Genomic DNA, 55979 nt, shown 5'->3' on the forward strand with positions numbered 1-55979 from the left:
GGGCCAAGTCCCCGTCACCGTACGTACGTTCGCGCAGCGATTCTCCGCCACCCGGCGCGGTGCCCGGCTCGCCCGGCTGCTGGCCGTGCACCAGCTCACCGCATGGGGGTTCACCCCGGGGGTCGGCGGTTACGACGCCGCGATCGTGATCGTCGCCGAGCTGGCCGCCAACGCGGCCCTCCACGGGCGCGTACCGGGGCGGGACTTCGCGGTGCGGCTGACGTACGACGAGCGGGGCGGCGTCCTGGAGATCGAGGTGAGCGACACCCACGAGAAGTGCCCCGTGCCGAAGGCGCCCACGTCGGATGACGAGGAGGGGAGGGGGCTGATGCTGGTCGAGGCGGTGGCGGATCGCTGGGGGATCAGGGAGCGAAGGGGGCCGGGCAAGACCGTATGGGCGCGGATCACCGAGGCGAGGTGACTTTGAGCATGGGTCCGGGGGATGGGGGCCGGGGCCTCGCCGCCGGCCGCCGGGCCGGTGGGGGCCGGTGCCGTGGCGGCTCCCGTGTCCGAGGGCCGGGGCCGATCCGGGGTGCGGGTCGACGGGCCCGGGGCGGCCCCTCCGGGTACCCCTTCAAAAAACGCTTGATCTGAAGCAACTAATTTGTCAAACGATTTCGAGAGGGGTACCCCACCCCCCGGCAGTCCGGCAACGGCCTTCGCCCCGGGCGGCCGTGGCCGCCACCGGCGCCCACACCCGGCCGCCCGGCACCCGGCGACGCGGCCGCGCCCCCCGACCCCCTGCCCCGCTGCTCAAATGCGCCGAAGGCGCGAGACGGCGCCGCGCCCGACCGAACCGCGCAACCCAACACCCCCTCCCCGAGGGGCGGCCGGTGCGATCGACCGGCGCACCAGCCGCGCCCGACCCGGTCCGCACCACGGTGCGCCGGGGGCGGACCCTGGCGTGGCCGGTCATCGACGACGTCACGGTCAGCGCCTGCACGCCCTGCCCATCCTGCGACTGATCGCGAAAGGGAGCCCTCGGCGCCCACGCGCCGGGGACTCCCCGGTCTTCCGCGGAACTTCGTCAGGCCGCCGCGCGCTGGCCGCGGGCCAAGGACGTCGCGGCCTTGCGGCGCCCCGGCGCGAGCACGTCGACCGGCGCGCCCGCGCCGCTGCCCGGCGTCTCGTGCCAGCGGTCCAGCCGGGCCACGACCTCGGCCAGCCGCCGATCGCCGGGCTGGACGGCCACGTAGAAGAGCGACTCGTCCGGCTTCCGGTCGTCCCCGCCCCAGCGGACCACGCCGTCGAGCTCGGCGAGGATGTCGCGGATCACGACCTCCTGCTGGGGGAAGAAGCCGCCCTTGGCGCCCGGCGGGTAGTGGCCGGGCCGGATCCGGATCGCCGTCCCCGATGCCTGGTTGCCCTCCGGCAGCCCCTTGCGGACCGTGCCGGGGCTGCGCCAGCCGATCACATCGCCCTTGCGGAGCTCGTCGATCTCGTAGTGGAAGCGGCGGATCACATGGACCAGTACGGTCTCCGGTGCGCCGATGCGGACGGTGACGCCCTCCAGCGGGGTGCCGGGCACCGGACGGGACCAGATGGCTCCGCCGCCGTCGGCGACCTTCTCCATCTCCCAGCCGTTGGGGCTCGGTCTGCCCGTCAGCACCCGGGCCCGGTTCGCCTGATAGCGGCGGTATGCCTTCCGGATCTCCTCGCCGGTGGGCGTCTTGGAGTGCGAGGACGCGGCGTACGCGGGCGCCGCCAGCAGCGCGGAACCGGGGAGGGAGGCCAGCGCGGCCGCGCCGAACAGCGCACCGGAGCGGGCGAGCAGCTGCCTACGGGATGGGTCGAACACGCTCATTCATCGTCCCCTCGTGACGGTAGGGCTGGTGGACCGGTTCTGGTCGCGGGCCACGACGGATACGGCGCCCGCAGCGATGGCCAGGACGAAGGCGATGCCCATGGCCGGGTTGACGTATCCGGGGACCGCGGCGTCGTAACTTCCGCCCTCGTCGATCCGGCAGGTGAAGCGAAGGGGAAGGTAGCGCGCTGAATAGCGGTCGACCTGAGCCGCCTTCTCCGGGCTGCGAGCCTTGGCGCACTCCTCGCGCATGGTGTCGCTTTCCATGAACATCACGTGGAGCGCACCCCAGATGTACAAGGCGATGGTCGCGCAGACGGACAGCAGGGCGATTCCGCCGAACCATTCGGCCCGCGTCTTCCGGCGGCCCCTGCGCTTGGCCATGCCGGAGCCGAGGAGGGCGATCAGGGTGCAGAAGGTGATGACCCCGATCAGGCAGATGAAGAGCAGCAGGATCGAGCTGAGTCCATCCGGCGAATCGGACGCCAGCGATGAAGGTGCTTCGTTCACCGCATCATCCTGTTGTACTTCTCGAAGATGTAGTAGAGCGGCATGCGCTTCTTGGCGTCGGTGAAGGCGGGCTCACTCGGGCCCTGATAGCGCCGCAGCACCTCGTAGATCTCCGACTCCTTGTAGTCCAGCGAGGGCCGGCGGATCCCCGTCTCCTTGTCGACGCTGCCGGGCTTGCCGTCGGCTCCCCAGATATGGGCGTGGCCGACGGAGGTGAGGGCGAAGTCGTTGTCCGTGCGGAGCTTGTCCCACACCGAGAAGATGTCGGAGTCCTTGTCCGGGTCCTTCGGGGTGCCGGTCACCAGGCCGGTCCTGATGGAGTTGTTCCAGCAGAGAACGCCCACCAGTCCGAACATCTGGGCCACTCCGGTGCTGCTGTCGCGCAGCGACACCACCCCGGGCAGGTCCTTGGCCCAGTCCGGCACATAGTCGTTGTGGTAGAGCCACACCCCGGCGTCCTTGACCAGGTCCTCATTGCCGTAGTGCCGGAACTCCCAGAACGCCGTGGTCTGGATGAGCGCCTTCCGCATGCCGTAGGCCCGTGCCGTATTGGTCACGGCGACATCCCCGGCGATGATCGTTTCCAGGCACTGGGTGGTGGTGTAGATCCGGCCGTCGTCCTCGGGGAAGCCGATGGATTGCATGTACGTCTGGACGTCGGCGAGAAGCCCCGGGAAATAGGCCTGGTTGAAGAGGCTGTCCGGCATCGACGCCACCGGGGGATTGAACGACCCCTGTCCGGTGTCCAGGCCGGAGGCGATGTTGTTGTCGATGTTGATCGAACCGTCGCCGGAACCGATCGTCTTGGTGACGACCTGGTCGAAGGCCCAGTTGGGCGGCAGCGGATAGCCGTAGTTCCCGGAGAAGCCGCTGGACATGTCGGAGACGAAACTCGCCGTGGCATGGCCCGCCTCGGAGACCCGGATGCACACATTGCGCGGGCCGTAGACCCCGATCTTGTACCGGTTCCCGGCGATGGCCATGCCGTCCACGATGCCCTTGAAGTGCGGCAGCACATTGTCGGTGACCTCGTAGTCGTACGCGTCGAAGTCCACGGCGAAGAAGATCCGGGTGCCGTCCTTGAAGCCGTGGTCATCGGCCGCGTTCGCCGCCGCGATGGCCGCCGCGTTGCCCGCGGCGTAGTTGAACCCCGAGGCGTCGCGGCCGAAGGTCTGATAGATCGGGAAGCACCGGAGCCCGTTGTCGGCGATGGTCTCCAACTCGCCGATCTGGATGGCCTTCTCGGGGAGGTCATTGCTGAGGGGGTTGGTGAGATAGCGGCCGATGTACTTGTACCCGGCGGCCTTCAGGGTGGTGGCGCGGGCTTGGGTGATCTTGGTGACGCCGTCGCACGCCTGGCCCTTGCGGTCCTGGTCGCCGTAGGAGACCAGGAGCGACGCCCAGGTGGAGTAGTCGCCCTTTCCGGTGACCGGGAGCTTGGCGAAGTCCTGGAAGCCGTTCACCGCGGATTGCAGCGCCGATCCGAACGAGGTGCTGAACGGCACATTGGGCCGCTGGTTCAGGATCATCGCCGCGGAGAACAGCCGTACCCAGGTGCTGGTCTCGCCCGAGGCGACGGTGTGCTGCTTCAGCCCGGACTGGGTGCCGGGGCCGAAGTTCCCGTTGGCCACACCGTCGGCCATGCCGAGCTCGTACTGCACCGCCAGCAGCATGGACTTGGCGACGGTCCGCGAGTGGTGACCGTCGCACGGGATGATGAAGTAGTCCTGGCGCTTGACGTAGTTGGCGTTCAGATGCTGCTGCACCGTGCGGATGCCGGCGCCGCCGTCCCCGGTGACGATGTAGGCGTCCATGGTGAGCAGCCCCTTGAAGACCTTGGGGGAGAGGCTGCCCGCCTCGAAGACGCCCGCCACCCCCATGTCGGTCATCAGCTCGGTGAGCGAGTTCGCCACCGTGGAGCTGAACACCCCGTCGATCCCGCCGCCGTTGTACCCCTTGCAGTACAGCCCCGACTGAATGATCTTCGTGAATTTGGCCGAGGGCGTCGTACTGGCGTTGAGCTTCGGATACTTCGACTGGAGCGTGCTCAGCGTGGTGGGGCCGAAGCTGTCGGAGAGGCTGGTGATGCCCAGCTCGTACTGGAGCGCCCGGGTGAGCGCGTACATCACGGTCCAGCTCGTCTTCCCGTCGACCTCGAGCGCCGGAATGCCCAGCTTCCCGCCGTATGTGTCGTTGATGAACTTCTGCGCCCGCATGACCAAGGCGTCGGCCATGACGTCTCCTTCAGTGCCGAGTGACGGGGGTCAGTTGCACGCGAAGACGTAGTCGGACTTGTAGTTGATGTAGAGGCTGCTGGAGGTCTTGCCCATCTTGGCGGTCACCGGGGCGCAGGCGAGGCTGGAGACGTAGACCGGGCCCGCGTACTGGCTGAAGTTGCCGGAGTCGGTGTCGCAGCCGGTGCCGTCCACCTTGCAGACCTTGAGGTACATGTACTGCGAGGCGCCGTAGTTGTTGTCCAGGATCGCGCAGCCCTTGCCGCCGTTGGTGTAGCTGAACAGCGTGGCCAGGCGCATGCCCGGGTCGGTGCCCTCGGGCAGCGGAATGACCTTGTTCAGCGCGTAGCCGGTGCCGCACACGGTCGCGGCGGCCGCGGTCGGCCCGGGGTTGGCCTTGGCGAACGCCTTGGTCTCGGCCGACGCCCGCGGGGACACCTTGACGTCGGTCGCCGCGGGGCGCTCGGCGGCGGAGGCCTGGGGCGCGGTCAGGGTCAGGACGGCGGCCGCGGCGGAGGCGAGGGCGGCACCGACGGCGGATCTGAGGATCGTGGACATGGACGTACCCCTCCCGTAAAGGCTGATGAGAGCGAAGAACGCGGGGGCCTCTCCCCAAGGCCCGGACGCGGCAACAAGCGCTTTCCGCGCTGTGGTCGCACGGAAGATATGCACTGGTCGTGGCCTTGGACAAGGGGTCTAGACAAGTCCGGGAGCGGAGTCGAGCCCTCCGGTGGCGAGCCGTCACGGAGGAAGTGTCGGGCGCGTCCCCAATGAGGGGATAAAGCAACGGATGTGTACCGAGCTCGGTATACAGAGGGTTGATATGTGTCCCTGGTCACTATCTCCGGACTCGGCGGGCGGGTGTCGCTGCGGCCGTGAGTGATCGCGAAGGGCGGTGGAGCTCCGCCGAAAAGCGACTGGGGCCTCTCGGAGAACCGAGAAGCCCCAGGCCGGTCGCCATTGGTATGGACATGACTATTACCCCCGGATACTCTCAAACTTGGTCTAGACCGCCGTGCACGGCTCGTCGAAGCACTCCCCACGTCTTCAGGAGCGAAGCATGCGCAAGAAGATCAGCGCCGCCGTCATCGGCATCGGTCTCGCGGCGATTTCCGTCCTCGCGACCGGCGGCAGCGCCTCCAGCCACGGCTACACCGACTCGCCCATCAGCCGCCAGAAGCTGTGCGCCAACGGCACGGTGACGGGCTGCGGCGACATCCAGTACGAGCCCCAGAGCGTCGAGGGCCCTAAGGGCTTCCCCGCGGGCGGTCCCGCGGACGGTTCGATCTGCGCGGGCGGCAACAGCCGGTTCTCGCAGCTCGACGACCCGCGGGGCGGCAGCTGGCCCGCGACCAAGCTGACCGCCGGCCGGAGCTACACCTTCAACTGGCGGTTCACGGTCTCCCACGCGACCACGGACTTCAAGTACTACATCACCAAGAACGGCTGGAACCCCAGCCAGAAGCTGACCCGTGCGAGCCTGGAGTCCCAGCCCTTCCTGACCGTTCCGTACAACGGTCAGCGTCCGCCGTCCACGCTCTCCCACTCGGGGACGATCCCGAGCGGTAAGACCGGCAGACATATGATCCTCGCCGTGTGGACCATCGCGGACACCTCGAACGCCTTCTATGCCTGCTCGGACGTACAGTTCTGACGTCGCTGGTGTGGTGCCGTCCCGGGGCGGCACCACACCGTCGTCACACGCGTCACACGCGTCACACGGTCACACGCGTCACACGATCAGGCGTCGAACGCGCCCGCTTTCGCGCTCCGGACGAAGCCGGCGAGGACCGCCGGCACGGTGGTCAGTACGGTGCCGGGGTCGTCGCTCTCCCGCAGCCGGACGTGGCCGGCGGCGGCGGTGACCTCGACGCACTGTCCCTCGCCCACGGAGTACGAGGACTTGCGCCAGTGGGGGTGGCGATGCGCGGTCATTGCAGAGGTGTTCATATGTGGGGCCCTCTTTCTCATACCAGACCAGCGATGAGGGCCTTCGTCGCATCCGTGGACAGCGCGCACTCCACGATATGGCCGAAGGCGTCGGCGAAGACGTTGACGTCGTCGACTCCTTCGACGTATGTGGGGCCGCGCAGGTTCTCCTGGGTGACGACATCCGGCATGGGCCCCGGGAAGGCCACGAGTGTGAACGCTCCCGCGTCCCCGGGGTTGGGGGCCGCGTCGATCGGAATCACCTGGAGGGTGACCGTGGGCCAGTCCGCCACGTCCAGCAGCCGCTTCAGCTGAGCTGCCATGATGCCGGGTCGGCCGGTGAACCTGCGGCGCAGCGCCGCCTCGTGGATGACGGCCCACAGCCGCAGCGGGTGGCGGGAGCGGGTGAGAACGGCCTGCCGGGCCAGGCGCACCTCGGCGAGGGCGTCGACCTCGGAGGCGGTGCGGGCCACGGCGTTCGCCGCGATGGTCTCGCGGGCGTAGTCGGCCGTCTGGAGCAGACCGGGGACGACCAGTGAGGCGTAGTCGCGGACGCTCTCCGCGTCGCTCTCCAGTGAGATGTAGTCGGCGTAGGCGGGGCCCACGACGCCGCGATAGGTCTGCCACCAGCCGCGTTTGCCCGCGTCCTTGGCCAGTCCCTCCAGGGCTATGCGGGTGCCCGGGTCGGTGACGGCGTAGGCCCTCAACAGGGTTTCGACCTCGGTGGTGCGGATCGTCGCGTTGGCGTTCTCGATCCGGGAGAGCTTCGGCGCCGTCCAGCGGCGGGCGTCGGACGATCCGTTCGCGGCCGCGTTGAGTGCGTCGGCCGCCGCGTCCAGTGTCATCCCCGCTTCGGTGCGCAGTTTCCGTAGCGTGGAGCCCAGGCGCCTGCGCCGAACGGTGGGCACTGGCTGGTAGGACATGTCGCCAGTCTGTCGTATTGCCAACTACGCCTACCAGCCAGGCATATGCCAGTCTTGTGCGAGTGGGTCGAAACATTGCGAGTGGGACGTTCCATAGGCCAGGATCGCTAGGGGACACGGCAGCGCGTCGTGCTTTGGAGGGGCCCCGGAGCATATGGCTGAGAACATCTCACAGCGATACGAACTGCGCCTCCGTGCCCATCCGCGGATACTCGCGGACGTACGCCGCGCCGTTGGGGCGCGACTGCGGCTGTGGGGGCGTGAGGAGCTGATCAGCGCGGCGGGGATGTGCGTCACCGAGCTGCTGTCCAACGTCCACAAGCACGCGGTCTCTCCCGAATGCGTCCTCACCCTGGAGAACCTTCCGTACGGGATCTACGCGGCCGTCAGCGACACCGAGTCCGGGCTGCCGGTGGTCAAGGAGCCGGACTTCCTCTCCGAGAGCGGCCGGGGGATGTTCCTGCTGAGCAAGACCGCCCATGACTGGGGCACGGATCTCACCCCGACCGGCAAGACGGTCTGGTTCACCCTCAGCGCGGAAGCGGTGGAACCGTGACCAGCGGCGCCGGTAGCGTAGGGCCCCGGATGAGGGCAGGGGGTGGGCCATGGACCCGGTGACGGCGGGCGCGCTGGTCGCGGCGGTCAACGCGGCGGCGTCGGGCGCCGGCGGCGAGGCCGGGCGGCGGGCCCTGGAGTCCTTCGGCACGCTGGTCCGCAGGGTGCTGCGGCGCGGCGAGGGCGAACCGGCCGGTGAGCCGGAGCCGGGCGGTCCGGATCCGGTGGCGATTCCGTACGACGACGGCGCCCGGCTGCGCCAGTTGGCCGATCTGCTGGTCGAACGGGCCCGGCGGGACCCGGAGTTCGGCCGTGACCTGGCGGCCTGGATGCGTGAGCACGGCGAGTCGGCCGGGCAGGCGGGGGCCGTGCACAACCGCATCGGGGGCAACGCCCGTATCACCGGCCCGGTCATCCAGGCCAAGGACATCAACGGGCCGATCAGCTTCGGCTGATACCGGCTGACAGCGGTGGCCACCCCCGCATGAGGGGAGGGGGCGTCCGGTGCCGAGTTGGCAATTACCGGACACCGGCCCCCACTCCGCGTCGCCGAACGGCGTCGAATCGCTGCGGTCCGTAGTTCCCCCGGGTCCGGAAGGTGCACTCGTCGGTAACTTGTGGACACGCGCCCCCGGCGCATCGACTGCGCGGCAGCATGACGCGCGCCGCCGCACCCCGTTTTGACAACTCTTTACCTCACGCCCCGCGTTGACGCGGTCGCTGTGCGCGAATTAGTGTCGTCGTGGATTTCGCACAATGCTGCCCGCGCATTTCGGGGCAGGGAAATTGACGAGAATCAGGCCGGTATTCGCATAACCAGGTCACTGTCACCCGGCAGGGGAAGTCATGGTTGGTCTTGTGAGGGTGTCCGAGCCTTCTCCCATGAGCACGGAGAGCACGGAGACTCCCTCGTCAGGCGCCATCGACTATGTCGAGCACGCGCTCCTGACCGCCCGTGATCTGATCGAGTCCACGGTCACCAGGCACCGAAGGGAGCTGGCCCAGGACTCCTGGGCGGGGACGGCTCTGGGGAAGGTGCCGCTCGCCGAGGTCGTCGACACGCTGGTCGACTGCGCCGAGCGGACCGTCGGCGTGGTGCTCTCGGGAAACGAGGAGCAGACGCGGGCCGTCTGCGCCGCGCTCGCCCGCCCGGCCAGGGGGGCCCGGCGCGCCGTCGTCGTACGGCTGTTGTGCGAGGAGCCGGTGCTGGCCTCGGGGGCGGTACGGGCGCTGGCGCGCACCGATCCGCGGTGCGAGATCCGGATCTGCGACGGCGGGCTGCCTGCGTTACCCGAGGCGCTGCTCATCGACGCCGAGGTGGTCTACCTCAGGAGGGGGCCGTCGGAGCCGGGGCGGGGCCCGGGGCAGGCGTCGCTCGTCGAGGACCCCGCCACGGTGCGGGCCTTGGAGATGATGTTCGCCGGGACCTGGGGGAACGGCGTGGCGCTCACGGACTATCCGCGGCTCGGCGGGCGGTTGTGCCCGGACTCCGTACGGCGGATCCTGGAGTGTCTGCGCACCGGCCACACCGATGAGGTGGCGGCGCGCCAGATGCAGGTCTCCCTGCGTACCTACCGCCGGTACGTGGCGGAGATCATGCGCGAACTGGGGGCCAACTCCCGCTTCCAGGCGGGGGTGCGGGCGGTGGAAATGGGGCTGCTGCCCAGCCGTCACTGAACGGGGCTCGAGACCTTGACCACGTCACGAGGCGGAAAGTGCGGGAATATCGACATGATGGAGCGCGGACGCGATCCTGTACCGGAGGCCGCGCTCGCGGGGGACACCCTGGAGGGAACGCTACGGGAGGTACGGGACCTCATTGAGTCCACGGTGATCCAGCACCGCGCCCGGCGGACCCGGGACGCGCGGTTCACCGAGGTGGGGGTGGAGGACGCCGCGTTCCTCGCCGCCGCCGAAGAGGTGATCGGCCAGGCGGGGCGGAGCGTGGACGCCGTCTTCCCCGAGTGCTCGTCCCGGATGGCGCCGGCGCAGGCCGCGCTCGGCGCGCTGCTCACGGACCTCGGCGAGCCGGTCGGGGTGCGGGTGCTGCGCGGCAGATCCGCACCTGGCACCGGATCGGCCGGGCACGCCTGCGGGTCCACGGGGGCCGCCGGACCCGCCTCTGGTCCCGGACCCGCCTCTGGTCCCGGACCCGCCGCCGGAACGGCGCCGTCGGGGCCCGTACCGCGGCCCATCCCCGGGCCCGCGCCACCCGCCGAGACATCCGGCCCCGCCCCGGCCGCGCATCCCGCGCAGGTGCGGATCGCGTCGGTGCCGCTGCCCACGGCGGTGATCGCCGACGGCCGGACCGCCCTGGTGTGCACCGAGGCCGAGGAGGGGCGGCAGACCTCGGTCATCGAGGACCCGGTGGTGGTGGCCACCCTGTACGGCATGTTCCGCTCCATCTGGGGCGGCGCCGTGCCCGCCGCCCGCCCGCTCGACTTCGGCAACCGCGCCCGCACCGAGATGGTCCGCCGGGTGCTGGCCCGGCTGCGCGACGGGGTCACCGACGAGGCCGCCGCCCGCGACCTGGCGATCTCGGTGCGTACGTACCGCCGCTATGTCACCGGGATCCTGGAGCTGCTGGAGGCCAACTCCCGTTTCCAGGCCGGGGTGCGCGCCACTGAGCTCGGCATCCTTGGAAATACGTCCACATGATAATTTCGTTTTCCCCATCGACATTGTGATCCGGAGCGTGCTGGCGATAGGTTGCCTGCGGGCGTGCCGAGATCTGGTAACAGCCGGTAATGCAAGGGGATTTGGGGATGACCGAAGGGCACGGAAGGGGCGCGACCGCCACGGCGGGCGCGGACGGCGAGTCGACTGCGGACGAGCCGCATTCACCCCGACCGGGACATGCGCGAAAGACCGGCGACGGCGGCGGAAATGGTGAGAAGTCGCGGTCCGGGGCCGGCCGGAAAATGACCGGAGCGGCATCCGGAACGGCTCTCGCCGGCCGACGCGGAACGCTGTTCCGGAGTGTGCTGCCGCCGCTGGTATTCGGGCTGTCGCTGCTTGTCGTCTGGGACATCGTGACCCGGACCGGCGCCGTTGCGGAGTTCTATCTTCCGGCTCCGCTGGACCTCGCGCGGCAATTCCTCGATGACGTCTTCCACGGCGATCTCGTCGACTACACCAAGGAGACGGTGTGGGAGGCGCTGGCGGGCAGCGGTATCGGCATCGGGGTGGCGCTGCCGCTCGGCTATCTGATCGCCCGCAGCGAGATCGCCGCGGCGGCCCTCCAGCCGTATGTGGCCGCCTCGCAGGCCATGCCCGCGGTGGCGCTGGCCCCCCTGCTGGCCCTGTGGATCGGGTACGGACTGCTGCCCATCGCGGTCCTCTGCGCGCTGCTGGTCTTCTTCCCCATCCTCGTCAACACCGTACTGGGGCTGCGTTCGCTGGACCCCGATGTGATGGGGGCCGCGCGGGTGGACGGGGTGGGGTGGTGGGGGATGCTCTGGTACATCGAGCTTCCGCTCGCCCTGCCCAGCGTCCTCGCGGGGGTGCGCAACGGCCTCACGCTCTCCATCACCGGCGCGGTCGTCGGTGAATTCGTGATGGGCGGCGACGGCCTCGGGCAGCTGCTGTCGGTGCAGCGCCAGGAGGCCGACACCATCGGACTGTTCTCGACGCTCGTCATGCTCGGCCTTCTCGCCGCCGTCTCGTACGGAGTGGTCCGCCTGGTCGAGCGGCTCGTTCAGCGCGACTGACAACTTTCACCCAAGAGGAGAAGTACGTGCGTTTCGTGCAGACGTCCATGAGGCGTGCCCAAAGACATCGGGTCACGGGCGCGGCCGCCCTCGCCTCGGTGGTGGCGCTGGCCACTTTGACCTCATGCGCCGAGGAGCCGAAGAACGCGGGGGCCAAGGGCGGCGCAAGCATCACCGTGGGGCTGACCTACACCCCCAACGTCCAGTTCTCGCCGTTCTATGTGGCCGCCGAAAAGGGCTACTACAAGGACGCCGGACTCAAGGTGACACTGCGCCACCACGGCGCGGCCGAAGATCTTTTCGGGGCCCTCACATCGGGCAAGGAAGATGTGATCTACGCGGGCGGTGACGAGATGCTTCAGGCGCGCGCCAAGAATGTGCCCGTCGTGGACATCGCCACCTTTTACCAGAAATACCCGGTGGGGCTGATCGTGCCCAAGGAATCCGACATCCGGACCCCCGCCGACCTCAAGGGCCGGAAGATCGGCACTCCCGGTGCCTTCGGCGAGACCTATTTCGGTTTGCTGGCGCTCCTGAAGGAGGGCGGCCTTTCCACCAAGGACGCCAAGGTACAGAACATCGGCTTCACCCAGCAGGCGGCTCTCACCGGAAACAAGGTGGAGGGGGTGATGGGCTATCTGAACAATGACGCCGTCTCGTTCAAGGAGGCGGGCAAGGCCGTCCGGTCGATAACCCTCAACTCGGGCTCGGCGGGGGATCAGCTGGTCGGCGTGGGTCTCGGCGCCAAGAAGAAGACGCTCGACAAGCGCGGCGACGACATCAAGAAGTTCGTCGACGCGTCTTTGCGTGGATTGCGCTATGCGATCGACCACCAGGACGAGGCCATCAAGCTCAGCGAGAAGTACGTACCGGGGCTGCGCGGCGAGAAGCAGCGGAACAACGCCCGCGCGGTGCTCAGGGCCACGGCGCCGCTGATGAAGAACGACCAGGGCGAGCTGGGCGCGATCGATCCGCAGACCTGGACCCGGATGGCCGACTTCATGTACGACCAGGGGCTCCTGGAGAAGAGCGTCACTCCTGAGGATGCCTACGACACGTCGTATCTGCCCAAGTCGTAGCCGGGTTCGGCGGGTGGTCAGGTGCTGCCCGTCGTCCGGCTGTGCAGCGCGGCGGCCACCGTGAACGCGGCCGCCGCGCCCAGCGCGAGGGCCAGCCAGCCGCCCGTGGCCGAGGCGTTGGCCACGACGAACAGCCCGATCGGTGGGCCGGAGGCGGTGCCCAGGTTCCAGGCCAGCGACGCCAGGGCGCTCGCCCGGCCCACCGCCTCCTCGCCGGACCAGCGCAGCAGCAGCGGATAGAAGGCGGAGGAGTACATCAGCTCGCCCGCCGCGAAGATCACCGCGAAGGCGAGCAGGAGTCCGTACCGCACGCCGGCCGGGGCCGCCTCCCCGGCCAGCGCCGCGCCCAGACCGCAGCCGAACGCCCCGGTCCACAGCACCGGTCCGGCGGCCAGGCTCACGGTCTCCGGCAGCCGTTCCAGCCGGCGGCGGAGCAGCGGCTGAAGGGCGATCAGGGCGAAGGAGTTGGCCGCCACCACCGCGCTGACCCAGCCCAGCGTGACCGCCATACGGTCGTGCATCAGCAGCGGTACGGTCGCCTCGATCTGGGTGAAGCCGACGATCGCGAAGAGCGCCTGGGCCAGGATCAGCAGCGCCATCGGACGGGCCCGCAGCAGGGTCCGATAGGTCGGCCCGGCCCCGGACGGCCCTGATCCCTCGGACGGCTCCGCGGGCTCGTGCCGTTCCCGCCGCCGGGGCCGTACGCCGAGGATCACCGCGATCAGTGGCAGCGCCGCCAGCCCGTTGGCCAGGTACAGCCAGCGCAGCGCCCCCACCGGCGTGGCCGCGCCGTGCAGCGCGAGCCCGGCCGCGACCGAACCCAGCCCGATCCCGGCGTTGTTGACGATGTGCCGGATGGCGAAGGCCGAGCGGCGGCCGCTCTCGGGGACGGCGGTGTCCACGATGCCCACGATCGAGGCGTAGAAGAGCCCGAAGCCCGCCCCGACGCACACCCCCGAGGCCAGCACCAGCGCCACCGAACCGGCGGGTGCCAGCAGGGCGTACCCGGCCGCGAGCGCCGCGCCGCCCAGGGCGCCCACCCGGTGCGGGCTGCCCCGGTCGGCCAGCGGCCCGCCGGCCAGGGCGGCGGCGAAGCTGGCCGCGGCCATCGCGATGAAGTAGCCGCCCGCCGCCCGGCCGCCGAGCCCCAGCAACTGGCTGATGTAGATCGAGGTGAACGGGAAGCACAGCCCGTTGCCCAGGCTGGAGAGCAGCAGCGCGCCCATGAGCAGGCCGAAGCGGCGCCCCAGGGGCGTACGGGGCGCCGTGGCGCGTATGGCCGTCACGAGGTGAGCGCGGCGCGCACCTTGAGCAGCTCCTCGACCCTGCGCAGGTCGTACGGGGCCGGGAGGGAGAGCACCACATGGACCGCCCCGGCCTCGGCGAACCCCTCGACCAGCGGCAGCTGGTCCGGGTTGACCATGACCGTACGGGCCACCTCGCCCGGGTCCCGGCCGACCCGTTCGCACCACTCGTCCAGCACGCCGCTCAGCTCGCGGAACTCGGCGACCGGGTCCTCGGAGGCCCAGCCGTACCAGTTCCACCAGTCGGCCTCGCGGGCCACCAGCTCCAGGGTGCGCCGCCGCCCGGCGCCGCCGATCAGCAGCGGAAGCGGGCCCGCCGGGCCGGGGTTGAGCTTGGCCAGCCGCTCCTTGACGGCGGTGACGGACGCGGCGAAGGCGTCCATGCGCCCGGCCGGTCCGGGGAAGGGCAGCCCGTACTCGGCGTGCTCGGCCTCGAACCAGCCCGCGCCCAGACCCAGCACCAGCCGCCCCCCGCTGAGCTGGTCGACGGTGCGGGCCATGTCCGCCAGCAGATCCGGATTGCGGAACGCGGTGCAGCTCACCAGCGGCCCGATGGTGGCCCGCCGGGTCTCGACCGCCATCGCGGACAGCAGCGACCAGCACTCGTAGTGGCGCCCGGCGGGGTCGCCGGTGTGCGGCAGGAAGTGGTCCCAGGTCCACAGCGAGTCGACCCCGATGGCGTCGGCCTCCCGCCACGCGGTGCGCAGCTCGGCGATTCCGGTGTGCTGGGGATGGAGTTGGACGCCTACGCGCACGGACACGGAGGGGAATCCTTTCTCTTGGCGGTTCGGGTCTTTTGCCGGTTCGCCCGCGGCGGTCGGGCGCCGCGGACGGCTACGGCGTGACGACGACGCGGTAGACGGGCGTCTCCGCGGCCTGCTTGAGCGCCTTCTCGACCTCGTCCAGCGAGTAGCGCGCCGTGACCAGCGTCTCCAGCCGCCCGGACAGCCGCCCGCCGCGCAGCAGTTCGGCGGCGGCCCGCCAGTCGTCCGGCTCATGGCTGAAGGAGCCGGTGACGGTCAGTTGGCGGCGGTGCACCTCATAGCCGGGGAGTTCGGCGGGCGGGCCGCCGGGGCCGCCGCCGTAGAGGACGATGGTGCCGCCGTCGGCGACCGCGGCGAGCGCCGAGGCGATGGCCTCCTTGGACGCGATGGTCACGAAGACCACGTCCGCCGGGGGCAGCTGTCCGATGTCCTCGGGCGTGACGGCCGCGTCGGCGCCCGCCGCCGCGATGGCGGCCAGCCGCTGCTCGTCCCGTTCGACCACCGCGACGCCGCGGGCCTGGAGACGCTCGGCGACGGCGAGGTGGAGATGGCCCATGTAGCCGGCGCCGATGACGGTGACCCGGTCCCCGGCGCGGAAGCCGCCGCGGCGCAGCGAGTGGACCACACAGGCCAGCGGTTCGCCCATGGCGGCCACGGCGGGGTCGACGTCGCCGACCGACCACACCCGAGAGGCGGGCAGGGCGATGTACTCGGCGAGCCCCGCGCCCATGGTGATCGCGCCGTCCTCCCGCTTGTGCCCCTGGAGCGCGACACAGATGGCGGTTTGGCCGCGCCGGCAGCTGCGGCAGGCGCCGCAGCGCGGCAGCCCGTCGAGGGCGACGAGGGAGCCGACGGCGGGCATGTCCTCCAGCGCGGCGGCCTTGGCGCCGATCCGCTCGACCCAGCCGGATATCTCATGTCCGGCGGCGGCGGGGTAGACCGTCATCCGCCCCGCGTAGAGATTGGCCTCCATGGTGCAGATGCCGCAGGCCGCGATGCGTACCAGCACCTCGGAGTCACCGATGTCGGGGACAGGTATCTCTCTGGTCTCCACCTGGCCTGCCGCCGTGATGACAGCTGTACGCATATGAACTGCCTTCCCCGTTACGGATGTTGTGCCGGGAGGCTATTCCGGGGCGACGGGGGTGGCAAGGAAGAACGATCACATGCTGGATCGCGCTCCGGAAGATGTCCTGCGGAAGCCCCACCAGATGATCAGGGCTCCGGCCGCGGCGGCGGCCGCGCCGACGACGGAGGCCACGTGCATGGCGTGGACGAACCCCTCGTCGGCGATGTCCGACAGCCTGGGCAGCCGCATCTTCGCGCCGAGCAGCCGGGTGGCCTCGGGCGACTCCGCGGCGCCGTCGGCGGCACGGGACGGCAGTCCGCTCAGGCGCGGGGTGACCCGGTCGCGGTAGACGCTGACCAGGACGGAGCCGAGGACCGCCACCCCGAGGACGCCGCCGATCTGCCGCAGCGAGTTGTTGACGGCGGAGCCCGCGCCGGTCCGGTCGGCGGGGAGGATCGCCATGATGGCCTCGGTGGTGGGGGCGACGGCGGCGCCCATACCCAGGCCCTGGAGGATGAGGAAGACCCAGAACAGCGGCAGTCCGCTGTGCTCGTCGAGGAACACGTAGGCGACGAAGCCGGTGGTGGCGATCAGCATGGCCGCGGTCACGACCGGGCGCACCCCGTAGGCCCGTACCAGCTTGGCCGAGAGCGGGGCGCCCAGCAGCACGCCGAGGGCGACGGGGGCGATGGAAAGACCGCACTCCAGCGGGGTCTGGCCGTGGACGCCCTGGAGATAGAAGCTGGTGTAGTACATCGAGCCGTTGAGCCCGAAGAACGTGAGCATGACGGCGACGCTGGCGCCGGTGAAGCGGATGTCGCGGAAGAGCCGTACGTCGAAGCTGGGGTTGGCGACGCGCAGTTCGACGAGGACGAAGACCGCGACCAGCACCACACCCCCGGCCAGCGAGCCCACGATGGCCGGGTCGGTCCAGTCGTTGCGGTGGCCGCCCTCGATGACGCCCCAGACGATGGCGAAGAGCCCGGCGGTGGAGAGCACCACGCCCAGCGGGTCGAACTTCTGCCGCACCCGGCTGACCACACCGGGCAGGAACACGAATGATCCGGCCACGCACAGCAGCACGATCGGCACGTTCACCAGGAAGACCGAACCCCACCAGAAGTGGTCGAGCAGCGCTCCGCTGAGCATCGGGCCGGTGGCGATCGCGATTCCACTGGAACCCGACCAGATGGCGATGGCGGTGGCCCGGTGCCGCTCGTCGAAGACCTGGGCGATCAGGGCGAGGGTCGCGGGCATGATCAGGGCGCTGCCGATGCCCATCGCGCCGCGCGCCACGATCAGTTCGGTGGCCGAGCCGGAGTAGGCGGCCCATGCGGAGGCAGCGCCGAAGACCACCATGCCGGTCAGCAGTAAGCGGCGGTGGCCGTAGCGGTCGGCGAGCACCCCGCCGGTGAACAGCAGCACCGCGAAGACCAGGGTGTAGGAGCTGATGCTCCACTGGAGCTGATTGGGGCTGGCGCCGAGCCCCTCGGTGGGGTCGGCCAGGGTCTTGAGGGCGACGTTCAGCACGGTGTTGTCCAGCCACACCGCGAGTTGGGACAGGACGAGCACCGAAAGCGCGAGCCATTGGCGACCGGTGGGGGAGTGTGAAGGACCGGCCTGGGTGGCATCGGTGGTCGCGGTGTTCTGTGCAGCCATGGGGGCGGCGCCTTTCGGGACCCAAGGCATGGTGGGGGGTCCGCGTCGTATGGCAAGGGATGGCGTGCTGGCTCCAGAGGAAGTTACCAATCCGCCGAGCGGAGGCGCAGCCCCTTGCCGACACGGGGAGGTGTGGTGGCCGGAACGCGAGGGTATTTCCCGGCGGGAAGTGTCCCATAAGGAGCGATCTTCCTTGCCGTGCGCCAGGGGGCTCGTTACTGTTCCCGGAAAGGGAACGGGGGTGTCCTTTGAGCCATTTCGGAATTCAACCAAATGGGCGAGTGCCTATTGATGGATTTGACGGGGAGGTGGGCACGGGGGGCGCGGTTCGAACGGAGCCGGACATGGGGTCGGACAACCTGGAGGAGACTCTGGGCCAGGCGTTACGCCTCCTGGAGTCCGCCGTGCACCACCACCGTCGCTCCGCGCTGGCCTCGGCGTCCGCCGAACTGCCGGTGGACGGGGAGGCCGTGGCCGGGTGGGTGGCGCGGCTGGTGCTGCGCGCCGAGCGGGACGTGATCTGGAGTCTGCCGGAGGTCATGGGCGAGGACCACGCCCGGCTCGTCGGGCAGACGCTCGCCCAGCTGGCGGGCAAGGGGGTCAGGACCCGGATGCTGTGCCCGCCCGTGGTCATCCGGGGCGCGGCGTGGCAGCGCTCGGTGGGCACCGTGGCGCGCCTGGAGGTGCGCGTCTTCGAAGGGGTGCGGCAGGAGTTGGTGGTCGTGGACGGCGCGGCGGTCATCGCGCCCGACGCCTCGCCGGGCGAGCCCGGCGGCTCCCGCGCCTCGATGATCCAGAACTCGACCGTGGCCGATATGCTGCACCAACTGCTGTGCGGCATGTGGGACACGGCCCAGCGCCCGATGCGGCCGCTGTCGTTCGAGGGCGGCGCGCGCGGCCGGGTGCTGCGCGAGGTGCTGACGCTGATGGCGGAGGGCTACAAGGACGACGCCGCGGCGCGCAAACTGGGCCTTTCGGTGCGTACCTACCGTCGCTATGTGGCCGACATCATGCGGGACCTCCAGGTCGAATCGCGGTTCCAGGCCGGAGTGCGCGCCGTGCGCGCCGGGCTGATGGAGTCCGACCCCGAGTAGGGGTGGGTCGTAACACCGGGACGGCAGCCGGGTTGTTGGCGATTTGAACGATATTGGCACGCTTCTGTCCGCCGGCGACCTGGCAGCTTCCTGCAGATTCCATCTTCTGACTATGGGGTAACCGGCTGCCGTCTGCAGCTTTATGACACGCCGACTAGTCGAACGCTGGTGTTCATCGGGTGCGTGACAGCTAGTGGACTCTGGGGTTGTCCCCTCCCGAACCGGCGCCTAGCGTCAGCGGAAGCTTCGTCGCTTTGCCCATGCCCGAAAATGGAGGTGCGCGGTAATGACCGCCATCGTCGAAGAGCGTCGTGAAACCATCAAGGAAATCGTCACCGATATTCTTGAGATCGACCCCGACGAGGTCACCGAGACCAGTCTCTTCAAAGAAGAGCATGACGCGGATTCACTGCGTGCCATTGAAATACTCGCGGCATTGGAGAAGACCTTCAATATTGTCATAGACCAGTCCGAACTCAGCCGGATGGTAAACCTCCGGGGTGTCTATGAGGTTGTCTCCGACGCGGCGGGCTGGTGACCGCCGGATCCTGGCGGACTCCTCGGAAGGCAGGGCGAAATGCGTGGTGAGCCGGGTCGTAGGGTCGTTGTCACCGGCCTCGGGGCGGTGTCCGGCATCGGCGTCGGCGCGGCGGAATTCCTCGCCGGACTGCGCGCCGGAAAGAGCGCGGCGGGGCCCATCACCGCGTTCGACACGGAGGGCTTCGACCGATCTACGGCGTGTGAGGTCAAGGATTTCGAGCCGGACCGGTGGATTCGAAATCTCGATGTGCGGACGCTGGGCCGGGCGAGCCGGTTCTCGGTCGCGGCGGCCCGTATGGCGGTGGCCGACGCCGGATTCCCCGAGCCGGAGAGCGCGCTGCGCGACGTTCCCTGTCTGATCTCCGTCGGCACGACCGACGGCGAGTCCAGGGACCTGGACCATCTGGTCGAGGAGGAAGTGGACCTGGGGCCCGAGCGGATGGACCCCACGGTCGCCCGGCGGGTGCCCGCGGGGCGGCTGTCGAGCGCGATCGCCCAGGAGTTCGGCCTCACCCGCGCCGAGGCGGTCACCCTCCCCACCGCGTGCGCCGCCGGGAACTACGCGGTCGGCTACGGCTACGACGCCATCCGCGGCGGGGACGTGGACGTGGCGCTGTGCGGCGGCGCCGACGCGCTGTGCCGCAAGACCTTCACCGGCTTCTACCGCCTCGGCACCATCGCCCCCGAGCGCTGTCAGCCCTTCGACAAGGACCGCAAGGGCATCCTGACCGGCGAGGGCGCGGGCATCCTGGTGCTGGAGAGCCTGGAGTCGGCGCTGGCCCGCGGCGCCCGTGTCTACGCCGAGGTGCTCGGCTACGGCCTCAACTGCGACGCGGACCACCCCGTGGCCCCCAACCAGGACAGCGTGGTCCGCTGTATGCGGCTCGCCCTGGAGAACGCCCGCGTCAAGCCGGACGAGGTCGACTTCATCTCCGCGCACGGCACCGGCACCAAGGCCAACGACATCACCGAGGCCCGCGCCATCCGCCAGGTCTTCGGGGACACCGCCCCGCCGCGCACGGTCTCCATCAAGTCGATGATCGGCCATTCCATGGGCGCCGCCGGGGCCTTGGCCTCGATCGCCTGCTCGCTCGCGCTCACCGAGGGCTTCATCCCGCCGACCATCAACCATGAGCACACCGACCCCGAGTGCGGTCTGGACTGTGTGCCCAACCAGGCCGTGGCAGCGGACCTGAAGGTGGTCCAGAACAACGGGCTGGCCTTCGGCGGCAACAACGCCGTCGTCATCTTCGGCAAGGCCCGAGCGGACTGGTCATGAGTCAGCTGGTGACGGGCGCGGGCGCGGTGGCGAGCGTGGGCGAGGGCGTCGACGAGGTCTTCCGGGCCCTGTGCGCGGGCACCAGCGGACTCGGCGAACTGCGCGGCTTCGACCGGGAGCGGTACCGGACCCGCCACGCCTACGAGATCGACGACCGTCCCGCGCCCGGCACCGACCTCCCGGGCCGCGCCACCGACTGGCTGCTGCGCGCGGTCGGCGAGGCCGCGGCCCAGGCGGGGCTCGGCGAGGACCTGAGCGAGGTGCCGGTCCTCGTCGGCACCGGGCTGCGGGAGCTGCGTTCGGCCGAGCTCGCCTGGCGCGACGGCACCGCCTTCGACATCGACCGGCTGCACTTCGGCACCGCGCTGCGGACACGTTTCGGCGCGGTCCGCACCCACACCTTCTCCGGGGCCTGCTCGGCCTCCCTCTACGCGCTCGCACTCGCCGCCGACCTGCTGACCACGGGGGCCGAGGACACCGTCGTGGTGGCCGGAGTCGACACTCTCACCGAGTCGATGTACGGGCTGCTGGACCGCGTCAACGGCGAACCCCCCGACCGCGTCCGGCCGTTCGACCGGGACCGCCGCGGCGTGCTGATGGGCGACGGCGCGGCCGCCGTGGTGCTGCGCCGGGAGGAGCCCGGCGCGGAGACCCGCGCGCTCGGCCGGGTGCGCGCCGTCAGCATGAACTGCGACGCGAACCATGTGACCGCCCCCGACCCCCAGGGCATCGCGCGGGCGGTGCACGAGGCGCAGTGGCGGGCGGGCGTCAAACCCGGCGAGATCGATCTGGTGCTGCTGCACGGGACCGGCACCCAGCTGAACGACGCCGCCGAGGCGACCGCCATCGCCGAGGTCTTCGGCCGCGAGGTCAGCGGGCCCCTGATGACCGCCATAAAGTGCATGACCGGCCACACCTCGGGCGGCTCCGGGCTGCTCAGCCTCATCGTCGCGCTGGAGTCCCTGGCCTCCGGCCGGGTGCCGCCCACCCTGGGCCTGGCCGAACCGCTGCCCGAGGCCGAGGCGTTCCGCTTCGTCCGGGAGGAGGCGCGGGAGGGCGGGGATCTGCGGGTCGCGCAGATCGACGCGTTCGGCTTCGGCGGGGTCAACGCGGTCGCCATCGTCGAGAGGGCCGGCCGATGACGCGTGGCCGCGGCGAAGTCGTCGTCACCGGCGTCGGCCTGGCCGTCCCCGGCGTCGCCACCCCCGAGGCGCTGCTGCGCCGCACCGCCTGCCCCGTCACCGGGCCCGCCGCCGAACCGTTCGACACCGCCGCCCGGATCGGCCGCCGGGGCCACCGCTACAAGGACCGGGCCACCCGGCTGGCGCTGTGCGCCGCGCTGGAGGCGCTGCGGAACGCGGACCTGATCCCCTCCGACGGCGAGGAGGTGACCGTGCCCGGCGACACCGTCGGCGTGGTCGCCAGCTCCAACCTGGGCAACCTCGACACCGCCTGTCTCACCGCCGCCGCCATCGCCGAGCGGTCGGCCGTGGACCTCAGCCCCATGAGCCTGCCGAACGCCTCCAGCAATGTGATCGCCTCCTGGGTGGCCATCCGCCACGGGCTGCGCGGCCCCAACCTGATGCTGTGCAACGGGGCGACCTCCGGCCTGGACGCCGTGCACTGGGGCGCCACGCTGGTCGCGGCGGGCCGGGTCCGGCGCGCGGTGGTGATCGGCGTGGAGACGCACAACGCCGTCGTGGAGGATCTGCTCGGCCGGTCCGCCAGTGAGCTGCTGGACGGCGCCGCCGCCGTCGTCGTCGAGGGCGCGCGCTGGGCCGAGGCCCGGGGGGCGCGAGCCGTCGCCGCCCTCGGGCCGTACGAACGGCGGGCCGGGCTCGGCGGCTGCGTCGAGGCCCTGCTGCCCGACGGCGCGGCCCCCGGCGTCTGGTTCACCCCCGAGTGTTACGCCGAGGGGCCCGCCGGGGCCGTACCGGTGCCGGGGGCCGTGCCGCGCTACGACGTCACCGGTGCGGTGGGCCGGGCCTCCGGGGCCCTCGGGGTGTTCCAGTGCGCGGCGGCCGTCGGCTGGCTGGCCCGCGCCGGGGCCGGGGCCGGAACTGGAGCCGGAACCGGGCCGGAGGCGGGAGCCGGGAGCGTCTTCGAGGCCGCCGGTCCCGGGGCCGCGCCGGACCCGGTGCCCGCGTCCCGTCAGGCGCTGATCACCAGCGGGGACGACACCGCGGACGCCGTGGCCGGACTGCTGCTGCGCCCCGCGCCCGACCGGTGCCCCCCGCACCCCGCACGTGCCCCCCTTATCTCCATGGAGTGTTCCCGATGACCGCCGTCGCCCCGCCGATGTCGACCAAATCCCTGCTGACGGACGTCACCACCGTCCGGCTGCGCCCGCGCTACGAGGGGTCGAACATCTGCACCTGGATCGGCTTCAAACACGTCAACTACCTCGTCGAGGAAGCCGTGCTGGTGCACTTCGCGGACTCCGGGGCGCCCGCCCGGCGGCTGTACGAGGCGCACGGCCTCGGGCTGGACATCGTCGCCCTGGAGACCCGCATCCTGCACGCCCTCCACCTGGACGACGTGGCCGAGGCCGAGGTGGTGCCGGACACCGAGGACGACGACCGCACCCTCGGCTTCCGGGTGACCCTCCGCGTGGAGCGCGACGGCTCGGTCCTCAAGGCGGTGGCCGCCAAGGTGCGGGTTTCGCTGCGCGCCGACACCTATCTGCCGGAGCTGGATGAGCCCCCCGCCGAGTTCGCGCCGTTCGTGGTGGACCGGCTGGGGGCCGAGGCGCGCACGGGCGAACTCGCGCCGATCCGGGTGCGGATGCCGGACGGGGACGAAGCCGCCGTCCTGGCGTCGCTGACCGCGGGCCGCAACGCCTACGCCTGGAAGTGGAACATCCCCTACCCCTACTGTCACTTCACCGAGCGGCTCCAGATGTCCGGCTATCTGCGGCTGTTGGAGGAGGCCAAGGACCGCTTCGTCCTCGACCGTGGCATCTCCATCAAGACCCTGCTGGACGACCGCAAATGGATACCGGTCGTCCCCCAGTCGTCGGTGCGTGTCCTCGACGAGGCGGTGATGGAGGAGGACCTCTACACCGTCTACACGGTCGAGGAGATCTTCAAGGACCTCACCTACACCGCCCGGATGGACTGCTTCGTGGTCCGCGACGGCGCGCTCACCCTCACCGCCACCGGCCGGATCACCCACGGCTACGCGGTGATCGACAACCGCAGCGACTGGCGGCTGGTCCCCTTCGACCGGCGGGTGCTGGACGCACTCGGCGGAGAACAGAGCGGCACCTGATGGACGACGTACTGGTCACCGGCCTCGGCGCGCTGTCCCCCCTGGGCGCGGGCGTCGATGCCTTCTGGCGCGGGATGCACAAGGCGGACACCGCGCCGACGCGCGTCCCCGATCCGCTCGCCCACATGGACCATCCGCTGATGTACCTGGTGCCGGAGGCCGACATCCCGGACGGGCCCGAGGAGCAGGACGGGCTGCCGCTGGGGCGCGGCTCGCGGTTCGCGCTCGCGGCGGCGCGCGAGGCGGTCGCCGACGCGGGGCTGGCCGCGCTGCCGGGGCCCTCCGGGGCGCCGGAGCCGGAAGCCGGGCCGGGCACGGGGCCGTACGCCACGGGCGGCGGGCTCGATCCGCGCCGGGTGGCCGTCGCGCTCAGCACCGGTATGGGCGACACGGATCTGCACGAGGGCTGGTGGACCGGCGAGGCCCCCGCGTCCGGCCGCTGGGCGCCCCCCTTCCCGCTGGCCTCGGTGGTCGGCGGGTGGTTCGGCGCCCAGGGCGTCAACACCTGCGTCAGCAACGCGTGCGCCGCCAGCGGCTACGCGCTCTCGGTGGGCGCCGACCTGATCCGCTCCGGCGAGGCCGACGTGGTCATCGCGGGCGGCGCCGAGGCGTACTCCCGAGTCGCCCTGGCCTGCTTCAACCGGCTGGGCGCCATCGACCCCGAGCGCTGCCGCCCGTTCGCCGCCGAACGGCGGGGGACCGTCTTCGGCGAGGGTGCCGCCGTGCTCGTCCTGGAGTCCGCCACGCACGCCCGCGCGCGCGGCGCGCGCACCGTCTACGGCCGTCTGGCGGGCGCCGGCTGGAGCTGCGACGCCTACCACGTGACCGCCCCCGAGCCCTCCGGCGAGCAGATCGAGCGCGCGATGCGCGACGCGCTCCGGGAGGCGGGGGCCGGGACCGGATCCGGGGCCGGATCCGGTCCCGGCGGGCTGGGGTTCGTGATCCCCCACGGCACCGGCACCGAGCTCAACGACGTCGTGGAGAGCCGGGTACTGGACGCGCTGACTCCCCGTACGCCCCTCTACAGCGTCAAGGCGCTCATCGGGCACACCGGCGGCGCGGCGGGCGCGTTCGCCGCGCTGGCCGCCAGCTTGGTGCTGCACCACAGAACGCTGCCGCCGAACGTGCCGGTCGGCGAGCAGGACCCGGAGTGCGCGGTGCCGCTGCCGTCCGGCTCCGCGCCCATGACCGGGGCGTACGGGCTGGTCAACGCCTACGCCTTCGGGGGCAACAACATCTCGCTCGTCTTCGGGGAGGCCGCCGCGTGAGCGACGAACCGGCCGTCGGCCTCGTGGTGACGGGCATCGGCACCGTGGGCGCGGACGGCTTCGACTTCCGTACGGCGCTCGGCCGGCACGGCTACAAGTACCTGCCCGCCGCCTCCCAGTACTTCCTCGCCGCGGCCAAGCGCGCGCTGGCCCAGGCGGGGCCGGACGCCCTGGCGGCGGTCGGGCCCGAGGAGCGGGGCGCCGCGGTGGGCACCAACAGCGCGGCCGTCGCCCTGCACCACACGATGGACCGTACGGTCACCGCCACCGGGGCGGGCGATCTGTCCCCGGTCACCGCGCCCTACTTCTCCATCAACCTCTTCGGCAGCCGACTGGCCACCGAACACGACCTCAAGGGCTTCAACCTCACCTTCACCAGCCCCCGGGTCGCGGGCCTGGAGGCGCTCCAGACCGGCCAGCGCGCCCTCGCCACCGGCCGGGCCCGGCGGCTGCTGGCCGGGGCCACCGAGGAGGCGCTGCCCGCGGTCGAACCGGGGGCGGACACCTCGGAGGCCGGGGCCGTCGCGCTGGTACTGGAGCCCGAACCGGCCGCCCGCGGCCGGGGGGCGGCGGCGCTGGGCCGGGTGGGCGTCCGCTCGTTCTTCCTGCCGCCGAAGGCGGCCGCCTCCGCCGAGGGGGCCGAGCGGGCCGCGGCGCTGCTGCGGGACGCGCTGGACGCCCTCGGCCACCGGCCGGACCAACCTTTGACCGTCACCGCCGTCCTCGACGGCTCCCCGGTCGGCGAGGCCATGGCGGCGGCGCTGGACGAGAAGGCGCTGGGCGGGCGGGCCCTGGCGGGGAAGCCCGAGCGGGTCCCGGCGGGCGCGGGCACCCTGGAGCCGGTGGCACGCGTGGCCGCCGCCCTCGGCGCACCGGAGGGCCACCCCCACGCCGTGGTCACGGCGGCGGCCGAGGGGAACGCCGCCGTCTGCCTGGTGACCCCGGGCGCCCAGCTGGACGCACTCTCCGGGACCGAAGCGAGCGCCCAGCTGAACGCACCCACCGGGGTCGAAGCAAGCGCTGTGCCGGACGCGCCCGCCGGAGCCGACGCGGGCGCCGGAGACGAGCAGCCCATGAGCGGACGACGGAGGGCGAGCGATCGATGATCACCCGACTCGAAGGTTCCTGGTGCCTGGTCCTGGGCGCCTCCAGCGGTATGGGCCTGGCCATCGCCCATGAACTGGCCCGCGAGGGCGTCCACGTCCTCGGCGTCCACTTCGACACCACCGACGGCCAGGAGAAGGCCGCCGTCGCCCGGGAGGAGATGCGCGGCCACGGCGTCGAGGCCCACTTCTTCAACGCCAACGCCGCCTCCGCCCGCACCCGCGAGGAGCTGCTGCCCCGGTTCGAGGAGCTGACCGGCGGCACCGGCATCCGGATCGTGGTGCACTCCCTCGCCTTCGGCACCCTGCTGCCGTACGTCGGCGCCGAGGGCGAGGACAGCCTGACCGCCCGCCAGATGAACATGACGCTCGATGTGATGGCGCATTCGCTCGTCTACTGGACCCAGGACCTGTTCACCGCGGGTCTGCTGCGCCAGGGCGCCAAGGTGTACGCGATGACCAGCGCCGGGGGAACCCGGGTGATGCCCCACTACGGCGCCGTCTCCGCCGCCAAGGCCGCCCTGGAGTCGCATGTGCGCCAGCTCGCCCTGGAGCTCGCCCCCTCCGGCATCGCCGTCAACGCGCTGCGCGCCGGGGTCACCCCGACCCCGTCCATGGAGCGCATCCCCGGCAGCGACCGGCTCGCCGCGTACGCCCGGGACCTCAATCCGCACCGGCGGCTGACCCGGCCCGAGGACGTCGCCGAGGCGGTCTCGCTGCTCTCGCGCACCGACTCCTCCTGGATCACCGGCAATGTGATCGGCGTGGACGGTGGTGAGCTGCTGACATGACGGCTCATCTGCTGATCGAGAGCGGCGGGCCGCAGACCGGACCCGCGTGTGAGCGGTTCCTCGGCGATGCCGCGCGGCTGGCCAGGGACGGCCACCAGGTGGTGCTGTTCCTCGTGGAGAACGGCGTGACCGCCGCCGTCCCCGGCACCGCCCCGGGCATCGAGACGTTCCTGAGCGACGGCGGCGAGCTGTGGGTGGACACCTTCTCCGCCGCCCAGCGCGCCCTGCCCGCCGCCGATCTGACGCCCCGGGCGCGGCTGGTGGAGATGGACGACGTGGCCGCCAAGCTGCTGGAGCCGCGGCTCAGGGCGGTGTGGCACTGATGCCCAGGCCCGTCCCCCGTACCGATGTGCTGCTCAACCTCTTCGGCGCGCCCCACCAGACCGACCTGGTCACCTCGGCGCTGCGGCTGGCGGCCGCGCTGCTGCACCGGGGCGCCCGGGTACAGATCTGGACCTGCGGCGACGCCACCCGGCTGACCGGCGCGGCCCTCGGCGACGCCAAACCGCGCGACTACACCGACCTGGGGCGCGAGCACCCCTCCACCGCCCGCGTCGTCCGCGAGCTGATCGAGGACCATCCCGACCGGCTGTACTGGTACGTGTGCCGCTTCTGCGCCGAGGAGCGCGGCGCCGCCGCGCAGATCCCGCAGGTCCGCAAGCGGGCGCCGTTCGTCTTCGCCGAGCATGTGAACGCGGCGGACAAGAGCCTGCTCATGGGGGTGTGCTGAGCCATGGGCGACCAGGCGCGCTGGCTGCTGATCGTGGAGAAGGCGTACCGGGGCTCGATCGAGACCCAGTACGCCGACGTGCTGTACTGCGTGCCCGATCTGCACCGGCAGAGCGGCGGCTGCGATCTGGCGCTGCGCGGCCCCGCCGCCGGCTACGCCCTCGACACCGGCCCACGGCCCTCGCTGCGCCTCGGCGGCCGCACCCTGGACACCCTGCCCCATCCGCCCACCTCCGTGGCGAAGCTGCTGGCCGCCGGGGTGACCGTGCTGGTCGAGGAGGACGGTCTGGCCGCGCTCGGCCGCACCGCCGCCGAGCGGCTGCTGCCCGGCGTACGCGTCATCGGGGGCGACGGCCTCGCGGCCCGCTGGCCCTCCTACGAACAGGTGTGGTTCCTGTGACCCGCCCCTCCCACGGCCCCTTGGCCTCAACCGAAGGAGTACCCGTACCCATGGTCAACGCCCCCTCCGGGGCAGCCCCGGTCATCTCGGCCTGGACGGCCGTATCGCCCCTGGGACTGCGCGGGGCCGACTTCACCGCGGCCCTGCGGTCCGGTCGCCCGGCCGCCCGGCCGCTGGACCCCGAGGAGTGGTCGGCGCCGTTCCGCGAGGCGAGCCTCGTGCCCGACTTCCACATCCGGCAGATCCTCGGCCGCAAGGGCACCCGCTCCATGGACCGGGCCACCGGCCTCGCCGTCACCGCGATACGCCATCTGCTGACCGGGGAACGGGAGCACGGCGAGGGCGAGCGGCTGCCGGGAGTGGGCGAGGAGACCGGTCTCGCGCTCGGCACCAGCACCGGCTCCGCCCAGAGCATCATGGACTTCACCCGGGACTCGCTGGTGGGCGAGAAGCCCTTCTACGTGGACCCGGCCCGGTTCCCCAACACCGTGATGAACTGCGCGGCCGGCCAGTCCGCCATCTGGCACGGGCTCAGGGGCCCCAACACGACCATCGCGGGCGGCCGCGCCACCGGGCTGCTCGCCCTGCGGTACGCGGTGCGGCTCCAGCGGGCCGGACGGGCCAGGGCCGTGCTGTGCGGGGCGGTCGAGGAGTTCTCCTCGGCCCGTGCCTGGCTGGAGTGGCACGCCCGCGCGGACGAGAACAGCGCCGCCGTGCTCGGCGAGGGCGCGGCCGTATGGCTGCTGGAGCCCGACGCCTCGGCGCGCGAGCACGGCCGCGAGGGGCTCGCCGAGGTGGTGGGCCTGGAGTTCGGCTGCGCCGCGGACGCGAAGGCCGCCCGTACGGTGCTCGCCGAGACGATCGGCCGGCTGCTGGACCGTACCGGGGTGGCCCCCGGTGAGCTGAGCGCCGTCGCCGACTCCGGCGCCCCCGGCGCCGAGGGGGAGGCCGAGCTGGCCGCCCTCGCCGACGCCCTCGGCGGCAAGGAGCCGCCGAGGATCACGGCCGCGGACACCATCGGGGACACCTGTGCCGCCGCGGCGGCCTTCCAGATCGCCGCCGTGCTCGCGATGGCCGAGCACGGTCGACCGTCGACAGGGGGCACCTCCCAGCGGCAGCTGGGGGAGGCCGAGGCGCCCCGGCGGGGGGCACCTCCCGGCGGTAGCCGGGGGAGCACCGAGCCCCTGAAAAGAGGCGCAACCGCCCTGGTCACCACCGTGGACCGGGACGGCGTGGTCGGCGCGGCCCTGCTGCGGATCCGGTGACGGGCCGCCGCCCCCTGAACAGAAGGAGCTGGTTTGAGGTGACGGACCGAGAGACGATGGACAGGCCGCCCGCGGCCCCCGGCGACGAGGCGCCCCGTACGGCGCTGGTCTTCCCCGGGCAGGGCGCCCAGAAGGCGGGCATGGGCGAGGCGTGGCGGGACACCGCGTCCTGGGCGCTGGTGGCGGAGATCTCCGAGTACACCGGTATCGACGTCGAGGAACTCCTGCTGAAGGCCGACGACGAGACGCTGCGCCGCACCGACCTCGCCCAGATCGCCGTCTTCACCACCGAGGTGCTCGCACACCGCGAGGCGGAGGCCGCCGGGCTGCTGGGCGGCGCGGTGGCCTGCGCCGGGCACAGCCTGGGCGAGTACACCGCGCTGCACGCCGCCGGGGCCGTGCCGCTCGCCGACACCGCCCGCCTCGTGGCCGCCCGCGGCCGGGCCATGCGCGCGTGCGCCGAACGGTCGCCCGGCACCATGGCCGCCGTGGTGCGGCTCGGCCCGGAGACCGTGGAGGCGCTGGTCGCCCGGGTCCGGGAGGACGGCGGCCAGGTCTGGATCGCCAATGTGAACGCGCCCGGCGCCATCGTGCTCTCGGGCACCGCCGAGGCCGTGGACCGGCTCGCCGAACTGGCCGTGGAGAGCGAGGGCAAGGTGATCCGGCTCGCCGTCGGCGGCGCCTTCCACAGCCCGCTGATGGCCGCCGCCGCCGACGAGCTGCGCGAGGCCCTGGCCGCCGTGGACTTCGCCCCCGAGCACACCCCGGTCGTCGCCAACGTGGACGCCCGCCCGTACGCGAGCGGCGAGCACTGGCGGGAGCTCGAACTGGCCCAGCTCACCAGCCCGGTGCGCTGGGAGGAGAGCGTCCGCACGCTCGCCGGCGAGCTGGGCTGTGTCCGGTTCGTGGAGCTGGGCCCCGGGCGCCAGCTGACCGGCATGATCCGCCGGATCGCGGACGGCGCGCTCACCGTCCCGGTCGAGTCGGCCGCCGCCCTCGCCAAGCTCACCACCCCCGAACCCTGAGCCCACGCTCTGAGAGCGGAAGGAGACCCCCGCATGGCCGACGCCACCGCCGCCCTGGACATGGACGAGCTGCGCACCTTCGTCGCGGATGTGCTCGACGTGGACGAGGAGGACGTCACCGACGACGCCGACTTCGTCAAGACCCTCGGCGTGGACTCCCTGATGGCCCTTGAGGTCATGGTCGTCCTGGAGAAGAAGTACTCGGTGAAGCTGGAGGAGCGGGAGATGAAGGACATCACCACGCTCCGGAAGGTGCACGACCTGCTCGACTCGAAGATGGGGAAGTGAGATGACGGCGGCGGCGTGCGGGCCGGTGGACGGCGCCGTGGAGGTCGTGGACCCTGGCCTCCCCGGTGAGCGGCCCGCCCGGTGCGTGGCCGTGGTCGGCGCGTCGGAGAAGGTGTTCGCCGGGCACTTCCCGGGGTTCGCCATCTTCCCCGGGGTGTGTGTCGTGGAGTACGTCCAGCGCGGCGCCCTCGCCACCATGCCGGAGCGTGAACCGGGCGGGCGCTGGGTCCTGGCGGCCGTCGAGTCCTCCCGCTTCCTCAGCCCGGTCTACCCCGGTGACGAGCTGACCAGCGAATACGTCTGGTCGCGCAAGGACGGTGGCTGGCGCTGCCGGGCCTCGGCGGCCACCGGGCGCGGGCCCGCCGCGCACATAAGGCTGCGCTTCGAGAACCGGGACGCTCCGGGCGCGGCGGCCGGGGCGGGGGAGCGGAGCGACCAGGACCGAGGAGCGGACGCCGGGTGATCACCGTCGATGAGATCAAGCGGATGCTGCCGCACCGCTACCCCATGTTGCTGGTCGACCGGGTCACCGAGCTGGTGCCGGGCGAGCGGGCGAGCGGGCTGAAGGCGGTCACCTGCAACGAACCCTGGTACGAGGGGATGCCGGACACCGCGACCGAGGAGGACTACCACTATCCGTGGACGGTGCTCATCGAGTCCTGGTGCCATGTGGCCGGGGTGCTGGTCACCTGGGACCGGCCCAACCCCGATGTGCGCTCGGGCAAGGCGATGCTGCTGGGCGGCATCGCGGACGCCGAGTTCCACCGACCGGTGGTGCCCGGCGATGTGGTGGAACATCATGTGCGGCTGGCCCGCCAGGTCGGCGAGACCTACGTCTTCGAGGGCGAGAGCCTGGTCGGCAAGGAGACCGCCCTCACCATAGGGCGGCTGACGATGACCATGCGCCCGGCCTCCGACCTGGCGGTCCCGCCCGCGGCCGACCAGTCCGCGACCGACCAGTCCGTGGCCGATCAGCCCGTGACCGCCCCGCCCGCGGCCGAGCCTCATGTGCCCGGCCCGTCCCTGCCCGATCCGCCCGTGCCCGACCCGTTCTGACCGCACACCACCCCCGGGAGAAGGACCTCACCGTATGTCCGACCGAATATCCGACGACACGGGCCGCGCATCCGGTGACGAGGAGCCGACGCCGCGCGTCGCGCTGGTCTCCGGCGGCTCCCGCGGCATAGGCCGGGCCACCGTGCTCCGGCTGGCCCGGGACGGTTTCGATGTGGCGTTCTGCCATCGCTCCAGTCCCGACGCCGCCCGTGAGCTGGAGGAGGAGGCGGCGCGGCTCGGCGGCGGACGGGTGCTCGGCAGACAGACGGACGTCCGCGACGCGGGCGCGGTGCGCGAGCTGGTCGCCTTCACCGAGGAGTCGCTCGGCCCGGTCGAGGTCGCGGTCACCTCCGCCGGGATCACCCGGGACAACCCGCTGCTGCTGATGACGGACGAGGAGTGGCGCGGCGTCCTGGAGGTCAACCTGGACGGCACCTATCACCTGTGCCGTTCCGTGGTGTTCGGAATGATGAAACGCAAGTCCGGATGCGTCATCAACATCTCGTCCGTGGCCGGTGTCCACGGCAATGCGACCCAGAGCAATTACGCGGCCTCCAAAGCGGGGATCATCGGCTTCACCAAGTCGCTCGCCAAGGAGGCCGGCCGGTACGGCATTCGAGCCAATGTGGTGGCACCCGGCTTCGTCGAGACCGATATGACGGCCGAGCTCTCCGACCGGGTGCGCAAGGAGGCGGAGCAGAGCATCCCGCTGCGCCGCTTCGGCCGTCCCGAGGAGGTCGCCGACATGGTCGCGTACCTGGTCGGAGCGGAGTACGTGACCGGTGCGGTGTTCCAGGTGGACGGCGGCATCGTCCTCTGACGGGCACCGCCGCACCGCTGTGCGGGCGGTGTGCACGATGTGATCGCTCGCTGAACGAGCGTTACGCAGGAGACGGACGAGCGAGGGAGTACGGACGTGGCAGCCAAGCGCAGCAAAGTACCGCGGTTCTATTTCAATTTTCGCAGCCCGTACAGCTGGATCGCCTACCGTGATCTGATGGACCGCTATCCGGATGTCGCACAGGCGGTGGAATGGCACCTGTGGTGGGAGCCGGACGCGGAAGGAGAGCGCCGTATGGCCGAACACGGCCATCACTTCCCCTATTCGGCGATGTCCCGGGAGAAGCATCTCTATATCCTCCAGGATGTGCGTCGGCTGACGACCGACCGCGGACTCGCGGTCAGCTGGCCGGTGGATCACGACCCGGTCTGGGAGGTGCCGCATCTGCCGTACTTCCTCGCGCTCGACGCGGGGCTCGGCCCCGCCTGGATCGAGCGCGTCTACCGAGCGCGCTGGCAGGAGGGCCGCGACATCTGCGACCGTACGACCATCGCGGACATCGCCGGAGAGCTGGGGCTGCCCGCCGAACGGGCGGCGGCGGCCGCCGATGACGAGGAGCTGCGCTCCGGCCGGGGGCTCCGGGCCCTGCTCGCGCTCAGCGACGCCGGGGCGTTCGGCGTGCCGTTCTTCACCCACGGCTACGACAAGTTCTGGGGCGTGGACCGGCTGGCGCCCTTCGTCGCCTCGGTCCGCTCGGGGTCCGGCTCGGGGTCCGGACCCGGGTCCGGACCCCGGTCCCGGGACACGCCCCTCGCCGGGGCGCCGGGCGTGGACGTCGCCGAGCTGTCGGACGCGGACTTCGCCGCCGCCCGGTCGGCCGATCCGGGCCATGCCGGAGGCTGTGGCTGACTCTTCGCCCGCCCGCTCGTTCACACGTTGGCGCCCGTACCCCCGCCCGTTCCGACCGCCCGTCCAGCCACCCGCCCGTCCCCCCGCCCGTCCAGCCGCCCGCTCAGACCGAGACGAGAACGCCCTGACCGCCGACGGACACTCCCCCTCCTGGAGGACGCAGATGCCCGAGCCACGCCAGACGTCGGCGCGGCCTCCTTCCCTGGGAGCCCGCGCCCTCTCGGCCGCGGCCCTGCCGGTCGCCCCGCTGTTCGGGGTCTCGCTGGCGTATCTGGCCTTCCATCCGCGGCGCCGGGAACAGCGGGAGCACCCCCGGGACCACGGGCTGCCCTGCACCGAGCTGAAGGTCCCCTTCGCGGCGCGGAAGCACCTCGACACCTGGCTGTGCCCGGGGTCCCCCGAGAAGGTGGTGGTGCTCGGGCACAGCATGGCGACGGCGAAGGACCACAGCCTGCGCCACGCCAAGTTCCTGCACGACGCCGGGTACACCGTCTGTCTGTTCGACCACCGCAACCACGGGGCCAGCAGCGACGACCGGGCGCTGTTCGGGCTCGGCGACCGGTTCGCGAGCGATGTCACCGCCGTGGTGTCCCATCTGCGCGGCCGGGGCGGGTACGGCACGGCGCGGATAGCCTTCTACGGCTTCTCGTTCTCGTGCTTCTCGTCCATGTGGGCGCTGACCCACGACGGGTTCGAACTTGACGCGCTGGTGTGCGACAGCGGGCCGGGACACGACGTCCCGCCGCTGCTGCGCAAGTTCCTGGAGGCGGAGGCGCTGCCGCTGCCCGCCGTGCTGAAGGGCGAACCGGCCCGTTCAGTGGTGGCGCGGACGCTGTGCGCGGTGGGACCGGCCATGCTCCGGGCCCAATGGCCGCCGCCCGCGACGGGCAAGTTCGCCAAGATCCCCCTGTTGTTCATGTCGGGCGAGCACGATGCGATCGTGCCGCCCTCCTCGGTGGACGCGCTGGCCGAGCGCTATGCCCAAGCCGAGACGCACGTCCTGCCGGGAGCCGAGCATCTGCTCGGGCTGGAGACCGATCCCGAAGGCTACGCGAGCGTGGTGCTGGATTTCCTCGAGCGGGCCCTGGGGTAGCCACCTTGACCGTCCCCGACGGGACGGAACTTTTCGGAAGAGGGAAGAGAGAGCATGCAAAAGGTGCTCATCGCCAATCGTGGCGAGATCGCTGTCCGTGTTGCCCGTGCCTGCCGGGATGCCGGGATCGCGAGCGTAGCCGTCTACGCCGATCCGGACCGGGACGCATGTCATGTGCGCGCGGCCGACGAAGCCTATGCGCTGGGCGGTGACACCCCGGCGGCCAGCTATCTCGACCAGGCCAAGGTCCTGGCCGCGGCCGCCGAATCCGGCGCGGACGCCGTCCACCCCGGCTACGGATTCCTCTCCGAGAACGCCGAGTTCGCCCAGGCCGTCCTCGACGCCGGCCTGACCTGGATCGGCCCCCCGCCGCACGCCATCCGCGACCTGGGCGACAAGGTCGCCGCCCGGCACATCGCCCAGCGCGCCGGCGCCCCCCTGGTCGCCGGCACCCCCGACCCCGTCGCCGGGGCCGAGGAGGTCGTGGCCTTCGCCGAGCAGCACGGCCTGCCCATCGCCATCAAGGCCGCCTTCGGCGGCGGCGGCCGCGGCCTGAAGGTCGCCCGCACCATGGAGGAAGTGCCCGAGCTCTACGACTCCGCCGTCCGCGAGGCCGTGGCCGCCTTCGGCCGCGGCGAATGCTTCGTCGAGCGCTACCTGGACAAGCCCCGCCACGTCGAGACCCAGTGCCTGGCCGACACCCATGGCAACGTCGTCGTGGTCTCCACCCGCGACTGCTCCCTCCAGCGCCGCCACCAGAAACTCGTCGAAGAGGCCCCGGCCCCCTTCCTCACCGAAGACCAGAACGCCCAGCTCTACGCCGCCTCCAAGGCCATCCTCAAAGAGGCCGGCTACGTCGGCGCGGGCACGGTGGAGTTCCTGGTCGGCAACGACGGCACCATCTCCTTCCTGGAGGTCAACACCCGGCTCCAGGTGGAGCATCCGGTCACCGAAGAGGTCACCGGCATCGACCTGGTCCGCGAGATGTTCCGTATCGCGGACGGCGAGGCCATCGGCTACGACGATCCGCCGATGCGGGGGCATTCGTTCGAGTTCCGGATCAACGGCGAGGACCCGGGCCGCAACTTCCTGCCCGCCCCGGGCACCGTGACCTCCTTCGTGCCGCCCGCCGGGCCGGGTGTGCGGCTGGACGCGGGCGTGGAGTCGGGCAGTGTGATCGGCCCGGCGTGGGACTCGCTGCTGGCCAAGCTGATCGTCACCGGCGCCACCCGCACACAAGCCCTCCAGCGCGCGGCCCGCGCCCTGGCCGAGTTCCAGGTCGAGGGCATGGCGACCGCGATCCCGTTCCACCAGGCGGTGGTCAAGGACCCGGCGTTCACCAGCGAGCCCTTCACCATCCACACCCGCTGGATCGAGACCGAGTTCAACAACACCATCGCCCCGTTCACCCCGACCGGGGCGGACGAGACCGAGGAACCGACCGCCCGCGAGACCGTCGTCGTCGAGGTCGGCGGCAAGCGGCTTGAGATCTCCCTCCCGGCGGTCCTCGGCCTGGCGGTGTCGCCCGGGGAGGCCGCGGGCGGCTCGAAGAAGCCGAAGCGCAAGGCCGTCAAGAAGTCCGGCTCCGCCGCCTCCGGCGACGCCCTGGCCTCGCCCATGCAGGGCACCATCGTCAAGGTCGCCGTGGGCGAGGGCGACACCGTCGCCGAGGGCGACCTCATCGTGGTCCTGGAGGCCATGAAGATGGAGCAGCCCCTCAACGCCCACCGCAGCGGCATCGTCAAGAACCTGAACGCGGACGTCGGCGCCTCGGTCAGCGCGGGCGCGGTCATCTGCGAACTGAAGGACTGACCCGCCGCCATGGCGTCCTTACGGTGGGCCGGGTCCGGCCGGGCCCACCGTAAGGGTCAGTCCTTGAGCGTCCGCTCCAGGAAGCCCAGGACGGTCTCCGCGTACGTCTCCGGCTGGGTCTTGATGCCCTGAAGATGCTCGGTGTCGGGCAGGGTGTGCACCTCGGCCAGCGGATAGCGCTCGGCCAGCGCCCGTACCCCCGAGGCGGGGATCATGGTGTCGCGCTCACCGGCCAGGAAGAGCATCGGGGTGCGCTCGTACGCGCCCCCGAGCGGCGGCGGCCACTGCACCCGCAGCATCGCCACGGCGGCCGACGAGGCGACCGACTCCACGACCGGGCGGGAGGGACCGGCGCCCAGCGGGCCGGGGATGGGCACCCCGCCGGCCGCGACGAAGTTCCGGAACAGCGGGGCCAGCTCCAGCGCCGGGCCGCTGTCGAAGACCACCGCGTCGACCGGGCAGTCCTCCCTCTTGAGCATGTAGAAGGAGGGGAAGGTCGAGATCGAGAAGCCGTAGATCGCGATGCGCGCCGCGGCGTACTCGTCCATCGACCGCATGTGCCGCACCACGGCGACCACATCGTCGGTGTGACGGTCGCTCATGCCCCAGCCCGCCCGGTCCGCGACGCTCTTACCGTGGTTGCGGTGGTCGAACATGGCGACCGTGTAGCCCGCCTCGCTGAGCAGCCGGGCGTGCGCCAGGCTCGCGGACTTGCTGAGCCCCAGGCCGTGTCCGAGCACCACGACCCGCTCGGCGTCGCCGGGGATGAGCCAGACATGCAGCCCGCGGCCCCGCTGCCCGTTCAGCGGAACGTTGACGTCCGTGCTGGTCAGCCCGAGGTCGGCGGGGGTCTTGTGATGCGGTCTGCGGGGCGGGTGGAAGATCATGTACGAGAGGAAGGCGCCGTACAGCGGTGCCACCGGGAGGGTCACCGCTGAGGCCGCCTTGGCCAGGAATCCCGTCGCCATGGTCGTCAAACCCCCATCACCGATCGTGCCCGGACGTGCGCGATCGTAGTGCGGACGGACAGGCGACCGCGTCGGCCGGTGCGTGAACGTGGCCTAAGTCACCGGGTGTCCGCGATCGGCAACGCGGCCTTGTGGCAAGGGCGTTGGGGGCGTGTGAAGCGGTCGTGGTGGCGCGCTCCGACGGCGGGGCACCCACGGCGCGCCGCGCGCGCCGCTGTACCGTCAGTACGTCCACAGTGAGCGCATCATCGGCCGATAGCACGGGGGAACTGAACAGTGTCCTTCACCAGCCCGGTCCAGCCCGCACACGAGCCCCGGCGATGGGCCCCGGTCCGCGCCCTGCCCGGCCCCGGGGACCGCCCAGGCCCCGGTGAGGTGGCCGTATGGCTGCTGCGGATCCCGCCGTACGCCGCCGCTGCCGCCGCCGTCGCGGAGGGCATGCTGGACGAGCGGGAGCGCGAGCGCGCGGCACGGCTGCGGTCGGACGTGGCGCGCGAGCGCTATGTGACCTCGCACGTGGGGCTGCGGACGCTGCTCGGCGGCTATCTCGGCATCGACCCGGCCGAGGTCGCGTTCACCCGGGAGACGTGCGGCATGCCGGACTGCGAGAAGCCGCACGGCCGCCCGGCCCTGGCGGGTGAGGACGCGCTGCACTTCTCCCTCTCCCACTCCGGCGACGCGGCCCTGTGCGCCGTCGCCGGAGTGCCCGTCGGCGCCGATGTCGAGGAGCGGGACCCCGGGCGCGCCGGGGCCCGGCTGACGGGGCTGGTCGGGCAGTTGCACCCCGAGGAGCGGGCGGCGATCGACGCGCTTCCGGAGGGGCTGCGGGAGGAGGCGTTCCTGAGCTGCTGGGTCCGTAAGGAGGCGTACCTCAAGGGCATCGGCACCGGGCTGCCGGGCGGGATCGGCGCCCACCACGTCGGGCTCGCCGAGGGCCTGGCCCCCGCCGGTGCCCCGCCCGGCCCGCGCGGCTGGGCCTTCGCCGACCTCGATGCACCGCCCGGCTACCACGCGGCGGTCGCCGTAAGGGACGAGGCCGTGCGGGACATGGCCGTAAGGGGCGAGGGTGTACGGGCCGAGGGCGTACGGGGCGAGGGTGTACGGGAGGAGGCCGCGTCCGGCGGCGCGACGCGTCCCGTGGTCACGCTGGCCGGTCTGCCTCTGGGGTGATCACCCGGGTACAGTCGGCGCCATGCCGCATCTCGAGGTGGAACTCTCGGCAGGCACCATCGAGTACGAGGACACGGGAGGCGAGGGCCCGGTCGCGGTCCTGCTGCACGGAGTCGCCATGGACGGCTCCCTGTGGCGCGAGGTGGTCGCCGCGCTGACCCCCGACGTCCGCTGTGTCGTCCCCACCCTCCCCCTGGGTGGGCACCGCCGCCCGATGCGGCCCGACGCGGATCTGTCGGTGCTCGGAGTGGCCCGGCTGGTCGCCGAGTTCCTGGACCGGCTCGACCTTACGGATGTCACGCTGGCCATGAACGACTGGGGCGGCGCGCAGGCGCTGATCGCCGACGGCCGCGACCAGCGGATCGGCCGACTGGTGATCACCTCCTGCGAGGCGTTCGAGAACTACCCGCCCGGGCTGCCCGGCAAGAATCTGCGGCTGGCCGCGAAGCTGCCGGGCGGGCTCAACGCCGCCTTCAAGCTGCTGAAGCTCGCCCCCCTGCGCCGGCTGCCGATGACCTGGGGCCGGATGACCAAACGCCCGGTGGACCGCGAGCTGATGGACGCCTGGTTCCAGCCGCTGTGGACCTCCCCGGAGGTACGCCGCGACCTGCGGAAGTACGCCCTCGGCGTGCCACCGGTGAACGAACTGCTCCACTGGGCCGACGCCCTGCGCACCTTCGACCGCCCCGCCCTGGTGGCCTGGGCGTCCGAGGACCGCGTCATGCCACCCGAGCACGGCCTGCGCCTGGCCGGTCTGCTGCCCCGGGGCAGCCTGGTGGAGATCCCCGACAGCTACACCCTGATCCCCCAGGACCAGCCGGGCCCGCTGTCCGACCTGATCCGCGCCTTCGTCCTGGACGGCCCCGAAACGACCTAGGCAAGGCCCCGCCGCAGGCGTCCAGATCCGTCGGACAGCTCCCAGAGGCTGTCGTACCCCCGGCGTACCGTCGTCAGTATGTGCAGATCCATCAAGACGCTCCGCCCGCCCTACGCCGAATCCGTCACCGAGGCCGATATGCGCGCCGCGGCCCTCCAGTACGTCCGCAAGATCTCCGGCTTCCGCCAGCCGGCCGCCCACAACGCGGAGGCGTTCGACAAGGCCGTCGAGGCCATCGCCGCCGCCACGGGGGAGCTGCTCGAATCGCTCGAGGTGCGTGGCGGAGCGGCACGCTGAATGGCCCGGGGCTGTCGAGAGCACCCGGGCCATTCGCTTGATCAGTCGTGCGCCGCCAGGGACTCGAACCCCGGACCCGCTGATTAAGAGTCAGCTGCTCTAACCAACTGAGCTAGCGGCGCCTGCTGACGACATAAATAGTACCTGGTCCGGAGGGGTGGTTCTGACCATGCGCGGATGAGCTCAGATGGACAGGGAGAGCAGCATCGGGGCCGCCTCTCGGTTGAGGGTGTCGGCGGCCTGGCGGAGGCGGTGGGCATGGGCCAGGGGGAGGGAGAGGGCCAGACAGCCCACCGAGCGCCCGGCGCTGATCGGCACCGCCGCGCAGACCGTGCCGACCGCGTATTCTTGCAGGTCAAGGACGGGCACGGTGGCGGGCTGGCTGTCCAGCTTGCGGAACAGCACCTTCTCGTTGGTGGTGGTCCGGGAGGTGAGCCGCACCGTCTTGTGGCGGGCGAGGTGATCGCGGCGGCTGTCGTGGTCGAGCTGGGTGAGCAGGCATTTGCCGAGCGCCATGGCGTGGGCGGCGGAGCGGAAGTCCACCCACTCGTTGACCTTGGGGGCGCGCGGCCCGTCCGCGTATTGCGTGATCTTGATTTCGCCGTCCACGTAGCGGCTGAGGTAGACCGCCGCGCCCACCGAGTCGCGCAGGGCGATGAGCGACCGCTGGAGCTTGTCCCGGACGGCGTGGCCGCGGTCGGGGGCGGCGGAGCCCAGCAGGGTCAGGGCGGTGCCACCGACGTAGGCGCCGTCGGCGCTCTGCTCCACATAGCCCTCGCGGCGCAGCATCCGCAGCAGATCGGCGAGCTGGTGGGCCGGTAGCCGGGTCTCCCTGGCGAGCATGATGTCGCTGACGCCGGACGAGTGTTTGGCGACGACCTCCAGGATGCGGAGGGCGTGCTGCACCGAGTGGAACGGCGCGGTCGGCTCGGGCCTGAGCGCCACGATTTCCCCCCTCGCAGGTTGGCGTGGCTTTGTATCACGATAACCGCCAAGGGGCTTATACGGATCGGCTGTTGAGGATATTGCCGAGGCGTATCGGCCCCGGTCAGCTGGGGCGTATGTCATCGGCATATGACAATGGCGTGCCCCCGCGGGAGGGTCGCGGGGGCAGCGCCGGACCGGGTCCGGCCCGGGGCCGGATGATCTATCCGTCAGGGGGCGGATGATCAGCCCGGCAGCGGTCGGACGATCCGGCCGAGGGGTTAGAGAACCGCGCTCAGGAACTCCCTCGTCCGCTCGTGCTCCGGCTCGGTGAAGATCTTCTCCGGCGGTCCGGACTCGATCACCCGGCCGGAGTCGAACATCAGTACGTCGTCGGAGATGTCCCGCGCGAAGTTCATCTCATGGGTGACACAGAGCATGGTGATGTCCGTTGTGTGGGCGATGTCACGCAGCACATCCAGCACCCCGGCCACCAGCTCCGGGTCCAGCGCCGATGTCACCTCGTCCAGCAGCATCACCTGCGGCCGCATCGCCAGCGCCCGGGCGATCGCCACCCGCTGCTGCTGCCCGCCGGACAGCTGCGTCGGGTACGCGTCGCACTTGTCGCCGAGCCCGACCAGGTCGAGCAGTTCCCGGGCGCGGGTCTCGGCCTCGTCCTTGTTGAGGCCCAGTACGTTCACCGGGGCCTCGGTGATGTTCCGCAGCACCCGCATATTGGGGAAGAGGTTGAACTGCTGGAAGACCATTCCGATCTTCTTGCGCACCTCTCTGGTGTGCTTCTCGCCCGCCGGGACCAGCTTGCCGCCCTTGTCCTCATGGGTCAGGTAGTCGCCGTCGACCTTGATCGTGCCCTCGTCCGGCTTGATCAGCGTCATCAGCAGCCGCAGGATCGTGGTCTTGCCCGAGCCCGAGGGGCCGATCAGCGTGACGTGCTTACCGGAGGAGACCGAGAAGTCGAGGTTGTCCAGGACCGTATTGCTGCCGAAGCGCTTGGTCACCTGGTCGAAGCGGATCAGTTCACTGCCGTCCACGGCAGGGTTCGTGTGGTCGGTTTCAGTGGCCAAGACGACGCTCCAGGGCTCGCATCAGAAGGGATGCCGGATAGGCGATGAGGATGAAGGCGATGCCGACCATCGTGTAGGGCTCGATGTACTGGAAGGACGACGCGCCCTCCGCGCGCGCCTTCTGCAGCATGTCGACGACGCCGATCAGCGCGAGCATCGGGGAGTCCTTCAGCATCGCGATGACGTAGTTGCCCAGTGCGGGCACCACCCGGCGAATGGCCTGCGGCAGGATCACCGCGGTCCAGGTACGGCCGCGGGAGAGGCTGAGCGCGGTCGCCGCCTCCCACTGGCCCTTGGGCACACCGTCGATACCGGCCCGGTAGACCTCGGCGGTGTACGTCGAGTAGTGCAGACCGAGCGCGATCACTCCGGTGGTGAGCGCCGAGAACTTGATGTCCCAGGTCGGCAGCACGTAGTAGAAGAAGAACAGCTGCACCAGCAGCGGCGTGTTGCGGATGAACTCCACGACCGCCGCCACCGGCCAGCGGACGAAGCGGGTCGGCGAGCGGAAGGCCATCGCCCACACCAGGCCGAGCGCGAACGCCAGGACCGAGCCCAGGGCGGTCGCCTCCAGGGTGATCAGCAGTCCGTTGCCCAGCTCGGGGAGGAAGTCCTTGGCCACATCCCAGTTCCAGCTCACTGGGCACCTCCCGCCGTGATGACGTTGGACGACTGCTCGGCCTCCTGGCGCGAGGACAGCTTCCGGGTGACCAGCGGGCCCTTGTCGGACTTCACGGGGGCCTGGCCGATGCCCGCCTTGGCGCGCCGCTCCAGCAGCCGCATCAGCCGGGTGAGGACGAAGGCCAGCACGAAGTAGAGGACCAGGATGATCGCGTAGATCTCCAGGCTGTCACCGGTCGCCAGCCGCGAGAGCTGGGCGGCGAAGGTGATGTCGGCGACGCTCACCGCGGAGACCAGGGCGGTCGCCTTCAACAGCTCGATCAGCAGATTGTTGAAGGGCGGGATCATCTCCGGGATCGCCTGCGGCAGGATCACCCGGCGCATCCGCTGCGCGGGCGTGAAGCTGAGCGCGATGGCCGCCTCACGCTGCGCCGGGGCCACCGCGGCGATCGCGCCACGCACGATCTCCGAGCCGTACGCCCCGTAGGTGAGGCCCAGCGCCAGCACCGCGGCCCACATCGGCACCAGCTGGAACTGGAAGGCCAGTGGCATCACGAAGAACAGCCAGAACATCAGCACCAGGGCCGAGGTGCCGCGGAAGACCTCCACATAGAAGCCGGTCAGGAAGCGGACGATCCACAGCCGGGAGGTGCGCGCGATCCCGATGCCGAACGCCACGACGGCCGCGAAGACCGCGCTGTAAAGGGTCAGCTGGACGGTGATCCAGATGCCCGGAAGAAGCCAGTTTTCCCACAGCCCGGCCGTCATGAGCACAGCTCCTTGGCGGTCAGATCGGTCATCTCTTCCTTGGTGAAGCCGAAGGGCCGCACGATGCGCAGCAGCTCGCCGCTCTTCTTCATCTTGTGCAGCTCCACGTTGAACGCGTCCCGGAGCTTGGTCTCCTCCGGTCGGAAGGCGAAGCCGCCGGCGCCGATGTCCGGCTTGCCGTCGACGTACGCCTGGAACGGCTCGGTGGCCTCGGCCCGCTGGCTGTTCCGCTGCTTCACCACGTTGTGGACGGTCACGGTCGTGCCCGCGAAGACATCGGCCCGGCCCTGTTCCACGGCCAGCAGCCCGGCCAGCTGGTCGGGGAGGATCAGCATGTCGCTCTGCTTGATCCCGGCGTCCTCCGCATAGCCGATCTCGGCGTAGGCGGTACCGGTGGCCATTTTGGCCTTCTTCTTGAAGATATCCTCGTAATTGTGCAGGCCTTTGGGGTTCCCCTTGCGCACGATGAACGCGTCACGCATGCGGTAGTCGGGGTCCGAGAAGATCACCTGGGCGCAGCGCTCGGGGTTGATGTACATCCCCGCCGACACCACGTCGAACTGCTGCGACCGAAGACCCGGAATGAGCGAGCCGAACTCGGTCGGCACCGGCTGGACCTTGGGCACGCCCAGCCGCTTGAAGATGACTTTCGCGATCTCCGGCGCCTCGCCGGTGAACTCGCCGTTCTCGTCGATGTAGCCGAATGGGATCTCCCCCGCAATTCCCAGCCGGACCGTCCCTTGCGACCGGAGCCGCTCCAGCAGATTGCCCCCGTCCTTGGCGCCCGAGCCGGACACCCGGCTGCAGCCGGCCGCGCCCAGCAGACCCAGGGCCGCACCGCCGGCGAGGAGGGCACGCCGGCTTGGGCCCATTTTTGCTATTTCTCTGCTATCGGTGTCTTTCCCACGTGGTGGAGCCATGGGCGCGCGGCTACCCGACTGCGGCAAATGTATGCGGGTCGTTTCCGGCCCTTGATACAGCCGATGTCTGGGTAGTCCCCTGGGACAGGACTGGTTCCGAAGCGACCTGGAGGAAAGTCGATGGTTGACCGAGCCGACCGGTTCATCGAGGTCTCGCTCGACAAGCGCGGGGTGAGCTGCACGGCCAAGCTCCTTGACGATCTCGCGCCGATCACCTGCGACGCGGTGTGGAACGCCCTGCCGCTCGGGGGTGACGTGTATCACGCCAAGTACGCACGTAACGAGATCTACGCGCTGCTGCCCCCCTTCGCGCCCGAGGAGCCGCCCCTCGAGAACCCGACGATCACTCCGATCCCCGGGGACCTGTGCTACTTCACCTTCACGGACACCCAGCTCGGGACCAAGTCGTACGGATACGAGACCGAGGCCAAGCACCAGGGGCGGCGGCAGGTGATCGACCTGGCGCTCTTCTACGAGCGGAACAACCTGCTGATCAACGGCGACGCGGGCTGGGTGCCCGGGATCGTCTGGGGCACGATCGTGGACGGCCTCGACCGTATGGCCGACGCCTGCCAGGACCTGTGGCGCGCGGGGGCGCTGGGGGAGACGCTGAACTTCCGCCGCGCCTAGACCTCGGCTCGTACCGGGCACAGGCCTCGCACGGGGCACAGACCCTCGGCCCGTGCCCGGCGCGCCTGTGCCTGGCGCGCCTGTGCCTGGCGCGCCTGCGCCCGGCGCAGCCCATGGGCCGGGGCGGGGCCGCCCCTGGCCCGGGGGAATGGGCCTTATGCCGCCGGGGGGCGCACCCCGTCCGCCAGCCCCGCCTCGAACAGCGCGTGCGCCGCGCGCAGCACAAGCGCGTCCGCGTGGCGCGCGCCCACCAGCTGCACCCCGATCGGCAGGCCCGCGCCGCTGAGGCCGCACGGCACCGAGGCCGCGGGCTGCTGGGTCAGGTTGAACGGGTAGGTGAACGGCGTCCAGCCGGTCCACCGGGTGTGCTCCGAGCCCTTGGGCACCTCCACCCCCGCCTCGAACGCGGTGATCGGCAGCGCGGGGGTGACCAGCAGGTCGTACGCGGAGTGGAACCGCCCCATGGCGTGGCCCAGTGCCATCCGCACATCCACGGCCGCCAGATAGTCCAGCGCGCTGTACGACGCCCCCTGGGCGCAGATCTCGCGCAGCCCCGGGTCCAGCAGCTCCCAGTCCTCCTGCCCCAGTGGCTGCACCACCCGGGCCGCGCCGCTGAACCACAGCGTGTGGAACGCCTCCACCGGGTCCTCGAACCCCGGGTCGATCTCCTCGACCACCGCGCCCAGCTCCGCCAGCAGATCCACCGCGCGCCGCACCGACGCGGCCACCTCCGGGTCGACCACGGCCGCGCCGCCGAGCGCGGGGCTGTAGGCGATCCGCAGGCCGTCCACCCCGCCCCCGTCGGCGGTGAGCGCCTCCCGGAAGCCGCCCTCGGCGGGTCCCAGCTGGGACCAGTCGCGCCAGTCCGGACCGGAGATCACATCCATCATCAGCGCCGCGTCGGCCGCGTCCCGGGTCATCGGCCCCACATGGGCCAGGGTGCCGAACGCGCTCGCCGGATAGAGCGGAACCCTCCCATAGGTGGGTTTCAGCGCGAAGATGCCGCAGAAGGCCGCCGGGATACGGACCGAGCCCCCGCCGTCCGTCCCCACGCTCAGCGGACCCGCGCCCAGCGCGACCGCGGCCGCGCTGCCGCCACTGGAGCCGCCCGCGGTCCGCTGGGGGTCGTACGGATTGCCGGTGACCCCGTGGACCGGGCTGTCGGTGACGCCCTTCCAGCCGAACTCCGGGGTCGTGGTCTTCCCCACGAACACCGCGCCGTGCTCGCGCAGCCGCGCCACCGAGGGCGCGTCCTCGTCCCATGGCCCGCCCTCGGGCCGTACGGTCCGCGAACCGCGCAGGGTGGGGGCGCCGCGCTGCAGCAGGATGTCCTTCACCGACACCGGGACGCCGTCCACCAGGCCCACCGGGGCCCCGCGCCGCCACCGCTCGGCGGACTCCTCCGCCTGCCGCAGCGCGCCCTCGGCGTCCACCCGGGTGAAGGCGTTCACCTCCGGCTGAATCTGCTCGATCCGGTGGAGGACGGCACGGGTCACCTCGACGGGGGAGAGCTCGCCGGAGGCATAGCGCTCGACGAGTTGAACCGCTGTCAGGTCGTGAATGTCGGTCATCCGGCTCTCCGTTCAGGTCCTGCGATCAGTCCACCGGTACGTACCCGAGGCGTTTGTCGACGATGTTGAGCAGTGGTTCGCCCGCGCACCAGCGCTCGTAGTTGTCCTGGAACTGGTCGGCCAGATGGTCGCGCCACCCGACCGTGTCGCCGCTCATATGGGGCGAGACGAACAGCCCGGGTACGTCCCACAGGGGATCGTCCGAGGCCAGCGGCTCGTGTTCGAAGACGTCCAGGGCCGCGCCGGCGATCCGCCGGGCGACCAGGGCCGCCGTGAGGTCCTTCTCGACGACCAGGGGGCCGCGGCCGATGTTGATGAACCGGGCGGAGGACTTCATCCGGTCGAAGACGGCGCGGTCGAACATGCCGCGGTTGGCGTCGGTGAGCGGCGCCGCGCTCACCACCCAGTCGGCCGACGGAAGCAGCTCGGGCAGCTCGTCGCCGCCGCGCACGCCCTGCCGAGCGGTGCGGCCCACCAGGTCGACCACCACGCCGAGCGCGGCCAGGGTGGTGCCGACGGCCCGGCCGATGGGACCCGCGCCCACCACCACGGCGCGCGTTCCGGCCAGCCGCATCGTCTCGCGGTGCTGCCAGCGTCGCTGCCGCTGCAGCTCCCAGCTTCCGTGGAAGTCCTTGGCCATGGCGATCACCAGACCGGCCACATACTCCGCGATCGGCTGCTCGAAGACCCCTCGGGCATTGGTCAGTACCGTGTCGGACGCGACGAGTTCGGGGCAGAGCAGCCGGTCCACCCCCGCGCTCGCGGTATGGACCCACGCCGGCCGGGGACCCTCGCCGGGCCAGGCGTCGCGGACCGCGTCGGAGGTGAAGTCCCAGACCAGGAGCACATCCGCGGTGGGGAGCGCCTGGGGCAGCGAGTTCTCGTCACAGACGAGCACCTTGGCCCGGCCGGCCACCCGGTCCAGGTGGACCGGCGGCTGGTCGCCGAAGACGACAACTGTGCTTTCGGACATAGGCGGGAAACCGTTTCGAAACGTGGATGGGTTTGCCTGAAGAAGGAGCGGGCAGGCGCCTCAGTTTGAGGATTGACCACGCTAGGCAGCGGAAACTACCGTCGTCAACAACGGCATCTGTCCCGGCGTCCCCGGCATCAGGCCGGCTCTCTCCATCCAAATCTCTGGCCAATGGTCCAGTCCCTCCGTTCCGTATTGGGGCTCGCTTTGGACGTCTCTTTTCTGGGTGGCCCACGGCCGCAGCGCGGCGTGGGTGTGGTGGCACCGTTCGACTTCGCACTCGACCGTGAGCTGTGGCGCTGGGTGCCGGACGAGGTATCCCTCCACCTCACCCGTACCCCGTTCGTACCCGTCGAGGTGAGCCTCGACCTGGCACGACTTGTGAGTGAGCACGAGACCTTGCACGACGCGGTACAGGCGCTGGCGGCCGTCGCACCGGAAGTGGTGGCGTACGCGTGCACCTCGGGCAGTTTCGTCGGCGGTGTGGCCGGGGAGCGCGCGATGTGCGCGGCCATGTCCCAGGCGGGTGAGATTCCGTCGCTGACCACCTCGGGCGCGCTGCTGGAGGCGCTGCGGGAGATCGGCGCCCGGCGGATCGCGGTGGTGACGCCGTACACCCAGTCCGTCACCGACTCGCTGGAGGAGTATCTCGCCGAGGGCGGGATGACCGTCACCGGACGGGCGTACCTCGGACTGACCCGGCACATCTGGAAGGTGCCGTACCGCGATGTGGTCGACATGGCCCGGCAGGCGGTGGTCGGGGCCACCGACGCGCTCTTCATCAGCTGCACCAATCTGCCGACCTACGACGTGATCCCGCAGCTGGAGGCGGAGCTGCGGATGCCCGTGCTGTCCGCGAACCAGGTCACCATGTGGGCGGCGCTGCGGGCGATCGGCGCCCAGGCCGTGGGGCCGTACCAGGCGCTGCTGGACCCGGTGGCCCGGTCCGGTCCGGCGGGGATGTCGGTGTCGCCCAGCGGCCCGTTCCCGGTGACGGACCCGGTCGTCGAGTCGATGCTCGGAGCCGTGGAGGCGGTCGAGTCCGTGGTGGACGAGCCGGAGGCGGCGCTGGCCGGCGCGGCCTCGCCGGGGCCGGACGGCGACCCGGCCGACGGGCTCGACCCGGGCTTCGGCACCGGCCTCGGCGAGGGCCCCTACCTGGACGATTCCGGAGGCCCGGCCGCGGGGTGAGACGGCGGCCCGGCGTGATGTGACGTGATGTGAAGGGCGGCCCGCCTCTGCGCAAGGGGTGGGCGCCCTGGCGTGGCCGGGCCCGCTCCGGCGTTCGGGGTGGGTGCCCCGGCGGGTGGGAACCCGCCGGGCGTCCGCGGTGTAGGAGAAGTGACAGCAGTGCAGGGGCGGCGCTCGCGGGGGCCGCCAGTCAAGGAGGCAGTCATGGTGGACTCGACGCACCCGGCCCCGGACACGGTGGGCTTTCTCTACCCCGGATACTCCGCCGAGGACGAATACCCGCGCCTGGAAGGCATGCTCGGCGGCGACAGTGGCGACATCCGGCTTCCGCTGGTCCACACCGACATCGGTGAGGACGCCCATCGGGTGGACGCCCTGCTGGAGATGGGGTCGGCGGCCCGCCTCGCGGCCGGGGTCGCCGAGCTCGCCGAGCGCGGCGCCCGGGCCGTGGTCTGGGCGTGCACCAGTGCCAGCTTCGTCTTCGGCTGGGAGGGCGCCAAGGAGCAGGTGCGCGAGCTGAGCGAGACGGCGGGGATGCCCGCCTCCAGCACCTCCTTCGCCTTCGCCCACGCGGTGCAGGCGCTCGGCGCCGACCGGGTGGCCATCGCCGCCACCTACCCGGAGGACGTCGCCGACTACTTCCGGGCATTTTTGAAGGCGGCCGGTGCCGAGGTGGTCTCGATGCGCGGCAGCGGGATCATCACAGCCGCGGAGGTCGGCACCTGGGGCCGGGAGGAGGTGCTGGAGCTGGGCCGCGCCGGGGACCACCCCGAGGCCCAGGCGGTGCTCCTGCCGGACACCGCCCTGCACACCGCCGCCTGGATTCCGGATCTGGAGGCGGAGCTGGGCAAGCCGGTGCTCACGGCCAACCAGGTCACGGTCTGGGAGGGCCTGCGGCTGCTGGGCCGTGATCCGGTCCATGACCGGCTGGGCACGCTCTTCGCCCGGAGCGGCGGATAGCGCGGCGGGTGGCGCGGCCGCGGGCGGGCGCGCCGAAGGGCGCGAGGAGCCGGTCACCGGGAGCTGAATCCCGGCGAAATTCCAGGCGCTCTTTTGCCATCAGGGCATTCCGCTTATCGGACTGCGCCTAGCATGCAGCCGTGCGTCGCCAACATCTCTCCCCGGTCCCGCCGGCACGTCATCTGCTGGTCGCCGGTGCGGTGACGGTGGCCACGGCCGTCGGAATCGGCGCGCTGGCGGTCGGCGGAGGCTCCTCGGACGGCTCCCGTGCGCACCCCTCCGCGAGCGGAAGCGCGCCCACGAAGTCATCGGACGGGCTGCGGCACACCTCCGTCGAGGTGTCCGAGGGCGGCTGCGGCCGTGGCTGGACCGATGCCACCCGTGGCAAGCAGGTCTTCGATCTGCGGAACATCTCCAGCAGACCGGCCGAGGTCTATCTCACCAATCCGGCGAACGGCGCCGTCTACGGAGAGGTGGAGGGCCTGGGCCCCGGCACCAGCAGACCGCTGAGCGTCACGCTCGGCGGGGGCTCCTACGCCTTCGTCTGCCTGCCCGAGGACGCGGACGCGGTCACCGGGCCCACCGTCACCGTGTCCGGACCGGCGCGGGGTGGTGGACCGGCCGCGGTCCCGGTCAGCCAGCAGGATCTGATCCCGCCCACCATCGCCTACCAGAAGTGGGTGGCGGGCCGGATGGACGAGCTGGTGCGGCGCACGGACGCGCTGCGCTCGGCCATCCACTGCGGTGACCTGGCCACGGCCCGTGCCGTGTGGCTGCCCGCCCATCTGGTGTACGAGCGGATGGGCGCCGCCTATGGCACCTTCGGCGATGCCGACGGGGCGATCAACGGCACCACGGCGGGGCTGTCCGACGGGGTCCACGACCCGGACTTCACCGGCTTCCACCGCCTCGAGTACGGCCTGTGGCACGGCGAGTCCGCGAGCTCACTGCGCCCGGTCGCCGACCGGCTCGTCAAGGACGTCCGAGACCTGCGGGACGATTGGCCGCAGGAGCGGATGGACCCGGCCGACCTGGGCCTGCGGGCGCACGAGATCATGGAGAACACCGTGCAGTTCGAGCTGACCGGCCGCACCGACTACGGCAGCGGCACCAATCTGGCCACCGCGCGGGCCAATCTGGACGGCACCCGGGCCGCGCTGCGCCGGCTGGAGCCGCTGCTGAAGCCCCGTGCCCCGTGGCTGCCCGAGCTGGAGAGCGACCTGGACCGCGCCCAGCGGACCCTGGAGCGCTCGCACCACGGCGACCGCTGGACCCCGCTGGACCGGCTGAGCCGCACCGGGCGCCGGCGGCTCAACGCGGACACGGGCGCGCTGGTGGAGCGGCTGGCCCAGGTCGCGGCGCTGATGGATGTGCGGAGGACCCGGTGAGCGAGGTGCTGCGCAGGGGCTTTCTGCTGGGCGCCGCCGCGGGCACGGTCGGCGCGGTGGCCGGCACGGCCGCGGGCACGGCGGCCGCGAAGGAGGGCGGACCGGAGACGAAGCCCACCCGCGTCCCCTTCCACGGCACCCATCAGGCCGGGATCCTCACCCCGCCCCAGCGGGCCACCGCGATCATCACCTTCGACACCATGGCCGAGGGCCGCAAGGAGCTGACCGACGCCTTCCGTACGCTCACCGAGCGGTGCCGCTTCCTCACCGCCGGAGGCGCCCCCGATCCGGTCGGGATCACCGCGCCGCCCGCCGACTCCGGCACCCTGGGCCCGGAGGTGGCCGCCGACCGGCTGACCGCGACCGTCGGCGTGGGCGCCTCGCTCTTCGACGAGCGCTACGGACTGCGGGACCGCAAGCCCCGGCGGCTGCGCGCGATGCGGTCCTTCCCCGACGACGATCTCGATCCCGACTGGTGCCATGGCGATCTGAGCCTCCAACTGTGCGCCGACAGCACGGACACGGTGCTGCACGCGCTGCGCGACATCGCCCGCCACACCCGGGGCGCGCTGCAGATCCGCTGGCGTATCGACGGCTTCGTCAGCCCGCCGCGCCCGTCCGGCACCCCGCGCAACCACATGGGGTTCAAGGACGGCACCGCCAACCCGGAGACCGGGGACGCGCGGGCGATGGACCGTCTGGTGTGGGTGGGCGCCCACTCCGGGGAGCCCGCCTGGGCCACCGGCGGCAGCTATCTGGTGGTCCGGCTGATCCGGATGCTGGTGGAGTTCTGGGACCGGGTGTCGATCAGCGAGCAGGAGCGCATGTTCGGCCGCAGCCGGGACTCGGGCGCCCCGCTGGACGGTCAGCATGAGTTCGACACCCCGCGCTTCGCACAGGACCCCAAGGGCGACATCATTCCGCTGGACAGCCATATACGGATGGCCAATCCGCGCACCGCCCGGACCGAGGACCAGCGCATCCTCCGCCGTGCCTACAACTACGACCGGGGCATGGACGGCAATGGCAACTTGGACATGGGGCTGCTGTTCTGCTGCTACCAACAGGACCTCGAGCGCCAGTTCGAGACCGTGCAGAAGCGGCTGGCGGGGGAGCCGCTGGTGGACTACATCACCCCCTTCGGCGGCGGCTATTTCTTCGCCCTCCCCGGGGTGAGGGACCGCTCCGACTGGCTGGGACGGACCCTTCTGTCCTGATAGTCGCCCCACCATCCGGTCAAGAACACCTCAAGAGTTCCTTGGATTCTTCTGACCCTCTATTCACTCGGCCGCCTCCATGGATTCCATCGGAGAGTCCTGCCCGCGGCACAGGATCAGGCGCAGGTGTGAAACGCGAATCATGTGGAGGCATGGCATGGGCGGCACGGCAGGATCCGAAGGCGGCCGACGGCGTGGCCGGGTCGCGCGCTGGGGTGCCCTGGCCGGCGCCGCGGCCCTGGCGACCGTGGGCGGGGTGGCTCCCGCATGGGCCGCGCCCGCGAAGGGCGGCCACACCGCGACCCCGGTGAAGCATGTGGTGGTGATCTTCGACGAGAACATCTCGTTCGACCACTACTTCGGCACCTACCCCGAGGCCGCGAACACGGACGGCACCAGGTTCACGCCGGCCAAGGACACCCCCAAGGACATCGACACCCTCGCGAACGCGGGGCTGCTGGAGAAGAACCCCAATCTCTACAAGCCCAAGCGGCTGCGCGGCGACCAGGCCATGACCTGCGACCAGAACCACTCCTACGGCCCCGAGCAGTACGCCGCCAATGGCGGCAAGGCCGATAAGTTCGTGGAGAACACCGAGGTCAGCAAGTGCACCGGGCTGTTCGGCGAGCCCGGTCTGGTGATGGACTACTACGACGGGAACACCGTCACCGGCCTGTGGAACTACGCCCAGCACTACGCGATGAGCGACCGCTCCTTCAGCTCGGCCTACGGTCCCTCCAGCCCCGGAGCGCTGGAGCTGATCTCGGGCCAGACCCATGGGGTGATCTCCACCGACCCCAAGTCCTCCACCGAGGACCCGGTCCAGACCGACAAGCCGGACGCGTACGCGGTGGCCTCGCCGGACGCCAAGGGCGTCGGCACGATGATCAACGACCCGGACCCGGCCTTCGACGACTGCTCCAACAAGGACCACACCAGCGGCAACGCCCTGGCCCGGATGAAGGGCCGGAACGTCGGCGACCTGCTCAACGCCAGGGATGTGAGCTGGGGCTGGTTCCAGGGCGGCTTCCGCCCCAGCACCGCCTGGGACGGTGAGCAGGATCACTACGCCAAGTGCTCCGGCACCACCCACAAGAACGTCGGCGGCGCGGCCTCGGTGGACTACAGCCCGCACCATGCGCCGTTCCAGTACTACAAGTCCACGGCCAACCCGCATCACCTCCCGCCGAAGAACGTCCAGGAGATCGGGCACAGCGGCCGGGCCAACCACAACTACGACCTCACCGACTTCGACGCGGCGCTCAAGACGGGCCATCTGCCGTCCGTCAGCTTCCTGAAGGCCGCCGAATACCAGGACGGCCACGCCGGCTACTCCGACCCGGTCGACGAGCAGCACTTCCTGGTCGAGCAGATCAACGCGATCCAGAAGTCGCCGCAGTGGAAGGACACCGCGATCGTCGTCGCGTACGACGACAGCGACGGCTGGTACGACCACGCCTACGCCAAGCCCCTCAACGGGTCGACCGACAAGACCACGGGTTCGGGCGGCAAGGCCACCGACAGCCCCGCCTGCCAGTCCGCTCCGAAGCCCGCGGGCGGCTACCAGGACCGCTGTGGCCCCGGCCCCCGGCAGCCGCTGCTGGTGATCTCGCCCTTCAGCAAGTCCAACAAGGTCGACCACACCCAGACCGAGCAGACCTCGATCACCCGCTTCATCGAGGACAACTGGCACACCGGCCGGATCGGTGACGCCTCCTTCGACCGCCGGGCGAACACCCTCTCCGGGCTCTTCGACTTCCGTCACCCCAACAACACCCAGGTGCTGCTGAAGTCCGACGGCTCGGTCGCGTCGGTCCACACGTCCGGTCACTACACGACCTCCGCCCTGGCCACCCACGCCCCGATCGTGAACGCCGCGGCCGCCGACGCCCCGACCACCCGGCGGCTCGCCGAGGACAAGGGCATCTCCGCCGCCCTCCCCATCGGCCTCACGGCGGGTGTGCTGGTACTCGGCGGCGCCGGTACGGCGCTGGCCCTCCACCGCCGCCGCACCGCGCGGACCGCGGGCTAGGCCCGTTCCGCGTGATCGCGCGGGACACCGTCGTCGGGTCCGCCGCCACACCTCCTCCCCAGGTGGCGGCGGACCCGGCCGTTCACCGGAGGCCGGGGAACAAGGGCCGGGAATAAACCGGAGCCTTTCTCCGGTTGAATGTCGCCGGTAGACGTAGAGGCGTGGCGGCGCGGTGCCGCACACGCATACGACATACGCGCACCGTGCGGTGCGACCAGGGAGGCGGGCCACCGTGGCCGATGAGCAGGACCGGCGAGACGACCAGCGCGACCCCATCCGGGCCCGGCCCCTCGGCAGCGCACCGGTGCCCCTGTCGGTGCTGGACCTCGCGACCGTCGGCAGCGGGGTGACGGCCGCCGAGGCGCTGCGGACCACCACCGAGCTCGCCCGGCTCGCCGAGCGCCGGGGCTTCCAGCGCTTCTGGGTCGCCGAGCACCACTCCATGCCCGGGGTCGCCAGCTCCTCCCCGGCCGTGATCCTCGCCCATCTCGCCGCGCACACCGAGCGGATCCGGCTGGGCTCCGGCGGGGTGATGCTCCCCAACCACGCCCCGCTGGTCATCGCCGAGCAGTTCGGCACCCTGGAGGCGCTCGCCCCCGGCCGGGTGGACCTCGGCCTCGGCCGCGCCCCCGGCACCGACGGGGCCACGGCCGCCGCGCTGCGCCGCACCGAGCGGCTGCGCGAGGGCGCCGACGACTTCCCCCAGCAGCTCGCCGAGCTGACCCGCTTCCTCGACGACGACTTCCCCGACGGCCACCGCTACGCCCGTATCCACGCGGTGCCGGGGCCGGTGCAGGGCACGGTGCCCGGCGGGGTCCAGTCCGCCGGCCGGCCCTCGATCTGGCTGCTGGGCTCGAGCGGGTTCAGCGCCCGGCTCGCCGGGATGCTCGGCCTGCCGTTCTCCTTCGCCCACCACTTCTCCGCGGCCAACACCGTCCCCGCGCTCGACCTCTACCGCGAGACCTTCCGGCCGTCCGCCGTGCTGGACGAGCCGTACGCCTCGATCGGCGTCTCGGCCTTCGCCGCCGAGGACGAGAAGGAGGCCCACCGCCAGGTGCTCACCGGCGCCCTGGCCATGATCCGGCTGCGCACCGGACGCCCCGGCCTGGTGCCGACGCCCGAGGAGGCCGAGGGGTACGAGTTCAACGAGATCGAGCGCGACTTCATCAACAGCTGGCTCGCCAATGTCGAGTACGGCAGCCCGGACCAGGTCCGCGAGGGGCTCGACGGGCTGATCAAGCGCACCGGAGCGGACGAAATCAAGATCACGGCCAATGCCCACGGCCGTGACGCCCGTCTGCGCTCGTACGAGCTGATCGCCGACGCCTACGATCTGCCGACGGCGCAGACGGAGGCGTAGCCCTAATCCGGCGCCGGGCAGTTGATCATCGCCTGGATGCGGTCCGGCGGCACCGGACGGGAGTAGAACCACCCCTGTCCCGTATCGCAGCCGATCCGCCTCAGCCGCTCCGCCTGCTCGGCGCTCTCCACGCATTCGGCCGTCACCGTGAGGCCCAGCCGGTGCGCGAGCTGCACCAACGCCTCGACGATGGTCTCGTCGGCCGGATTCGGATGCTCCTCCGCCCGGAACCCCTGGACGAAGGAGCCGTCCAGCTTGAGCGTGGAGACCGGCAGCCGGCTGAGATAGGCGAGGTTGGAGTAGCCCGTCCCGAAGTCGTCGATCGCGATGGCCACCCCCATGTCGCTGAGCGCCTGAAGCGCCTGAAGCGGCCGCCCCGTGGACCCCATCACGGCCGACTCGGTCAGCTCCAGCTGGAGCAGCTGCGGCGGCAGCCCGGTCTCGGCCAGGATCGCGCCGACATCGGCCACCAGATCGGAGTCCCACACCTGGCGGACCGCCACATTCACGCTGACCACCAGCGGATGCGGCGGTTCGGCCAGCTGCCAGGCACGGGCCTGGCGGCAGGCGGTGCGCAGCACCCACCGGCCCAGCGGCACGATCGCGCCGTTCTCCTCGGCCAGCGGGATGAAGCGGTTCGGCGACAGCCGCCCGAACTGCGGATGGTCCCAGCGCACCAGCGCCTCCACCCCCCGGACCACCCCGTCGCCCAGCCCCACCAGCGGCTGGTAGTCGAGCACGAACTCGTCCCGTTCGACCGCCGGGCGCAGGGTGCTGGACAGCG

At 71.3% G+C, this 55979-nt stretch carries 58 protein-coding genes and 1 tRNA gene (2 of these 59 running past the window's edge); 39 read left to right on the forward strand and 20 right to left on the reverse strand.

What is annotated here, in order from left to right:
• Positions 1-421, forward strand: the 3' portion of a protein-coding gene (locus ACMTAK_RS31155; RefSeq protein ID WP_413809243.1) for an ATP-binding protein. The gene continues 14 nt to the left of window position 1, outside the view; 421 of the gene's 435 nt are visible here — the last part of the coding sequence; the start codon falls outside the window, past its left edge; the stop codon is at positions 419-421.
• 606 nt (positions 422-1027) lie between these two features.
• Here ACMTAK_RS31155 and ACMTAK_RS31160 read toward each other — a convergent pair.
• From ACMTAK_RS31160 to ACMTAK_RS31175, 4 genes are read right to left on the reverse strand one after another with little or no spacing between them, the layout of a single operon-like run.
• Positions 1028-1804, reverse strand: a complete 777-nt coding sequence (locus ACMTAK_RS31160; RefSeq protein ID WP_413809244.1) for a hypothetical protein — start codon at positions 1802-1804, stop codon at positions 1028-1030.
• The gene (locus tag ACMTAK_RS31165) at positions 1805-2314 is read right to left on the reverse strand and encodes a hypothetical protein (protein WP_413809245.1); all 510 of its coding nucleotides are present in this window, start codon (positions 2312-2314) and stop codon (positions 1805-1807) included. It lies immediately after the preceding gene.
• Positions 2311-4548 (reverse strand): glycoside hydrolase domain-containing protein, encoded by a 2238-nt coding sequence (locus tag ACMTAK_RS31170; protein ID WP_413809246.1) that lies wholly within the window; start codon positions 4546-4548, stop codon positions 2311-2313. Before ACMTAK_RS31170 ends, ACMTAK_RS31165 begins: the two co-directional genes overlap by 4 nt.
• Before the next feature lie 30 nt (positions 4549-4578).
• Positions 4579-5106: a hypothetical protein gene (locus ACMTAK_RS31175; protein ID WP_413809247.1), complete on the reverse strand. Its 528-nt coding sequence runs from the start codon at positions 5104-5106 to the stop codon at positions 4579-4581.
• Between the two features lie 502 nt (positions 5107-5608).
• Between ACMTAK_RS31175 and ACMTAK_RS31180 the strand changes: the two genes are divergently transcribed.
• Entirely contained in the window at positions 5609-6202 is a 594-nt protein-coding gene (locus ACMTAK_RS31180; protein ID WP_413809248.1) for a lytic polysaccharide monooxygenase auxiliary activity family 9 protein, read from the forward strand.
• A gap of 86 nt (positions 6203-6288) precedes the next feature.
• Here the strand turns inward: ACMTAK_RS31180 and ACMTAK_RS31185 are convergent, their stop codons facing one another.
• On the reverse strand, positions 6289-6498 hold the full coding sequence (locus tag ACMTAK_RS31185) for a DUF397 domain-containing protein (protein ID WP_413809249.1): 210 nt from the start codon (positions 6496-6498) through the stop codon (positions 6289-6291).
• Positions 6499-6515: 17 nt separating this feature from the next.
• Positions 6516-7400, reverse strand: coding sequence for a DUF5753 domain-containing protein (locus ACMTAK_RS31190; RefSeq protein ID WP_413809250.1), 885 nt, complete (start codon positions 7398-7400; stop codon positions 6516-6518).
• 154 nt (positions 7401-7554) lie between these two features.
• Between ACMTAK_RS31190 and ACMTAK_RS31195 the strand changes: the two genes are divergently transcribed.
• From ACMTAK_RS31195 to ACMTAK_RS31220, 6 genes are all read left to right on the forward strand, one after another.
• Positions 7555-7956 (forward strand): ATP-binding protein, encoded by a 402-nt coding sequence (locus ACMTAK_RS31195; protein WP_413809251.1) that lies wholly within the window; start codon positions 7555-7557, stop codon positions 7954-7956.
• 49 nt (positions 7957-8005) lie between these two features.
• A complete protein-coding gene (locus tag ACMTAK_RS31200; RefSeq protein ID WP_413809252.1) occupies positions 8006-8410 on the forward strand; it encodes a hypothetical protein in 405 nt (134 codons plus the stop codon).
• A gap of 427 nt (positions 8411-8837) precedes the next feature.
• Positions 8838-9632 (forward strand): response regulator transcription factor, encoded by a 795-nt coding sequence (locus ACMTAK_RS31205; protein ID WP_413809253.1) that lies wholly within the window; start codon positions 8838-8840, stop codon positions 9630-9632.
• A 54-nt stretch (positions 9633-9686) separates the two neighbouring features.
• On the forward strand, positions 9687-10613 hold the full coding sequence (locus tag ACMTAK_RS31210) for a DNA-binding response regulator (protein WP_413809254.1): 927 nt from the start codon (positions 9687-9689) through the stop codon (positions 10611-10613).
• 488 nt (positions 10614-11101) lie between these two features.
• On the forward strand, positions 11102-11665 hold the full coding sequence (locus tag ACMTAK_RS31215; protein ID WP_240813168.1) for an ABC transporter permease: 564 nt from the start codon (positions 11102-11104) through the stop codon (positions 11663-11665).
• Between the two features lie 26 nt (positions 11666-11691).
• Positions 11692-12744, forward strand: a complete 1053-nt coding sequence (locus tag ACMTAK_RS31220; RefSeq protein WP_413809255.1) for an ABC transporter substrate-binding protein — start codon at positions 11692-11694, stop codon at positions 12742-12744.
• A 17-nt stretch (positions 12745-12761) separates the two neighbouring features.
• On the opposite strand, the gene ACMTAK_RS31225 is transcribed toward ACMTAK_RS31220, so the two are convergent.
• From ACMTAK_RS31225 to ACMTAK_RS31240, 4 genes are all read right to left on the reverse strand, one after another.
• Positions 12762-14030, reverse strand: coding sequence for an MFS transporter (locus tag ACMTAK_RS31225; protein WP_413809256.1), 1269 nt, complete (start codon positions 14028-14030; stop codon positions 12762-12764).
• Positions 14027-14809 carry an LLM class F420-dependent oxidoreductase gene (locus ACMTAK_RS31230; RefSeq protein WP_413809257.1) on the reverse strand — a complete coding sequence of 261 codons (783 nt, stop codon included), beginning with the start codon at positions 14807-14809 and terminating at the stop codon, positions 14027-14029. The genes ACMTAK_RS31225 and ACMTAK_RS31230 overlap by 4 nt, the downstream gene beginning before the upstream one ends.
• Before the next feature lie 73 nt (positions 14810-14882).
• Positions 14883-15899, reverse strand: a complete 1017-nt coding sequence (locus ACMTAK_RS31235) for a zinc-dependent alcohol dehydrogenase (protein ID WP_413809258.1) — start codon at positions 15897-15899, stop codon at positions 14883-14885.
• A 75-nt stretch (positions 15900-15974) separates the two neighbouring features.
• Positions 15975-17540 (reverse strand): MFS transporter, encoded by a 1566-nt coding sequence (locus ACMTAK_RS31240; RefSeq protein WP_413809259.1) that lies wholly within the window; start codon positions 17538-17540, stop codon positions 15975-15977.
• Positions 17541-17884: 344 nt separating this feature from the next.
• On the opposite strand from ACMTAK_RS31240, the gene ACMTAK_RS31245 reads away from it, so the two are divergent.
• The 21 genes from ACMTAK_RS31245 (at position 17885) to ACMTAK_RS31345 (ending at position 36243) form a co-directional block, all read left to right on the forward strand.
• The gene (locus tag ACMTAK_RS31245; protein ID WP_413809260.1) at positions 17885-18634 is read left to right on the forward strand and encodes a helix-turn-helix transcriptional regulator; all 750 of its coding nucleotides are present in this window, start codon (positions 17885-17887) and stop codon (positions 18632-18634) included.
• A gap of 286 nt (positions 18635-18920) precedes the next feature.
• Positions 18921-19172, forward strand: coding sequence for an acyl carrier protein (locus tag ACMTAK_RS31250; RefSeq protein WP_020871025.1), 252 nt, complete (start codon positions 18921-18923; stop codon positions 19170-19172).
• A gap of 39 nt (positions 19173-19211) precedes the next feature.
• A complete protein-coding gene (locus tag ACMTAK_RS31255; RefSeq protein ID WP_413809261.1) occupies positions 19212-20453 on the forward strand; it encodes a beta-ketoacyl-[acyl-carrier-protein] synthase family protein in 1242 nt (413 codons plus the stop codon).
• Complete coding sequence (locus tag ACMTAK_RS31260) at positions 20450-21595, forward strand: beta-ketoacyl-[acyl-carrier-protein] synthase family protein (protein WP_413809262.1); 1146 nt, start codon at positions 20450-20452, stop codon at positions 21593-21595. Before ACMTAK_RS31255 ends, ACMTAK_RS31260 begins: the two co-directional genes overlap by 4 nt.
• Positions 21592-22734 carry a beta-ketoacyl synthase N-terminal-like domain-containing protein gene (locus tag ACMTAK_RS31265; RefSeq protein ID WP_413809263.1) on the forward strand — a complete coding sequence of 381 codons (1143 nt, stop codon included), beginning with the start codon at positions 21592-21594 and terminating at the stop codon, positions 22732-22734. The genes ACMTAK_RS31260 and ACMTAK_RS31265 overlap by 4 nt, the downstream gene beginning before the upstream one ends.
• Entirely contained in the window at positions 22731-23723 is a 993-nt protein-coding gene (locus tag ACMTAK_RS31270; protein WP_413809264.1) for a hypothetical protein, read from the forward strand. Before ACMTAK_RS31265 ends, ACMTAK_RS31270 begins: the two co-directional genes overlap by 4 nt.
• The gene (locus ACMTAK_RS31275; RefSeq protein ID WP_413809265.1) at positions 23723-24991 is read left to right on the forward strand and encodes a beta-ketoacyl synthase N-terminal-like domain-containing protein; all 1269 of its coding nucleotides are present in this window, start codon (positions 23723-23725) and stop codon (positions 24989-24991) included. The genes ACMTAK_RS31270 and ACMTAK_RS31275 overlap by 1 nt, the downstream gene beginning before the upstream one ends.
• A complete protein-coding gene (locus ACMTAK_RS31280) occupies positions 24988-26097 on the forward strand; it encodes a beta-ketoacyl synthase N-terminal-like domain-containing protein (protein ID WP_413809266.1) in 1110 nt (369 codons plus the stop codon). Before ACMTAK_RS31275 ends, ACMTAK_RS31280 begins: the two co-directional genes overlap by 4 nt.
• A complete protein-coding gene (locus tag ACMTAK_RS31285; RefSeq protein WP_413809267.1) occupies positions 26094-26885 on the forward strand; it encodes an SDR family oxidoreductase in 792 nt (263 codons plus the stop codon). Before ACMTAK_RS31280 ends, ACMTAK_RS31285 begins: the two co-directional genes overlap by 4 nt.
• Positions 26882-27208: a DsrE family protein gene (locus ACMTAK_RS31290; protein WP_262699779.1), complete on the forward strand. Its 327-nt coding sequence runs from the start codon at positions 26882-26884 to the stop codon at positions 27206-27208. The genes ACMTAK_RS31285 and ACMTAK_RS31290 overlap by 4 nt, the downstream gene beginning before the upstream one ends.
• Positions 27208-27615, forward strand: coding sequence for a hypothetical protein (locus ACMTAK_RS31295; protein WP_413809268.1), 408 nt, complete (start codon positions 27208-27210; stop codon positions 27613-27615). The genes ACMTAK_RS31290 and ACMTAK_RS31295 overlap by 1 nt, the downstream gene beginning before the upstream one ends.
• 3 nt (positions 27616-27618) lie before the next feature.
• Positions 27619-28014: a hypothetical protein gene (locus ACMTAK_RS31300; protein WP_413809269.1), complete on the forward strand. Its 396-nt coding sequence runs from the start codon at positions 27619-27621 to the stop codon at positions 28012-28014.
• Positions 28015-28064: 50 nt separating this feature from the next.
• Positions 28065-29279, forward strand: coding sequence for a beta-ketoacyl synthase N-terminal-like domain-containing protein (locus ACMTAK_RS31305; protein WP_413809270.1), 1215 nt, complete (start codon positions 28065-28067; stop codon positions 29277-29279).
• A gap of 38 nt (positions 29280-29317) precedes the next feature.
• The gene (locus ACMTAK_RS31310) at positions 29318-30304 is read left to right on the forward strand and encodes an ACP S-malonyltransferase (protein WP_413809271.1); all 987 of its coding nucleotides are present in this window, start codon (positions 29318-29320) and stop codon (positions 30302-30304) included.
• Positions 30305-30337: 33 nt separating this feature from the next.
• A complete protein-coding gene (locus tag ACMTAK_RS31315; RefSeq protein WP_413809272.1) occupies positions 30338-30592 on the forward strand; it encodes an acyl carrier protein in 255 nt (84 codons plus the stop codon).
• Position 30593: 1 nt separating this feature from the next.
• Positions 30594-31055, forward strand: a complete 462-nt coding sequence (locus ACMTAK_RS31320) for a 3-hydroxyacyl-ACP dehydratase FabZ family protein (RefSeq protein ID WP_413809273.1) — start codon at positions 30594-30596, stop codon at positions 31053-31055.
• The gene (locus ACMTAK_RS31325) at positions 31052-31648 is read left to right on the forward strand and encodes a 3-hydroxyacyl-ACP dehydratase FabZ family protein (protein ID WP_413809274.1); all 597 of its coding nucleotides are present in this window, start codon (positions 31052-31054) and stop codon (positions 31646-31648) included. Before ACMTAK_RS31320 ends, ACMTAK_RS31325 begins: the two co-directional genes overlap by 4 nt.
• A gap of 34 nt (positions 31649-31682) precedes the next feature.
• Positions 31683-32468 carry a 3-oxoacyl-ACP reductase FabG gene (gene fabG / locus ACMTAK_RS31330; protein WP_413809275.1) on the forward strand — a complete coding sequence of 262 codons (786 nt, stop codon included), beginning with the start codon at positions 31683-31685 and terminating at the stop codon, positions 32466-32468.
• Between the two features lie 96 nt (positions 32469-32564).
• Positions 32565-33338 carry a DsbA family protein gene (locus tag ACMTAK_RS31335; RefSeq protein WP_413809276.1) on the forward strand — a complete coding sequence of 258 codons (774 nt, stop codon included), beginning with the start codon at positions 32565-32567 and terminating at the stop codon, positions 33336-33338.
• 163 nt (positions 33339-33501) lie between these two features.
• Entirely contained in the window at positions 33502-34431 is a 930-nt protein-coding gene (locus ACMTAK_RS31340; protein ID WP_413809277.1) for an alpha/beta hydrolase, read from the forward strand.
• A 54-nt stretch (positions 34432-34485) separates the two neighbouring features.
• Positions 34486-36243: an acetyl/propionyl/methylcrotonyl-CoA carboxylase subunit alpha gene (locus ACMTAK_RS31345; protein ID WP_413809278.1), complete on the forward strand. Its 1758-nt coding sequence runs from the start codon at positions 34486-34488 to the stop codon at positions 36241-36243.
• A gap of 56 nt (positions 36244-36299) precedes the next feature.
• Here ACMTAK_RS31345 and ACMTAK_RS31350 read toward each other — a convergent pair whose 3' ends face one another.
• Positions 36300-37211, reverse strand: coding sequence for an alpha/beta hydrolase (locus ACMTAK_RS31350; RefSeq protein WP_413809279.1), 912 nt, complete (start codon positions 37209-37211; stop codon positions 36300-36302).
• A 276-nt stretch (positions 37212-37487) separates the two neighbouring features.
• Between ACMTAK_RS31350 and ACMTAK_RS31355 the strand changes: the two genes are divergently transcribed.
• The 3 genes from ACMTAK_RS31355 to ACMTAK_RS31365 all read left to right on the forward strand — a co-directional run bounded on the left by ACMTAK_RS31355 (position 37488) and on the right by ACMTAK_RS31365 (position 39555).
• Entirely contained in the window at positions 37488-38381 is an 894-nt protein-coding gene (locus ACMTAK_RS31355; protein ID WP_413809280.1) for a 4'-phosphopantetheinyl transferase family protein, read from the forward strand.
• A 22-nt stretch (positions 38382-38403) separates the two neighbouring features.
• Positions 38404-39258, forward strand: a complete 855-nt coding sequence (locus ACMTAK_RS31360; protein WP_413809281.1) for an alpha/beta fold hydrolase — start codon at positions 38404-38406, stop codon at positions 39256-39258.
• 78 nt (positions 39259-39336) lie between these two features.
• On the forward strand, positions 39337-39555 hold the full coding sequence (locus tag ACMTAK_RS31365; protein ID WP_413809282.1) for a DUF2277 domain-containing protein: 219 nt from the start codon (positions 39337-39339) through the stop codon (positions 39553-39555).
• A gap of 48 nt (positions 39556-39603) precedes the next feature.
• Here the strand turns inward: ACMTAK_RS31365 and ACMTAK_RS31370 are convergent.
• The 6 genes from ACMTAK_RS31370 to ehuB form a co-directional block, all read right to left on the reverse strand.
• Positions 39604-39677: transfer RNA gene (locus ACMTAK_RS31370), tRNA-Lys, on the reverse strand.
• 61 nt (positions 39678-39738) lie between these two features.
• On the reverse strand, positions 39739-40500 hold the full coding sequence (locus ACMTAK_RS31375; RefSeq protein WP_413809283.1) for an IclR family transcriptional regulator: 762 nt from the start codon (positions 40498-40500) through the stop codon (positions 39739-39741).
• A 260-nt stretch (positions 40501-40760) separates the two neighbouring features.
• The gene (gene ehuA / locus ACMTAK_RS31380) at positions 40761-41531 is read right to left on the reverse strand and encodes an ectoine/hydroxyectoine ABC transporter ATP-binding protein EhuA (protein WP_020871049.1); all 771 of its coding nucleotides are present in this window, start codon (positions 41529-41531) and stop codon (positions 40761-40763) included.
• 22 nt (positions 41532-41553) lie between these two features.
• Positions 41554-42204 (reverse strand): ectoine/hydroxyectoine ABC transporter permease subunit EhuD, encoded by a 651-nt coding sequence (ehuD, locus tag ACMTAK_RS31385; RefSeq protein WP_020871050.1) that lies wholly within the window; start codon positions 42202-42204, stop codon positions 41554-41556.
• On the reverse strand, positions 42201-42953 hold the full coding sequence (gene ehuC / locus ACMTAK_RS31390) for an ectoine/hydroxyectoine ABC transporter permease subunit EhuC (RefSeq protein ID WP_413809284.1): 753 nt from the start codon (positions 42951-42953) through the stop codon (positions 42201-42203). Before ehuC ends, ehuD begins: the two co-directional genes overlap by 4 nt.
• Positions 42950-43873, reverse strand: coding sequence for an ectoine/hydroxyectoine ABC transporter substrate-binding protein EhuB (gene ehuB, locus ACMTAK_RS31395; protein ID WP_371105991.1), 924 nt, complete (start codon positions 43871-43873; stop codon positions 42950-42952). The genes ehuC and ehuB overlap by 4 nt, the downstream gene beginning before the upstream one ends.
• 120 nt (positions 43874-43993) lie before the next feature.
• Between ehuB and ACMTAK_RS31400 the strand changes: the two genes are divergently transcribed.
• Positions 43994-44503 (forward strand): DUF3830 family protein, encoded by a 510-nt coding sequence (locus tag ACMTAK_RS31400; protein ID WP_256652130.1) that lies wholly within the window; start codon positions 43994-43996, stop codon positions 44501-44503.
• A gap of 155 nt (positions 44504-44658) precedes the next feature.
• On the opposite strand, the gene ACMTAK_RS31405 is transcribed toward ACMTAK_RS31400, so the two are convergent.
• Both ACMTAK_RS31405 and ACMTAK_RS31410 read right to left on the reverse strand, forming a co-directional pair.
• Entirely contained in the window at positions 44659-46074 is a 1416-nt protein-coding gene (locus ACMTAK_RS31405; RefSeq protein ID WP_413809285.1) for an amidase, read from the reverse strand.
• Positions 46075-46099: 25 nt separating this feature from the next.
• Entirely contained in the window at positions 46100-47047 is a 948-nt protein-coding gene (locus ACMTAK_RS31410; protein WP_413809286.1) for a D-2-hydroxyacid dehydrogenase, read from the reverse strand.
• Positions 47048-47254: 207 nt separating this feature from the next.
• On the opposite strand from ACMTAK_RS31410, the gene ACMTAK_RS31415 reads away from it, so the two are divergent.
• The 6 genes from ACMTAK_RS31415 to ACMTAK_RS31440 all read left to right on the forward strand — a co-directional run bounded on the left by ACMTAK_RS31415 (position 47255) and on the right by ACMTAK_RS31440 (position 55195).
• Positions 47255-48238 (forward strand): maleate cis-trans isomerase family protein, encoded by a 984-nt coding sequence (locus ACMTAK_RS31415; RefSeq protein WP_044574766.1) that lies wholly within the window; start codon positions 47255-47257, stop codon positions 48236-48238.
• 204 nt (positions 48239-48442) lie between these two features.
• Positions 48443-49198, forward strand: coding sequence for a maleate cis-trans isomerase family protein (locus tag ACMTAK_RS31420; RefSeq protein WP_413809287.1), 756 nt, complete (start codon positions 48443-48445; stop codon positions 49196-49198).
• A 140-nt stretch (positions 49199-49338) separates the two neighbouring features.
• Positions 49339-50586, forward strand: a complete 1248-nt coding sequence (locus ACMTAK_RS31425; protein ID WP_413809288.1) for an EfeM/EfeO family lipoprotein — start codon at positions 49339-49341, stop codon at positions 50584-50586.
• A complete protein-coding gene (gene efeB / locus ACMTAK_RS31430) occupies positions 50583-51803 on the forward strand; it encodes an iron uptake transporter deferrochelatase/peroxidase subunit (protein WP_413809289.1) in 1221 nt (406 codons plus the stop codon). The genes ACMTAK_RS31425 and efeB overlap by 4 nt, the downstream gene beginning before the upstream one ends.
• Positions 51804-51960: 157 nt before the next feature.
• On the forward strand, positions 51961-53835 hold the full coding sequence (locus ACMTAK_RS31435; RefSeq protein ID WP_413809290.1) for a phospholipase C: 1875 nt from the start codon (positions 51961-51963) through the stop codon (positions 53833-53835).
• Positions 53836-54067: 232 nt separating this feature from the next.
• Positions 54068-55195, forward strand: a complete 1128-nt coding sequence (locus tag ACMTAK_RS31440) for an LLM class flavin-dependent oxidoreductase (protein ID WP_413809291.1) — start codon at positions 54068-54070, stop codon at positions 55193-55195.
• Positions 55196-55197: 2 nt separating this feature from the next.
• Here ACMTAK_RS31440 and ACMTAK_RS31445 read toward each other — a convergent pair whose 3' ends face one another.
• On the reverse strand, positions 55198-55979 hold the final stretch of the coding sequence (locus ACMTAK_RS31445) for a putative bifunctional diguanylate cyclase/phosphodiesterase (protein ID WP_413813048.1). The gene runs 1213 nt beyond the window's last position; the window shows 782 of its 1995 coding nt (coding positions 1214-1995); the start codon falls outside the window, past its right edge; it ends in the stop codon at positions 55198-55200.

Origin of the sequence: Streptomyces lacaronensis, from assembly GCF_047337785.1 — a bacterium.
Lineage (GTDB): Bacteria > Actinomycetota > Actinomycetes > Streptomycetales > Streptomycetaceae > Streptomyces > Streptomyces lycopersici.

Bases quoted from the DNA above. Each gene is read 5' to 3' on its own strand.
- ACMTAK_RS31160 (WP_413809244.1), bottom strand. From the start codon at position 1,804: ATGAGCGTGTTCGACCCATCCCGTAGGCAGCTGCTCGCCCGCTCCGGT.
- ACMTAK_RS31170 (WP_413809246.1), bottom strand. From the start codon at position 4,548: ATGGCCGACGCCTTGGTCATGCGGGCGCAGAAGTTCATCAACGACACA.
- ACMTAK_RS31175 (WP_413809247.1), bottom strand. From the start codon at position 5,106: ATGTCCACGATCCTCAGATCCGCCGTCGGTGCCGCCCTCGCCTCCGCC.
- ACMTAK_RS31180 (WP_413809248.1), top strand. From the start codon at position 5,609: ATGCGCAAGAAGATCAGCGCCGCCGTCATCGGCATCGGTCTCGCGGCG.
- ACMTAK_RS31185 (WP_413809249.1), bottom strand. From the start codon at position 6,498: ATGAACACCTCTGCAATGACCGCGCATCGCCACCCCCACTGGCGCAAG.
- ACMTAK_RS31190 (WP_413809250.1), bottom strand. From the start codon at position 7,400: ATGTCCTACCAGCCAGTGCCCACCGTTCGGCGCAGGCGCCTGGGCTCC.
- ACMTAK_RS31195 (WP_413809251.1), top strand. From the start codon at position 7,555: ATGGCTGAGAACATCTCACAGCGATACGAACTGCGCCTCCGTGCCCAT.
- ACMTAK_RS31200 (WP_413809252.1), top strand. From the start codon at position 8,006: ATGGACCCGGTGACGGCGGGCGCGCTGGTCGCGGCGGTCAACGCGGCG.
- ACMTAK_RS31205 (WP_413809253.1), top strand. From the start codon at position 8,838: ATGAGCACGGAGAGCACGGAGACTCCCTCGTCAGGCGCCATCGACTAT.
- ACMTAK_RS31210 (WP_413809254.1), top strand. From the start codon at position 9,687: ATGATGGAGCGCGGACGCGATCCTGTACCGGAGGCCGCGCTCGCGGGG.
- ACMTAK_RS31235 (WP_413809258.1), bottom strand. From the start codon at position 15,899: ATGCGTACAGCTGTCATCACGGCGGCAGGCCAGGTGGAGACCAGAGAG.
- ACMTAK_RS31240 (WP_413809259.1), bottom strand. From the start codon at position 17,540: ATGGCTGCACAGAACACCGCGACCACCGATGCCACCCAGGCCGGTCCT.
- ACMTAK_RS31245 (WP_413809260.1), top strand. From the start codon at position 17,885: ATGGGGTCGGACAACCTGGAGGAGACTCTGGGCCAGGCGTTACGCCTC.
- ACMTAK_RS31250 (WP_020871025.1), top strand. From the start codon at position 18,921: ATGACCGCCATCGTCGAAGAGCGTCGTGAAACCATCAAGGAAATCGTC.
- ACMTAK_RS31255 (WP_413809261.1), top strand. From the start codon at position 19,212: ATGCGTGGTGAGCCGGGTCGTAGGGTCGTTGTCACCGGCCTCGGGGCG.
- ACMTAK_RS31260 (WP_413809262.1), top strand. From the start codon at position 20,450: ATGAGTCAGCTGGTGACGGGCGCGGGCGCGGTGGCGAGCGTGGGCGAG.
- ACMTAK_RS31265 (WP_413809263.1), top strand. From the start codon at position 21,592: ATGACGCGTGGCCGCGGCGAAGTCGTCGTCACCGGCGTCGGCCTGGCC.
- ACMTAK_RS31270 (WP_413809264.1), top strand. From the start codon at position 22,731: ATGACCGCCGTCGCCCCGCCGATGTCGACCAAATCCCTGCTGACGGAC.
- ACMTAK_RS31275 (WP_413809265.1), top strand. From the start codon at position 23,723: ATGGACGACGTACTGGTCACCGGCCTCGGCGCGCTGTCCCCCCTGGGC.
- ACMTAK_RS31285 (WP_413809267.1), top strand. From the start codon at position 26,094: ATGATCACCCGACTCGAAGGTTCCTGGTGCCTGGTCCTGGGCGCCTCC.
- ACMTAK_RS31290 (WP_262699779.1), top strand. From the start codon at position 26,882: ATGACGGCTCATCTGCTGATCGAGAGCGGCGGGCCGCAGACCGGACCC.
- ACMTAK_RS31295 (WP_413809268.1), top strand. From the start codon at position 27,208: ATGCCCAGGCCCGTCCCCCGTACCGATGTGCTGCTCAACCTCTTCGGC.
- ACMTAK_RS31300 (WP_413809269.1), top strand. From the start codon at position 27,619: ATGGGCGACCAGGCGCGCTGGCTGCTGATCGTGGAGAAGGCGTACCGG.
- ACMTAK_RS31305 (WP_413809270.1), top strand. From the start codon at position 28,065: ATGGTCAACGCCCCCTCCGGGGCAGCCCCGGTCATCTCGGCCTGGACG.
- ACMTAK_RS31315 (WP_413809272.1), top strand. From the start codon at position 30,338: ATGGCCGACGCCACCGCCGCCCTGGACATGGACGAGCTGCGCACCTTC.
- ACMTAK_RS31320 (WP_413809273.1), top strand. From the start codon at position 30,594: ATGACGGCGGCGGCGTGCGGGCCGGTGGACGGCGCCGTGGAGGTCGTG.
- fabG (WP_413809275.1), top strand. From the start codon at position 31,683: ATGTCCGACCGAATATCCGACGACACGGGCCGCGCATCCGGTGACGAG.
- ACMTAK_RS31340 (WP_413809277.1), top strand. From the start codon at position 33,502: ATGCCCGAGCCACGCCAGACGTCGGCGCGGCCTCCTTCCCTGGGAGCC.
- ACMTAK_RS31345 (WP_413809278.1), top strand. From the start codon at position 34,486: ATGCAAAAGGTGCTCATCGCCAATCGTGGCGAGATCGCTGTCCGTGTT.
- ACMTAK_RS31350 (WP_413809279.1), bottom strand. From the start codon at position 37,211: ATGGCGACGGGATTCCTGGCCAAGGCGGCCTCAGCGGTGACCCTCCCG.
- ACMTAK_RS31360 (WP_413809281.1), top strand. From the start codon at position 38,404: ATGCCGCATCTCGAGGTGGAACTCTCGGCAGGCACCATCGAGTACGAG.
- ACMTAK_RS31365 (WP_413809282.1), top strand. From the start codon at position 39,337: ATGTGCAGATCCATCAAGACGCTCCGCCCGCCCTACGCCGAATCCGTC.
- ehuC (WP_413809284.1), bottom strand. From the start codon at position 42,953: ATGACGGCCGGGCTGTGGGAAAACTGGCTTCTTCCGGGCATCTGGATC.
- ehuB (WP_371105991.1), bottom strand. From the start codon at position 43,873: ATGGCTCCACCACGTGGGAAAGACACCGATAGCAGAGAAATAGCAAAA.
- ACMTAK_RS31400 (WP_256652130.1), top strand. From the start codon at position 43,994: ATGGTTGACCGAGCCGACCGGTTCATCGAGGTCTCGCTCGACAAGCGC.
- ACMTAK_RS31405 (WP_413809285.1), bottom strand. From the start codon at position 46,074: ATGACCGACATTCACGACCTGACAGCGGTTCAACTCGTCGAGCGCTAT.
- ACMTAK_RS31410 (WP_413809286.1), bottom strand. From the start codon at position 47,047: ATGTCCGAAAGCACAGTTGTCGTCTTCGGCGACCAGCCGCCGGTCCAC.
- ACMTAK_RS31420 (WP_413809287.1), top strand. From the start codon at position 48,443: ATGGTGGACTCGACGCACCCGGCCCCGGACACGGTGGGCTTTCTCTAC.
- ACMTAK_RS31435 (WP_413809290.1), top strand. From the start codon at position 51,961: ATGGGCGGCACGGCAGGATCCGAAGGCGGCCGACGGCGTGGCCGGGTC.